This is a genomic window from Abyssisolibacter sp. ZYX002 (genome assembly GCF_056892235.1).
Genome location: NZ_JARMXH010000011.1, coordinates 1 through 57,671 on the forward strand (window position 1 = coordinate 1; position 57,671 = coordinate 57,671).

Genomic DNA, 57,671 nt, shown 5'->3' on the forward strand with positions numbered 1-57,671 from the left:
ATATTTATATATATAACACATGATTTAATGCAGTAACCAATAATGCTAATTATACGTTTCTACAGAAACTTAGACTAATTAACATAATTATTGCTGGATACATCATTTCTTTTGCTTTTCTTAATTTAATATCATCTATAAATCGCAATATGTCAAGCCTTTCAGCTGATTTCCTACATTTTCCTTCCATGTAATATATATATCGTTGAAATGACATCTACTGTAGTGGTATATTTAATCATAGTACACTTTTAATACTTTTCCACTATGTTTAGATACTGCGTTACTTTGCTTATGTTCTTTTATTTATGGCAAAAATTTTTGAGCAACAAACTACCCCTATGAGTTTTGAGTTAACTTATCCATCAATTACTATAAGGGGCTATGTTTTAACAGTATAGTAATGCTTTATAAACAGTGGTTTCTAACACTACAACGGAGGGATGTCTTTATGAAAAAATTTTTAACTATTTTTGCTATTTTAGCTCTTGTTATCTCAAGCTTTACAGTATCTTTTGCTACTGATGGTACTGTTGATATTGACTGGACAAGTGGAGAACAGCCAAATTTGGATACTTCACAATTTAATTTAAACTCAGAAGTATTTGAAAAAAGCAATTTAAAATTAAGTGATGAGGAAAACGTTAGACTTATTGTTGAATTGACGGAAAAACCTGTTATCACTCATGCTACAGAAGCTCATAAAAAAGTAAATGAACTTCCTAAAAGAACTCTCAAATCAATTACTCAAAAGATAATTACTCAGCAAAGAGTTATAAAAAATCTTTTGGCTAGTAAGAACTACAACATAAAATATCACAAGGATTTTAAAAATGTTTTTAATGGCTTTAGTTGTACAACAAAAGCAAAGGAAGTTAAAAACCTAAAAAAAATTCCTGGTATAAAAAACGTGTACGTAGCTATGGAATATACTCGTCCGATACCTAAAATGCATGAAAGTGTTACTACTGTTGGAGCTAGAACACTATGGTCAAAATTAGGCTATACTGGGGAAGGTAAGGTTGTTGCTATTATAGATACTGGTATAGATCCTTCGCATCATGATATGGCTTTATCTAATCCTAATAATGAAAAAATTAATCAACAAACTGTTAATAACTTAGATTTACCTGGTACATGGAGATCTGATAAAGTCCCTTACGGTTATAATTATTATGATAAAAACCAAGAAATACTTGATTTAGGTAAAGATGCTAGCAGACATGGTATGCATGTGGCTGGTATTGTTGGTGCTAATGGTAATGAATCTAATGGTGGAATTAAGGGCGTTGCTCCAGAGTCTCAATTACTTGCTATGAAAGTATTTGGTAACACTGGCAGCGGCACAACTAGTAGCGATGTTTATATAAAAGCAATAGATGATTCTATTTTATTAGGAGCCGATGTAATAAATATGAGTCTTGGCTCACCTGCTGGTTATGTTTCAACTGACTTTCCAGCTCAATTAGCAATAAAAAAAGCTGTTGATAATGGTATAGTAGTAGCTGTTTCTGGTGGAAATTCTCATAGATTCGGTAATGGTTTTAAGCTACCTACTACTGACAATCCAGATACTGGTCTTGTTGGAGCACCTGGTACTACTCTTGAATCATTCCAAATATCTTCTGTCAATAACACCACTTATCTTTATGAAAACAATTTTAGTTTTGCTCCATTAAACAACAACGTATTAGGTTATAGTGCAGATAATTGGAAAGAATTATTAACTAGTTCAGATAGTTTGGAACTAACCTCAATAGGTGGAACAAAACTTGGTAAACTTACTGATTATGATGGCATAGATGTCACTGGTAAAGTAGTCTTGGTTAAGAGAGGCGAACACCCTTTTAGGGATAAAACTCTATGGGCTAAAGAAAAAGGTGCAAAAGCTATAATAGTTTATGATCATGGACAATCTACCTTTTATAAAAACCAAGGCAATTGGGACATACCATTTGCGTTAATATCTAAAGAAGATGGTGAGGCTCTTGAATCATTATTAGAAAATGGCTCTGTTAATTTTAGTGCCTCATTAGAAAAAAAATATATAAATCCTATATCTGGTTTATTGTCACCATTTAGTTCTTTTGGTCTTGCTCCAAATTTAGTGTTTAAACCTGAAATATCAGCTCCAGGCGGTATGATTCTTTCTACTGACCAAAACAATGGATATCAGTTAATGAGTGGGACTTCTATGTCTTCTCCATGTGTTGCAGGAGGTAGTGCATTGATATTACAATATATTGATGACAAGTTTCCAAATCTAACTGGAGAATCTAAAGTACTAATGGTTAAAAATCTTATGATGAGTACAGCAAATCCGATATTGGAGAATGTAGGAAATGGTGTTAATGAATTTACTTCTCCTAGAGGACAAGGTGCTGGTGTAATGGATTTGGTTAAAGCAACTTCTGCTAAAGCTATAGTAGTTGATAGTCGTACTAATCAATCTAAAGTTGCACTAAAAGAAATAAGCAACTCAACTGATTTTGTAGTTACTGTTAAAAACCTTACTTCTGAAAATCTTAATTATACAGTCGAAGGTTCTGTAGCTACAGACTTAGCAGAAAACGGCAATATACTAGCTAAACCTCAACCTATAGTTAATTCAAGCGGAAAAACTCCTATTAAGTTTTCTTCTACCAACATCACTGTACCTGCAAATAGTTCTACTGATGTAAAAGTTACTCTTGATTTGAATGGTGCAAAAGGACTGATAAATAATAAATCTCTTAGTCAAATATTTAAAAATGGATGTTTTGTTGAAGGATTTATTACTTTTAGGGAGAATTCAGATGTAAATACTAAATCTGATTTATTGATTCCATATTGTGGATTCTACGGTAGTTGGGATTCTGCTCCTATATTAGATGGAACTAAATATGACAAGAGTTCTTTTTATGGTAATTCAGGTTTTATAGATGGTGCTAGCCAACAATATCTTGGACAAAACTTTGATAAAACTTTTGATGCTAATAAAATAGCATTTTCTCCTAACGGAAACAATACATGTGATACTATTGTTCCTGTATTATCATTCTATAGAAATGCTAGAAAGATTGATATAGATATCTTAGATGCTAAAAATAATAAAATACTTGATCTTGTTGATGATGAGTATTTGAGTAAAAGCTTTGGAGACGGTAAAGAAGAAAATACTATATATTATAATCCAGATTGGAAATGGGATGGTAAGGTCAATGACTCTGTATTACCTGATGGTCAATACTATATGCGTATAAATACAATTATTGATTATCCTAATTCTAGATGGAACTCTAACATTTACCCTGTATATATTGATACAACTAAACCTACAATAACTGATCTAAAATACAATGAAAAAACTTCTATCTTGTCAGCCTCTGCTATAGACAAGGGAAGTTCTGTTCATTCATATGTATTAGTAGAAAACGGTAAAAAAATTGCAACTTCAGGTGATGGTAAATTTGATATGAGCAAACTTGGTACTGGTAATCATAAGTTATTTTTGGCAGTATTAGACTACGCACAAAATATAGCATCTACACGTTACTTCACTATACCTGTTCAATAATATCATGTTTTTTATATAATACTTTCTAAAATAAAATATTGAGAATGACCATTAATTTTCTTGTAAAATTAATGGTCATTTTTTACTTCATGAGACTTCTAATAAACTCATCAAAAACTTTCTCTATATTATATTCCTCTATAAATTTCTCTATATCTTTATTACTTTTTTCTTCTATAACACAACCTTGAATAGTCAATATATACTTAGCTTTTTCATCTTCTTTCGTATAAATTAAGTTATCCATTAAGTCACTTTCATCTCTTATTAACTTATATAATGTGTTATCATTGATATTTATGGTATCTTTATTGTTACCATATGTGTTTATTTCTTCAGATAGTTGCATTTCCAATGAGCTATCTTTTAAATACATATGCATATTAACATATATCCTTGGTTCATCATCACAACCATATGTTAGATATAAGCCTACTACATCATTGATAATATTATCACGTCTATATACCTTATCCATCTGATATTCTTCAGGTTTTGGACTGTTATAATACACACTCCTACTGGCATTTACCCCACAATCACTGAGTGCTTTGTATTCTATCACTTGAGGGATAAATGTAAATTTATCATCAAAGTGTGTATTAATATCATTTAGCGTTCCATTTGTGTTTAATTTAGCTATATAAAATGGTCTATCGTTATTATTTATGAATTTATATTCTCCAAATTTTAGTTTTTCTAGTTCTATATCTATTTCTCTATCATTGTCAAACTGAGTTTGAGTCTTAACTATTTTACTTTTATCCTTTTGACTGAATTGCTTTAGAAATTCACATATATTATAAGATATAGTCTTCATCCAATCGCTATCTACTTGATCTAGTGTATCTTTAGTTTTATGTATTATATCAAAATTAAACCCAGTACTTATAAGAATCGAATCTCCAAATGATATATGGTCACTTATACCATAGTTGCTTATATACTTTGATTTAATATTATTATGGTCCAAAACATCTACCATCTCTCTACACATCTGTTCTACTTCTTTTGTGCCTATATAATCTATTATTATCTCATCTGTGCCTTTCTCCCCCACACAATCTAAATTTATATCAATCACATTGCTATATTTTTCGCTTAAAGCTTTTGATATTTTATAGCTCCCTTTTAGATTAGTCTCTTCTCCATTTACAGCACAAAATATCAAATCTCTACTCGGGATTTTCCCATTTTTGTAATACTCACTTAATTTACTAGCAATATCTAGCATCACTGCCACTCCTGAACAATTGTCTAAAGCCCCTCTATATATCGAATCTCCGATACTTCCTGCATGATCCAAATGGGCTGTTATGATTATAGCTTTACCTCTATCCTTACCTGGCAAAATTCCCACTACATTATTAACTGTTTCCTTATTTTGTTTATAGACCATAGACATCTTCAAATGTTGTCCTACACACTTTTTTAGTGATTCATATGTACCTTTATTTATGCTGAATACATTTTTATTTCCAATTTTCATAGTACTGGGAGCTGCTCTTTGTAAATCCTCTTTTAGAACTAACACTCCTTTGACATGCTCATTATCTAAATACTCATTTGCGTTATTTGAAGTCAATATTATACAATCAACACCTTCATCATTTTTATATATTGGCAACATTATATTTTCATTTTTTATTTTTGCTTCTACGAAATTTTTTCCATATATAAACTTCTTTCCATTTTCTAGCTCTAAACATACTTTACTTTCATCTATTGTGACTGTTTTTTGTTCATATGGAACATAGTGTCTCTCATCAAAAGTATCTAATCCAAACTCTTTAAATTTATCTGCAATATATTCTTCTGCTAATTTGTTTCCCTTTGTTCCAACAAGTCTGCCATCACATTTATTTGATGCTAAATACTCTAATGCATCTTCTATGACAATATCTTTATTACCACGATAAGTCTCCAAGCTACACGCCATTAAACAAAATATACTGAGTACTATAAAAAATATTAGCTTATTTACTCGCTTCATTATATTTTCTCCTTTATAAAGAGGCTGCCTTAAATGACAGCCTACCTAGTTAATGTTTTATTGAATGTTTAGTTTTTGTTTGAGTATAGTGTTTCACACCTCCTTATCTTATTAATTTAAAAATATATCACATATATAATATTTTGTAAATACTTTCAATTTTACAAATTTTCGTCATTTTATATAGCATCATTAACCAATTTTATCAAACAAAAAAGCCATGCTTATACAGCATGACTCAGACTGTAGACAAAAGCCCAATTTCTGCGTTGTTGTTAAAATTTCCGTTGCTCACTTACCTCTAAGTAAGCTCTGCTACTCAATTTTAACACGCCTTGAAATTGAACTCTTACTACAGTCTGCTATTTAGATGACTTTGTCATCAACCTAAGCCATGCGTATACAGCATGACTTAGGTTGATTTTCTTAGAATTTATTTAATTATAACTGGACTTCATTATTACCCTTATCTATAAAAAATTTCTTTGTAGTACAGTTAAAATGCTTTTCTAATAAATTACTCAATAAATCCATAGCTTCTAACACATTTTCTTTATTAACAGATATGAAGCCATCTATTGGGAAAAATATATTTTTACTTTCTTCTGTTATTCTTCCTCTATTACTCTGTCTCCAAATCCACCTACGCGTTCTTATTCTTTTACTATCAGCGTATACAAGCTCTCCTGGTTCTACATTTTCTATTTTTTCACTACCTAAAGGTACAAATGCATCACCTTCATGTGAGAATCTTACTGCTATCTCATCCTCTAATGCATCTATATCATGAGCACCCATAGGTAATACATATTTTAATGATATAGCATTTACTAAATCAACTATTGGATTAATTGATGGTAAATCATTACCTTTAGCAACTCTTTTAGACATTGCCTCTATTGAACTCATATATTTATTAGGGTTTATCCCCAATTCTTTAAATGTGTCTCTATAAGGAACTATATATTCAAATTCCTTTATATTTAATCCTTCTAGTCTATCTCTAAGAACCTGCATTTCTTTATTTAACATTTCTTTTATATCAGTGTTTTTTACTTTATTATCAATACCATATCCAACTACTGCACCGAAACATAAATCTGGTATTTTATCAAACAATTCTTCGCTTACTTTGAATTTCAAGTTCCCACCTCCTGTTAATAATTTATATTATAATAGACTTTAATTACAATCTAAAATAAATATCTCACTAATCACTCTAAACATTCACAATATTCTGTTTTTAACTAATCTATTACTTTATAGTACCAAATTCAACTGTAAACGTCAACTTTAAATTATTAATCAATATTATACAATATCCTCTGCTTCTTTTCTATATTTATATCTTTTGCTAACAGAAAAATAACATATCAATATTATATAACTGACTATTGCTAATAGTATTATTGTAGCTCCTGAAGGAATGTTCATTGTATATGATATATATAGACCTAAATAGCACAGTATCATAGATACTATTATTGAACTTATTATCCTCTTGAATAAACTTTTGGTATAAAGCCTAGATATTATTGATGGTATGGTTAGTAATGCAATAATAAGTGTTATACCTACTATTTTAATAAGTAACACCACTGCTACAGCAATCATTATTATGAATACTATCTCTAGTAGCGTGACATTATATCCTAATATTTTAAGATGTTCTTCGTCAAATAGATACGCTTGCCATGTATAATACATAGTAAATATAATTAATACGATAATACTACTTAGTATTGTTAGAATTTTTATATAATTATTTGATACTGCTAGTATATTGCCAAAAAAATATGAAGTCATATCTGGAGGATATCCTGGAGTTATACTAATAAACAATATTCCCAACGCCATACCTGCTGCCCAAAGCATGTTAATCAATGTATCTACTTTTGTATTAGACACTTTTTTTATCATGGTTATTATCAATGTAGATACAACAGTGAAAACTAATCCAACTATTATCGGCTCTTTTTTTATAAGATACCCTAGCCCTATTCCTCCGAACGATGTATGTGCTATTCCTCCTGCTATATTAGCCATATGTTTTTCAACTATTATAGTTCCTACTATACCACATATAATACTAACAAAAAACGCAGATAATACAGCATTTCGCATAAATTGATATTTAAGTATAGCTTCAATCATATATATTCCTCCTAACAACTTCTTACTTTATATGCACTTATGTTTTTCTACTCCTATTTTCCTTATATGTAGTATGTAATCACAATAATTTACTATGTCTTTCGTATTATGAGTTACCAAAATTATTGTTTTATCATTTAAGTTCTTTAGTATTTTAAGTATCTCTTTTGTGCTATCTTCATCAATATTTGCTGTTGGCTCGTCTAATAATAATACATCACTACCAGCTATTAATGCTCTGGCTATAAGAACCTTTTGTATTTGACCTCCTGATAATTCCCCTATTTGTCGCTCTAATAAACTTTGTAAACATAGAACCTTAGAATAATATTCCAGAGCTTTTATATCTTCTTTGTTATATCTTGAAAAAGGAAAATTCTTCTTAAGTCTACCTTGCAATATAACACTTTTAACATCAATAGGAAAACTACTATCAAACGCTCTGAATTGAGGTACATATGCTATGTTATAGTTTCTTGCTATTATAACTTTGCCTGTTTTAGGCTTCTTGAGCCCTAATATCAATTTTAGTAAGGTGGATTTACCCGAACCATTGTCACCTGTTATACTTATGAACTCTCCTTTTTTAACTGAAATTGTTACATTTTTTAATGCACATATCTTTCCATAATTTGCTGTAACATTTTCAAATTGTATAATATCCATATTAATCATTCCTTTTTAGTACTAAAAAAATAAGCTATCATCCAATAGCTTATTTTAAATTCTGTTCAAATTCACCATATTTTAAACATTCTAGTACAATTTAAGTCTTAATTATATAAACAAATCACTATCACCTTTTGAGATTCTATCATAGTATTTATCTAGTGTGTTGATTAACCCCGTTTTTGTATAGAATGGATTGTTTTTAATTTCGTCCATTTCTTTTAGTATCAATGCTTCTCCTAGTTTTTGAGTTTCTGGTGATGCAAAATCATCTAAGTATTCTTTGTATGTCAATACTGCATTTAGTTTACAGAACTTGCCCTCTGAACATTCTTTTAGCATATCCATTATCTTATCTCCTGTTCTTCCACAACGATATCCCGCTGTACAGAAAGATGTAATGGTTCCATCCTCAGCAAGCTTGTGTATTACCTCTTCTAAGCTTCTGGTATCTCCTAACATAAATTGTTGTTTTTCTTTATCCTGCTGGCTTGTTTTTTCACTATATGAACCAATCCCTATCTTTGTGGATGCGTCCATCTGAGTACAGCCTACTTTTACTATATCATCTCTAAGCTCTGCTCTTTCTCTAGCAGTAATAATCAATCCTGTGTATGGTACTGATAACCTTAAGATAGTAACTAGCTTTTTAAAGTCTTCATCTGATACTCTGTATTTTGGATTTGTACTTATTGATGAACCCGATGCTGCTGTTAATCTAGGGAATGATATAGTATGAGGTCCTATGCCAAATTGTCTCTCTAAATCTCTAGCATGAGCCAATAATCCCATTACTTCAAATCTCCAATCGTTTAGTCCAAAAAGTGCTCCTATAGCAAAGTCATCAATTCCTGCTTCCATAGCTCTATGGAGTGCGTACAATCTCCACCTATAGTTTGATTTTGGTCCTGACGGATGTAAATCTCTGTATAACTTTCTGTCATATGTCTCTTGGAATACTTGAAATGTTCCTATACCTGCTTCTTTAAGTCTTTTTAAGTCAGCTATACTTAATGGTGCTGCATTTACATTTACTCTTCTTATACTGCTAGGTCTACCTGTTTTAGGTGATATTCTCTGTACACTATATATGTTCTTTATTGTCTCTGTTATATAATCTATATCCGAAGAAGGATGCTCTCCATAAACTACTATTAATCTCTTATGTCCTTCATCTATTAGTGCTTCTGTCTCTTTTCTTACCTCTTCCATACTCAATATTTTTCTTTTTTCTTGGCCATTTTCAACTCTGAAGCCACAATATTTACAGCTATTAACACATAGATTACTACAGTATAATGGTGCGAAAAACACTACTCTATTATCGTAAACATCCTTTTTTATTTTATTACCTGCTTCATATAACTCTTGCCACAAATCTTCGTCTTTAAGATTTATCAATGCTGCTGTTTCATCTAGTGACAGTGTCTTTATGCTAAGTGCTTTATCCATTATATTTCTTATGTAGCCTTTGTCTGGATTTGCATTGTTCTTTATTTTAGTTATAATCTCCTGTTCATCTATGAAGTCTTTCCCATCGACTAAATATCTATCAATCTCATCCTGCTTTATTACTTGATCAGCCCAACTCTTTGCGCTCATAACTGCCATAGTTATTCCTCCCTAATCTTTGATATTTTTTTAACTTACACTGCATTAAAAAAACTTCCCTGCCCTAGGAAAGTTTATATAATCACATTTTATATACCAACTATTAGAAAATACTACTGGTATTATAAATTATATAACAATTCCTACTAAGGTCAGATTTATCTTTCCTTTAAGGGCTTATAATTTTGAATACAAACTAAAAAAATCGTAATTCTTAGAGTTTGATTACCTACTCTCATTAAATAATATAATGAGTGTTTTGTCAAGTATATTGTTTAATTATTAACATAAATTTTGAATTAATTTATCGTGTTATTAATTATGTTTGAAATAATCTCTGTTTGTTTAAATATAAAGAAGTGCCCTCCTTCAAATTCAAAAAAATTAATTTCTTCTCCTGCGTATGATTTCCATTCTAGTATTTCTTCTTTAGACACCTCTGTATCTTCTAAAGCATACAAAACTGTCATATCGCTATTAATTTTTTCGCCTTCTCTCTTACACTTATATTCTTCTATTATCTTATAATCAGCTCTTATTACAGGTAAGAAAAAATCTATTAATTGAGGTTCTTTAAAAAATTGTTCATCAAGCCCTCCAACATCAGATAACTCTGCTAGAAATTCTTTCTGTGACATTTTATGAAACACTTTACCATCTGGTCTTTTTAGGTGTGGCGCTCTTCTAGCAGATATAAATACATGATCAGGCTCTCTTAGATTAAGCTCTCTCATCTTGCATATAAGTTCATACGTTAGTAAACCTCCCATACTATGTCCAAATATTGCATACGGCTGATTTATTTCATTTTTTATTATGCTTATAATATCTTCTACTGCTTGATATACATCAGTATAAAACGGTTCATTTTTTCTAGAACCTCTACCCGCTAGTTCAACGAAATGTATTTCTATTTCATTATCTATGTATTTTTTTAATACACTATACGAAATTGCATTTGCGCCTGCGTATGGCAAAAAAAATAATTTCACTTTACTCATCCCTTCTAGTTTAAATATCTGTCTATGTTCTTATCTAAGAAATCACATATTTCATCTATTAATTTTCTATATTCTTCTTCTACTCTAGCTGCCGTTATACGTATCCAAAACAATTCATTTGGATTTTGTATCTTGTTATTATTAAAAAATATTTCTGGTAGTATAGCTATCTCTTTTTCTATTATTATGTCTCTTGCTAAGTCTAGCTGTTTTTTGCTAGGTATGTTTTTAAGTTTTATGCAAAAATTAAATCCACCTCTTAATTCTGTTACAGAATGGAGATGCTTTTTTAATTTATTTTTAGTGTATAAATAGTTATTATATGTAATGTTATAATTGTTATCTATCTCTTTATAAAAATTATCTATTTCTTTAACTTCAAATACTGAATCTAATATAGGTTTTGTATAATTTCTATATAATCCTTTTGGAGTATTAAGTTTTGAGATATTTTTATACATCTTATTTACTATCTTCATACCACTTACTCTTGATTGTTCATCGTGTATTATATAATTGATTCTTGCTAGTAAGTCTGCTATAAATGGTATTACATATGTCAATGGAGGTATGCAATAATATATTTCATTTAAATATGTTATGTAATCAATTATTTCTTTATTTGCAAATATATAACCCAATCTTGCTCCAGGTAAGTTACGTGTTTTTGATATGCTATTTATGAATATTGTGTTTTGTACATAGTCTTCTTCTAATATTACTTTGTTCATATTTAAAAATTGATAACAGCTTGCAAATTCTTCTAATTGACATTTATCTAGTAGCAACAATATATCTTTTTGTTTTACTATTCTAACTATCTCTCTTAACTCTTCTTCACTATAACACTCTCCTGATGGATTCATAGGAAGTGTCAAAACTATTAGTTTTGGATTATACTTTTCTATATACATTATTAACTCTGTGGTTGTTGGAGCTATCCTGTCATGCAGCGTGGATGTAACTGTTATTCCCTCAATTTTATACTTCGTCATACACTCATAAAATAAATAATAATTAAGTCCTACTAACATTATTTTTTCATTTATATATTTATTAGCGAAATATTCAAAGAAAAATGTTATAGCTGGAGTAGCACCTGTTGTAACACATAAATTTTCTACTAAATTTTTATTTCCTTTGAACTTATTTGCTAGAGTGTTTTCATAGAATTTTAATGTTCCAGTCAACATTGGGTGACCTGCATTTGCAGTATACCTTTTGATAAAATCATGATTTTTTAACTCTTTTATAAAATGATCTGTATAGAATTTAGGTGGGTCTAATTCACTTACACCTATTGATATATTTGTATTATTAGCGATTATAACACTTCCATCTACTCCTATCATTTCATATTCATCTCTTTTTCTCTTGTTAACATACTCGAATAAATCCATGTTTCCCCCCTTATCTTGTGCAAAACCTTTCTATAAAGCGGTATTCTAATTTGATGATTTCATCTATTAACTCTATGGATTCATTTACTGCATTTATTTTATATTTATTAGTGTACATAAATTTTGCTATGTTTTTTCTTATTTTACTCCACATCAATACAACATCATTTGTTAACCTAGTCAATTCTTCGCTTTGTAGTAATCTTTCAGCTTTATATTTTACTACTTCTTTTGCGTTTATGATATTATTCATACTTGCAACTAACTCTTGTACATTTTCACTTAATTTTTTTTCATCTTGCATTATTATTTTAAAATCTTTTGCAAAATTTCCTAAATCATTTAATCCTTTAGCCCATATATCTTTAGACTTCAAAAAATTGCCTACATATACATTATACTTGTCAATATTTTTACACGTAGCTCCTTTGTCAAACATATAAAGTGAAGGTTGTTCATTCTTATGAAAATTATTTATATATCCTTCATAGCAAGCTTCTAGTTCTTTGAATGAAATACTCTTTTTCTGATATCCTAGACTATCTTTATGCATATGCTCTATTATATCAAATGTTTTATTTTTTAAATTATATCCAAATACTAACAGAGTATGAGCCCAATGCTGTTTATTATACATCTGTTCTCTTATGCTTTCGTAAAAGCAATCTATCCAAATAATAGCAGGCCTTTCTTTGTTTATTTGATTTATTAATTCACCTACAATATCTTCGCTGTAAATCATGCTAATGCACTCTATAGCTAAATCTTCATAAAGTGTCTCCTCTTCTTCTATTTGATTGTATTTTATATCTATATTAATACTATTTTCTGTTTGCGCTAGGTTATAAGTCATTATGTCATTAATCATAAATCTCATTACATCCCCACCGAAGTGTTTTATTACTGGAAATAATGAATTATAATAACAGTTTTTATAAAACAGATCATTATAAGGTTCTATATTTTTTATAAATCTTTTATGTTCTTGTTTACTACTCACATTATCTATGTAATTTGCTAGCTTTCTTATTGTATTATGCTCATAGATATTATCCTCTATCTCACTCTCCATATCTATGTCAAAGCTGTTCTCAATTTCACTTATTAACCTAATCACTAATAATGAATTTCCTCCTAACTCAAAAAAATCTGAATCTAAATCAATCTTTTTATATCCTAATATATCTCCCCATATATTGCCTATAATTTGCTGAGTGTTTGTCAAATTTTTTCCAATTAATATTACTTTTTCATTTTCTTTAATATGGCTATCTTTAGCCCAGTAACTCCTTCTCTCAAAAGGATACGTAGGTAAGCTAATTTTACTGCAATTTGAGTCTTTATATAGTTTTATCCATTCAATATCTGCTCCATTAACGTACAGCTTACATATGTCTAATAGCTTTTCTACTGCTTTACCGCTATCAATATTATTGATTTCTTTTTGTGCTGTAGCATCAAGTTCTTTTTTCTTTTCCCTAGATAATGTATTGTTTTGGGCTGATGATACGGAACCTATTTTATGATTGCCATATAGCACTTCTGGTGAAAGCAAATCCTCTAATCTTTTAATACTACCTATTTTCATTCTTAAATCTTTTGGGCTATCACATAAAATTGCAAGTCTCTGTGAAAAATGTGCTCGTCCAACTGTTGATGTAAAGCAAACATCCTCTATATTCACGTCTGAATTTTCTTCTAAGTACTCTTCATATTTTTCTATATACTTTAAAAGAGCATGTTTCGATTTTGCTGAAACTGTAAATATAAATTTACTATTTTTCTCTTCGTTAATAATTTCTTTTGTATACTCCTGCAATACTAAATGTCCATTGGTTCTGCTAAATCCAAAAGAGTTAATCCCTGCTATTCTTACTCCTTCATTTACATCCCACTCTTTTAACTTATCGTTTATATATACTGGGGAGTCTTGTAACTGTGCTAGTGGATTTGGTTTTTCGATATTTATTAAACCAGTGAGTTGCTTGTGTTTTAATGACATTACTGTCTTTTGCACCGAAGCCATAGCACCAACACTTAAACAATGTCCTATATTTGGTCTAGGTGAGCCTATAGAACAAAACTGTCTTTCACCTGTAAATTTTTTAAAAGCCTTATTTAATGACTTTATCTCTAAACTATCGCCTAATTCTGTTCCTATAGCGTTAACCTCTATATGTGATATATTAGTTGGATTTATATTGGCTTTTTCCCATGCTTTCAGCATCACTTCTACCTGCGACTGAGCACTAGGAGCAGATATGCCCGTCGATACTCCACTGTTATTTATTGCACTTCCTTTTATTATTGCTTGGATATTGTCTCTATCTTTTATTGCTTTAGATAATGGTTTTAACACTACGAATCCAAGTCCTTCTCCCCATATTGTTCCATTTGAACGCTTATCAAATATTCTTAGTTTTCCCCCTCCTACTTCCTTTGGTGCCTCCATACTCTCTATTTTAGACTGCATCTTTCCTATAAGGTTGATTCCTCCTGCTATTGCCATGCTACAATCACCAAAACTAAGAGCTTGACAAGCTAAATGTATTGCCACTAAGCTAGATGAGCATGCTGTGTCTATGGATATACATGGCCCTTTTAAATCGAGATGATAATTTAGTCTACTGGATAATATACTTGTCATTATCCCTATCATTTCTGTTGCATCCTTGTCACTTCTGCCATAATCTATCCCATAAGTAGTATCTATACCGAGGTATACTCCAATCGAGTTCTTTGTGTTACTTGATACATTGCCTGAATCTTCTAGCGCTTCCCAAGCTTTCTCTAGAAACATTCTCTGAGTAGGGTGCATTGACTCTGCTTCTTTAGGTGATATATTAAAAAACTGTGCATCAAACATATCAATTTTGTCTATATAGCCACCTATTGTGATATTCTTATCAATTCCCATAATTTTTTTTCTTCTTTTAGGAAATTCCCTTATTGCATGCACTTCATTTTTTAGTAATCTCCAATACTCTGGTATGTTATCTGCAAGAGGATATTTACATGACATTCCTATAATAGCTATATCGTCATTTAATGATGTTTTTTTATTGATCTCTTTTAATATAAGTAAAGATATTTTTTTGTCCATATTCCCTTTTTTGACTTGCTCTAATATATATCTATTTATATTCTCTTTATTTGTCATATCAAACATCCCCTTATTATGTTCTTAGTCATTTAAAGCTTCTAGTATATTATCTATTGAGATATCACCAGATTCTAGATCATCTAACATGTTTTCTAACGAATCCTCTTTTCCTTCTTCATCATTTTTGTACTCAGCTACTAGTGTATCGTTTATATATTTAGCCATCTGCTCTATTGTAGAATATGTGAATATATCAGAGATATCTATTATTTCTGGATATACTTCTTCTATTTTTTTTAGTAACTGTATCGCCATTAGGGAATCTCCTCCTAATGCATAGAATCCTTCATATACATCTATATCTTCCATCCCTAATACTTCACACCATATACCCTTTATACAGTTTTCTGTATCGCTATAATCCTCGATATACTCTCCTTTTATTTTAGCTTTGACATTCTGTGTATGTGATTTCTTTTCCTCAGGTTTATTTATCTTCTTCCTAATAAGTAGCTTTTCTATCTCTTTAGAGAGCTTAAACTGCAGAAAATTACGTTTATCTATAAATTTCATATAATTTAGCTCTCCTGGCATTACTTTTTCTAAACTGGAATTTAATATTTCTTCGAAAGCGCTCAATGCTTTTGCAGTATTGTTTCCATTAATAAATGAGTAAGATTCCGTCACTCCATAGTCCACTGCCATTCCTGTCTCTTTCCAGCTTGGCCAGTTAATAGCTATGGAATTCCCTCTATATGAAGCAAATGAATCCATATATGCGTTCGATGCTGCATAGTCGCTCTGTCCTAAATCTCCAAATACTGAAATCATTGATGAGAACATTATAAAGAAATCAAGTTCATCTTGTTTTGTTAAGTCATCTAGTATCCATGTTCCATACATTTTAGGAGCAATAACACTATCAAATTTTCTCTTATCCTTTGTAATTATCAAACCATCTCCTGCTTTTCCCGCGCAATGAATTACGCCTTTTAGTTTGCCATGTTCTTTTCTTAGGTTGTCTAATGCTTCTTCCATATCTGATAGGCTACATACATCCGCACTCACACAATGTACTTTTGCTCCTTTACTTTCCATTTCTTTTATGCTTTCTATTGCTCTTATTAGTTTTTTTTCTTTTCCATCAATTAATATCTCATCCCATTTACCTCTTTTAGGTACTGATGATCTACTTATTAATGCTATATTTGATGCGTTATTTTTAGCAAGATATTTACCCATTTCCAGTCCTAATCCACCAGTTCCACCTGTTACTACATAAACTCCATCAGAACTAATCTCTATGTTCTGTCTATTTTCTTTGATATCTACTTTACCAAATTCCTGCACATATCTTTTATTCTTTCTATAGGCTATTTTATATTGTGTGTATGACTGTATTTCTTTTACTATATTTTCTTTATTGCTACTTTTATCTATATCAATACATCTACATTTAAGATTATCATACTCCCAGTTTATTACTTTTCCAAGTGCTAAATAAGCTTCTCCATGAGGTTTGATTATATTCTCTAATCCTGTTACTTTATTGGCATTATCCGCTACTAGAACAAGTTCTATATTGTCACTATACTTATTTTTTAAGATAGCCCTTGTACTATAAAATAAACTAGATAGACTATACTCTTGTAATCTCTTTAAGTCCTCTAAAGATTTTGGATTACCTTCATCTGTTATGAATAGATGTACAACTCTTTCTATTTTTTTATCTTTTATATCTTTAAATAACTGTATATAGTCAATTTCTGTATTAGCTATAGTATATTCAAAATCGTTTATTTTTCTATATGATTGTCCAAAATTAACTTCTATTATTTTATTATTTGTCTTTCTTAATTCCTCTGTTATACACTCTGAATCTTGTGATGAATTATTGAATACCAGTGTAACTTTATTTTCTATTTCTCTATCTTTAGATACAGATTCTTCTTTCCAGATTAAATTAAAGTATTTATTCTTTAGTATCCCTTGCTCTTTGAATTGTGTTTGTGTTTTGTTCACTCTCTTTATATTGTAATCCTCTACGCTTGCTATAATTTCACCATTCATATCTACTAAATCAATATCAAATGATATTGTCTCTTTTTTATCTGGTGTTTTATCGTTTATTCTGATATAGCTATAAATTTTGCCATCTATAGATTTATATAGTTTAAAGCTTTTGTAGAAATATGGCAAATACGTTCCTGTTCCGATTTTTTGGCTTACTATATTCATTGCATTGTCTAGTATACCTACATGTAGCCTAAAGGTATTATAATCATCTTTTATATCGTCTGCTAACTCGAAAGCGTATATTATCTCTTTTTTGCCAATTCCCATTCTTTTTTCGTTTTCCCATCTATGCCCTAAGTCTATACCTATGCTTTTCTGACCCAAATCAATTTTGCTATTATCTTTATCCTTTTCATCACTAAATTTGTTTATAATCGTATTTATATCTAGCTTTCTTTCCTTTTGCTCTTCTATTTCGTAAACTTTACATTCACAATGTTTTATCCAAATTTCTTCAAATTCATCATTTAATTTGCTAGCAAATTTAATTTCTAGATAATCATTTTTCTTGTTTACTATTATTTGCATGTCTCTTTCTTCATCAGGTTCTAATATTAATGGTGTATAGAAAATTATATCTCTTATATCCAATTCTTCACTATAGTAATTTTTGCATACCTGAGCTACCATTTCTATATATGTGGTACCTGGTAGTACATGATTATCGAAAATCTTATGTTCGCCTAAAACCCACTGTCTATCTTTACCATACCTAACTACGTATATATCTTGATCAATTGACCTTACCAAGCATCTATCTAAATATGGATGGTCATATTCTTTTTCGTGTGATGTACTTTTAACTTCTATTTCTTTTTTTGGTTCTACCTCATACCAATATCTAGTTTTCTCAAACGGATAATATGGTATATTTATTTTACTCAATTGCTCTTCATTGAACAGTTCATCCCATTTTGCACTCGCACCTTTTACGTATAAACTGCATACTTCTTTTGCTAAAGCATCTGTAGTGTTTTCTCTAAGTCTTTTTATTAATTTATTTATTTCTTTAGTCATATTTCTTTTTTGAGTTTCTGTAATTTCTCCATCATTTTTGTTGGGTTTATTTTTTGATACTATTTTATTTGACCCATAATATATTCCTTTTGCATCAATAGTTTTTATTTCACTCATTAGTTTACGTATTTTTGTCTTTAGTTCGTCTACATTTCTAGCTATTAATGCTATTCTATGAGCATAATGACTTCTTCCTATGCATGTTGTGTAACTAAAATTTTCTAAACTTACGCTATTTTTTTCTAAATACTCATTGTATTCTTTTAATAGATTTTTTAATGAATCCGTAGTTTTTGCTGATATCGTTATTATTTTTATACTATCATCTTTTTTCAAATCTTTATTTATGATTTCAGGAGCTTCCTGTAATATTACATGTGAGTTTGTTCCACTAAATCCAAATGCACTGACACCTGCTGTTCTAGGTATATCACTCTTCCATTCTATTTTTTTATCAGTTACATATACTGGTGAATTTGAAAAATTAATGAATCTGTTTGGTTCTTCAAAGTTTATTGTTGCTGGTATTACTTTATTCTTGATCATCAAAATAACTTTTATAAATGATGCTAGTCCTGATGCAGCTACTAAATGCCCTATACTTGATTTTACTGATCCTATTGCACAAAATTGTTTTTTATCTGTTAAAGTATTAAATGCTTGGGTTATAGCTTTTATTTCTATTGGATCACCTAGCTTTGTTCCTGTTCCATGTGCTTCCATATAACTTAACGTATTTGGATCTATTTTTGATTTTTGCCACGCTGATGTTAAAAGCCTTTTTTGCATATCAGCATCTGGTGCGGTTATACCATTTGATGCTCCATCATTGTTTATTACTGATCCTTTTATCACTGCATGTATAGGGTCACCATCTTCTATAGCTTTGGTTAGTTTTTTTAATACTACTGCTCCTACTCCTTCTCCCCAAACTGTACCTGCTGCGTTTTGATCAAATGTCCTAACCTCATCTGTTTTTGACTCTACCGACTCTAGTTCTTTTAATTCATCTTTAAATGTCAATGGAACATAATTTAGATTACTTAAACCACCAGCTAAAGCCATATCACATTCACCGTTAAGTATAGCTTGACAGCCTTGATGTATAGACACTAATCCTGAGGAACACGCTGTATCTATGACAATTGCTGGCCCTTTAAGATTTAATATATATGATACTCTGCTAGCTAGTATACCTGGCCATGTTCCTGTAACAACCATTGGATCATTTGCTGCTAACCTTTTATACTGTAATTCTGCCACATGATCCATACCTACATAAACTGCTGTGTTACTTCCTTCTAACAAATCTTTGCAATAGCCTGCATCCTCAAAAGCCTCATATGCTACTTCCAAAAAAATACGCTGAAAAGGATCCATTGCATTTGCCTCTCTAGGAGGTATCCTAAAAAATTTGGCGTCAAATTTATCTATCTCTGTTAAATACCCTCTTTTATGATACTCCACTTTTATTTCTTCATTTTGATTTATGTATCCAGATTCTTTAAGACGCTTATAATGAAACCTCATCAGATAGTTTTCTACGTCTTTTTTTCTTTCGTTAGGCAAACTTCTTATACTATTTTTACCTTTAAGTATGTTTTGCCAATATTCTTTGAGATTACTAGATTCTGCGAACTTACCAGACATCCCTATTACTGCTATATCTATATTTTGATCATCATTTGAATCTTTTTTTAATTCTAAAAGCATTTTCTTTGCATCATCTTTAGTCAGCTTATGATTTGCAACCTGTGAAAAAATATATTTTTCTATACTCTCCATTTTTACACCTCAAATCGTTTATTTTTTGAAAACTTCATCTGCCTGACTAACTGTGATATCTCCATTAGCCAGCTTACTCAGTAATTCGTCTAAATCATCACTCTTTTCTTTAGTAGTGTTGCTTTTATTTAACTCTTTATTTATATACTCTGCCATATCAAAAACTGTTGGATAATTAAATACATCTGTTACATCTAAAACTTCTGGATATTGACTATCTATTTTTTTATATAACTCGATAGCTAATATAGAATCTCCCCCCATACTAGAGAAAGTATCATATATGTTTACTTCTTCTGCCATTAATACTTCTGCCCATATTTTAGATAGTCTCTTTTCTATAGGGCTATAAGCTTCATTAATTTCTTCTTTTATACTTACTTTTTTATTCATTCTTACTTGTTTTTTTTCAATGTTAGATGTTTCTATTGAGTCATCAATTAATAACGGTAGCTTTGATGATACATTTTTGTTGAAATCACCCACTACAATTCTATTTGTACCACTACCAAATGCCCATTCTAATATCTCTAGCCCTTCATTTACATCTATCGGACTGAATACATCATCTTTTTTTATCGCACCATTATCATATGCCATCCCTACGGAATTAAAAGCTGGCCAATTTATAGATACCGTCTTTAGCCCTTGGTTATTTCGATAGTAGCTGTAACCATCCATAAATGCATTTGCCATGCTATAATCGCCTTGTCCCTTACCTCCTATTAGCGCGTTTATTGATGAGAACATCACCATAAAATCTGGATTATCTTCTCTAGTCAAAACATCTAGATTAATAGTTCCATCCACCTTTGGAGCTAAGACTTTTTTATACTCATCTATGTCTTTTCTAAATATGAAACCGTTACCTGCCACTCCTGCACAGTGAATTATCCCGTTTATTTTGCTAAATCTTTTTCTTATGTCTTTAATTACGTTTTCCAATATGTTTTTATTGCTTATGTCTACACTATACGTTTTTACTTTACTAGAATTCTTCTCAATATGCATTATTGATTTTATTACCCTAGACACCTTGGTATCTTTATCACTATCTAATACATCTTCCCACTTGTTCCTATCTGGTATTTCTGTTCTTGCTAATAACGCTATATTTATCCGCTCTTTTGAAGATATATACTTTGCTACTTCGAGCCCAAGACCACCTGTTCCACCAGTTATCAAATATACACCATCTTTTTTTAGTTTATATTCTAGCTTGAAGTCAGTATCACTATATTCTTTAATTGCTTCTTTATAATACACTTCATTTCTGAGACCAACTATTGGGTCTAATAGGTCATTTTTTATACAATCTATAAGAATATTTGTATTAACATCGTCCACATCTATGAAGTTACATTTTAAATCTGGATTTTCCATTATCGCTACTTTAATTAAACCCACTATCGCTGTATTATAAGGGTTTATATTCTCATCTTTTTTTATTTGAAATGCATTTTTACTAATATAAAGTATGCTGATTTTCTTAGATAATTTGTTACAGGTTATTTCTTTAATCAGTTTATAGACACTATCTAATGTCAACTGAGTTTTACTGTCTCTAGGATCAAAATAACCATCATTAATATAGATTAACTTTTCTATATTCTTTTTTTCAAGCTTCTCTACTAATCTTTGATAGTTTTTTATATTATGATTCATTGAAATCTTATTCTCTTCTTCTACATATTTAGGACCAAAATTAATACTCATTACTTCGAACCCAAATTCTCTCAACTCTTTAGCATATGTTTCATCACCAATCACAGCTAGGTTTTTATAATTTTTTACTTTCTTAATGCTTACATCTACAGGTTTAAAGCAAATATATTTTAATATAGCCTTGTAATAATTTGTGTTAATTTTATTGACTTTTTTTATTGAGTAATCAATTGCTTCTACACATATATTTAAAGATGCATCTAAAAGTTTAATATCAAAAGTTGCTATTTGATTATCCTTGTTTTTAATTTTTACTACGCTATATATTTCTTTAGGTAATGGTCTATAAAGTCTTATCTCTTTGTAGTTAAAAGGTAAATAGTTACCTGCTATATCTATGATATCTATAGCTGTGTTTAAGCTCCTATCCATCATTGCTGGATGATAAAAATGTTCTTTAAAATCATCTGCATATTCATCACTAACTTTAAATTTAGCTACATATCCTTCATTTATTTTGTATAATTTCTTTGATATTCCTTTCCATCTACCTTTAGTAATTACTAACTTATCTTTTTTATCTACTGATATTTCCTCTTCTAGCTGGGGTATTGATGCTTTTTCTTCTTGTAAATCAACTATTCTTGCTTCTCCTTCAACATGTATATCCCAAATTCCATTATCTTCACTAGCTATAGTAAATCTGTAGCCCTCTTCGCCTTCTTTCAATATTAACTGTAATTGTTTACATTCATCTTTAAACAATGCAAATTGTTTAATGAATACTACATCTCTAAACACTATTCCTTTTGTATCGTGAGCTTGCTTAATCGCTTTAACTACCATTTCAATATAAGCAGTTCCTGGCATTACATACTTGTCTCCTACTTTGTGATCCCCTATAACCCAATCATCTTTAGGACTATAATTATATGTATAGATTGTTTGGCCTAATGTTCGAGTTATTTTTGTATCTTTTGGTAACGTTTTTTGCACAATTCTTTCTACCCAACATCTATTTTTTTTGAATGTATATAAAGGCAATGTCACTTTTCTATTATCAGTACAGCCAATGAAGTCGACTTTCGCACCTCTTACATATAACATGCATAATTTTTTCAATGAATCTTCAGTACGTATTTTAATACTACTTGCCTCTACATCTAATTTCTCTTTTTCTTCACTGCTTATTTCGTAATCATTTAATCTTTTCTTTTTGTGATACGCTATTTTGTGGTAAGCGTAAAACACATTATCAGCTTTGTTATCTTTTATAAAATTACTCAAACTATTTAGCATCTCATCTTTATCTCTTGTGATTATTGCTAATCTATGTTCATGATGTACTCTACCTATGTTACTCGTATAACATACATCATGTATGTTTATCTGTCTTACTTTTAAATCATCTATATAACTTTTTGCTAATTTTTTAAGTGTATCTTCATCTTTAGCCGACAATGTAAATACACTTATTTCATTTTGGTTTGTCTTTATACCATGCATATCTTGAGTGTATTCTTCTAGCACTACATGACAATTTGTACCACTTAACCCAAAGGAACTAACCCCTCCAATTAATGGAGTTTCTTTTTTCTCCCACTTGTTTAACTTATCATTTACATACACTGGTGAATCTATGAAGTCTATTTTTTTATTTGGTTCGTTAAAGTTTATCGTAGGAGCTAATTGTTTATTTTTAAGCATTAATATCAATTTTATAATTCCTGGCATGCCTGCTGCATTATCCAAGTGACCTAGATTTGTCTTGCAAGAACCTATTGCACATATGCCTTTTTTTTGTGTATATTTATTAAATGCCATTTCAATACCATTTATCTCTATAGGATCTCCTAGCTTTGTTCCTGTTCCATGTGTCTCTATATAAGAAACGGTCTCTGGCTTTATCCTTGCACTTTTCCATGCTTTAATTATCACATCTGATTGTGCTTTTGCACTTGGGGCTGTTAATCCTATGCTTTTTCCATCTTGATTAACTGCGCTACCTTTTATTACAGCATGAATATTGTCTTTATCTCTAATCGCTGCCTCTAGTGATTTTAGCAATAATACTCCTACGCCTTCTCCAGAGGCAAATCCATCTGCACCTTCATCAAAAGCTCTAGTTTCATCTCTTTGTGATCTGATTCCAACTTTATCATCAAATCCCCTTTGTATAGGCATTAGATTTATTTTTATGCCACCTGCAATAGCCATGTCACAATCTCCGTTTTTTATCGCTTTTGATGCTAAGTGTATTGCTACTAATGCTGAAGAACAAGCAGTATCTATTACCATACTAGGGCCTTTCAAATTAAGTATATATGCAATCCTTCCCGCTAACACCGATCTTACATTTCCAGGTAGTGATAGATTCTCATATGCTTTGTTATTTACTGCTTGTACATACCTATAATAATCTAGTCTTAGATCATTACTATGCCCTACATAAATACCTGTGTTACTTCCTTTTATATTTTCTCCTCCATACCCAGCTTCTTCTAGAGTACTCCATACTGCTTCTAAAAATATTCTCTGAGTTGGGTCTATCAATTTTGCCTCTCTATAGGAAATATTAAAGAATTCATAATCAAATTTATCTATCTCATCTAAATATGCAGCCTTAACTATTTTTTCTTTTACTAATGGTTCATATGAAACTCCATATGCATCCTTCATTCTACTTTCTGGATAGCTTCTTATACAATTCCTCCCATTTTTAAGAATTTGCCAGTATTCTTTACAGTTTTCTGCTGTTGCGAATTTACATGTCATGCCTATTATTGCTATATCATCTACTTTATTTTTTGTAACTTTTGATTCTATATTTTTAAGGTCGTTTATGTTAAAAAACTCGCCCTTCATCATCTCCCTCCTTTCATCTTTTGAGCAATAATTCTATCCAACATATCGGTTGTCTTTATTTAGTATATCTTTAGTATTCGTTTCCTCAAATATCTGCTTAAATCTCTGCTCTTGCTCTGATTTTGGAGTTTTTTTAGTTATAAATATCTGTTTCAATAAGTCTAGTGACTTACTCATCTGTTCTATGGAAGGCTCGATTCCTTCTTTTTCTACCTTATCTCTAATTGTTTCTATTTCTTTATATGGCAATATAACTCCGTTCTTATACTCTTCATTGTCATAGTTGTAGTTTTTAGTACATACTGCTATGGCTAAACACCTTGTTATAACTGATGGTGCTTCTCTAGTTTCTTTTAACATTTCTTCTTTTAATAATTGCATATCCATTTGAACATCTGTTGAATATGTTTTTATGTCAAATTTATTCTTTTTCATTAAGTTTTTTAGTACTGTTTTTGGCCCTATTTCTAAAGCCACATTTATACTATTGTCATCTAGGTATTTCACTGAATCTGACCAGTGTACTGGTTCTTCTAACTGTTTTGTCAAATTTGTTATAATATCTTTATATGTCTCATATGGTTTAGCTGTAACATTGGATATAACAGGATATTTCAGCTCGCTGTATTTATATTTCATTAATTCATTCTTTAATTTACTAGCTGCCGGTTTCATTAACGGGCTGTGGAATGCTGCACTCACTTTTAAAGGTATTACTACTGCATTTAATTTCTTAAGTTTTTCACATGCTTTTTCTACTGCATTACTATGGCCTGAAATTACAATCTGATTGGGTGCATTATAGTTTGATATCACTAAACATTCTTGATCTGTTGAAAATTCACTACATATATCTTCAATAATGCTACTATCTAGCCCCCCTATAGCAGCCATCTTACCAACGCCTTCTGCACTAGCTTCTTGCATAAACTGCCCTCTTTTATAAACTATCTTTACTGCATCTATAAATGAAAGTGCACCACTACATACTAGTGCTGTATATTCTCCTAAGCTATGCCCTGCTAAAATAGTAGGCTTTATATCATATAATTCTTTTATTATGTTGTAAGCTGAGTAGCTTACAGTTAATATAGCTGCTTGAGTATTTTGAGTTTTTGTCAATTCTTCTATATCACCTTCAAAACATAACTTTGCCAAATCCATACCAAGTGCTTCGTTGGCTTGTTTGAATATATCTTTAACTTTATCATACTTATCGTATAGATCCTTTCCCATTCCAACATATTGTGAAGCTTGTCCTGGAAATAGTAATGCAATTTTATTCATCCTAATCTCCCCTTATTATAATTTCTATATATAGTTTTCTATAATATTTATATATAGATCAAACAACTCTTCTACCTTTTGAGAGTTCAATCTTAATGAATCATAATAACACCTAATACTTTTCTTCTCTAGTGATATTGCTATATCGAATAAATCATAATCTATTCTTCTTAATTGCGTGCCAAATAAAATCATTGCTTCATCTGCTTTCTTATTGCTTTTAAAATAACTTAAATCATCCATAGTTATATCTTCTAAGCAATCCTGACTTGCTAGTTGCTTTGCAATTTCTACTAAATTATTGTACTTTGATATCTGTATCGTTGCTTTATAAATATTTATATTGGTCATCTGTTTTGTTGTATAAATGTTAATTATATCTGTATTGTTTATTTGGTGAATTAAGTACATATAGTAAGATAATAATATATACTCTTCATCTTCATCGAATTTTTTTAGTGCTTTTATAGTCGAATCTCTAAACTCATATTCAATATTATCTACATATATATCACTTACCTTAAAATAATCATTTGGTAAGTTTACGTAGCTATTTTCAATATTGGCTTGATTATTTATGCTACTTATATAGCGTGATAATTCCATTATAGTAGGATTGGCAAATATATCTGTTACTTTAATTTTGCTACTATACTCTCTTTGGACTATATTTAACATATTTATCAATAATAGCGAATTTCCACCCAAATCAAAAAAATTATCTTCAACTCCTATTTCGTTTATTTTTAAGATATCCTCCCAAATTTCAAGTATTTTCTTTTCTACTTCTGTACATGCAATACTGTAATCATTTTGAAGGCTAGGTCTGTGAGTATTTATCTCAGGTAGATTCTTTCTATCTTTTTTTTCATTTATGGTCCGTGGCAATTTTTCCATATATACAAATCTATCTGGTATCATGTAATGAGGAACTTTCTTAGCTAATTTTCTTTTCAAAACTGCTACATTTAACATATTCTTTGATTCATAATACGCCACTAGACTTTTATTATTATCTATAATTTTTACATCGCATATACATTGAGATATATCTTCTATTTTGCTAATATGGTTCTCTATCTCTTTTAGCTCTATTCTGTAACCCCTTAATTTAACTTGATAATCACTTCTTCCTATAAAACTAAGTTCTCCGTCTTCTGTCCATTTTACGATATCTCCTGTTTTATACAATATTTTATTTTCGTCAAAAGGACTATTTATAAATCTTTGCTTTGTAAGCTTTGTTTTCCCTAAATATCCTCTAGCTATTCCGCTTCCACTGAGATATAACTCTCCTCGTACACCCACTGGTTGTATACGCATTTTATTATCTAATACATATGCTTTTGTATTTTTTAAAGGTTTACCTATAGTTATATTTTCGTTATCTACTATTTCTTTAGTACTACACCATACGGTAGCTTCTGTTGGCCCATAAACATTATATATTTTTAAATCATTATGTTTAGTTACTTTTTGTAACTTTTCATCAAATTCTTCACCACCTACTATTAATGTTTTTAAACCACTCAAAAAATTCATTCCTAATGTATCTATCAACATGTTTAATCTTGATGGTGTAAGTTGTAATATGTCGACATGGTTTTCTCTAATTAATCTTTCTATGCTATGTGGATCTACAGTCTCTTCATGTGATGCTAAAACCATTGTTAGTCCTTTTGCTAAGGCTAAAAGAGACTCTAGTACAAATATGTCAAATGTAATAGTTGTTAATGATAATAATTTCCGCTCTTGCTTAAACTCTATTTTGTCTGTAATTGATAATATAAAACTCATCAAATTTTTATTACTTACAATTACACCCTTAGGATTTCCTGTAGAACCTGAGGTATATATTATGTAAGCATTTTGATTTAAATCGCATTTATTAATAGGCTTTATTTTGTTCTCTAGATTATCTATAAGTATATCTGTCATAACTATTTGCTTTAGTGTAAGATTAAATTTTCTATCTGTTAATGCTATATTACATCTACTATCTTTTATAATATAATCTACTCTGTCTTGAGGTACAGACATGTCAATTGGCAAGTAACTTAAACCAGCCTTTAGTACACCTAACATAGCAATTATTATAAGCTCACTTCTATCCATTACTAGCGCTACTACACCATCAATCTTTAGATTTTCTTTTATGAGGATATGCGCTATTATATCTGATCGTATTTGTAGTTCTTTATAGCTTATCGTATTAGTTTCACATTTTATTGCTATCTTTTCTGGATGTTTTATTTCTTGCTTGTTAATCATTTCTATTATATTCTCTTTAATATCCATATTACTTATAAACTGATTATTGAATCCATTCAAAATTTTGTCCTTGTCTGATTTAGATAATATATTTATATCTTTAAGTTTTATATCCTCGTTACTGTATACTACGTTTCTGATAATGTTCTCTATACTATTGAGCATATTTTCTATTGTGGTACTTTTATATAAATCTGTTGAATATTCTAATTCAATAGTTAACATGCTTTCTTCTTCTAGTACGGTCATTGTGATATCAAATTTAGATGAATACCTCTTGACTATTTGTCTTTCTCCAAAATCTAAGTTATTTATTTTTTGCAATATAAACATGACATCAAAGAGCTGACTCCTACTTAATGATGGTTTAATATCTAAATCTTGAACTACCTTGTAAAGTGGATATCCTTGATTCTCAATTGACTCAAGTAAATTATTTTTTTGATATTGCATTAAATCCCTGAATGACATATTATCTTCTATTTTACTTCTAAGTGGCAAAGTATTAACAAACATTCCTAGTGTGCTTTGTATATCTGCATGACTTCTACTTGCTATCGGTGTTCCAACTATTATATCCTGTTGCTTGGCATATCTATGTAAAAATACTAAAAATACTGATATCATAAATGAATACATCGTGCTGTTTTCAGCTAATACAATTTTATTAATTTCTCTACATAATTGATTGTCTAATTTTTTTGTAATGCTATCGCCTTTAAATGATCTTATTGGCTTTCTTGGGTAATCTGTATCTAGCCCAAGTGTAGGTATGTCTCCCTTAAAATAATCAATCCAATACTTCTTGTGCTTTTGAATGTTTTTTACTCCATGCTTTTTAATCCAAAAACTATAGTCAAGAAACGATTGGTTGTGAAATTCTTTGTTTTGGCCGTTTAGTATGGATGATAGTTTCTCTTTTATTAATTCTTGTGAACTTCCATCTAATATGATATGATGTACATCTGTAAAAAGAAACTTCTTGTCTTTAAAATCTAATATTGCTACTCTGATAAGTGGTGCTTTTTCCAAATCAAACGGCTTAACTAGCCTTGAAGCAATCTCTGCTACATTGCTCATCTCTCTTGGGTTATATATATATGTTGGAATCTCAAATATTACATCAGTGTTAATAATCTGCATTATTTGCTCATCTATAACATGAAAAGATGTTTTGAATATGTCATGCTGTGATATTAATTCTATGTACGATTGCTTTAGTTTATTTACATCTATATTTTTATTTATCTCTATCAATTCTGGAAGATTATAACTTGTCTTAGTATCTTGCATATTACTAACTATATATATACTTTTTTGACCTGCTGTTAATGGGTATTGTTTTTTATAAGTTTTAGTTAATTTCTCGTATTTATTTTTTTGAGCCCTAGCTACATAAACTACTATTTCGTTGATTGTCTCAGCTTTTAAGACATTTGCTATTGTCATATCTATATCATAAAATTTATGTAATTTCATTGCTAAATTAGCTGCATCTAAAGAGTTACCCCCATGTCTTATGAAACTTCTTCCCAAGTCTATATTCTCTATACATAATACCTGCTTTATTATTTTTAATATGCCTTTTTGATATCTGTCTATAAACTTATTTTCTTTATCCTTTTTAAAATTGATTGGATTTGGTAAAGCTTTTTTATCTATTTTCCCATTCAATATATATGGCATTTTTTCTAAATATATAAAGTAAGTTGGTATAAGATGATTGGGTAGCTCACTTGTTAATTTTTGTATAATGTTGTCTTGGTTTAATATATTTACTGCTGTATAATATCCACATAGCTGTTTTTTGTTTTCAGTTATATCTATTGCTGTTATTATTGCCTCTTTAATGGGTAGTAGCTGAATCATTGCTTGCTCAATCTCGCACGGTTCTATTCTTACCCCTTGTATTTTTATCTGTCTATCAACCCTATCTAAGCATATGAAATCATTGTTATTATTTTTAGTCCCTATATCACCAGTCTTATACAGTGTTTTATTTCCTTTAGCTGATTTTATTGTTATAAAGCTTTTTTTAGTAGCCACATAATCACAGTAATAGCCATCTGTCATATAGTTTGATTCTATATATATTTCTCCTGTATCACTCTCTTCTAGTTCATCATTCAATAAGTATAGTTTAGCACCATCAATAGGTTTACCTATTGGTATATTATCTTGCTTTATATCTTCTTTATTTGTTACATGAAAAGCTTTTATCATAGTAGTTTCAGTAGTTCCATATAAGTTTACTATCTTTATTCTATCTTCAAACACAGCATAAAAATGTTTTATATCAATTCCTTTCAACTTCTCACCTGATAACAATATATATTTCATTGATGCAAATATTTCACTATCGACCAATTCTCTTGCCATATTTACAAATAATGATTTGACCATATGTGTTAGAGTTATCTTTTCTTTATCTAACCAATTAATAAGTTTAAGAGGTCTATATATAATATCGTCATTTTCAGGTATGATAAGTTTACCTCCAGATAGCAAAGGTACAAATACATCTCTTAAATAAGCATCAAAAACAGGCGTTATAATTTGACTAACATTAAATCTCTCATCCACTTTAAATTGGTTTATTTCCCAATCTAGAAACTGTATTAGAGATGATTGTCTTCCAACAACACCTTTGGGCTTACCTGTTGTACCAGATGTAAAATATATATAACAATGTTCATTGTAAATGTAATCTATTTTTTTATTCAAAGAATACGGTGGTAATTTTTTGATATATTTATAAGATATCGTTATTATTTTGATATTTAGATCTTTTAGTAACTCACTAAGCTCTTTTTCGTAGTTATCAGTTGTAATTATTACATCACTTTTGATTTTACTTAGTATATATTTAATTCTTTCAATAGGAAATTTAGGTGAAATAGGCACAAACACCTTCCCAGATTTTATCACTCCTATGATAGAGGTAACTAGTTCTATGCTTCTGTCCATTATTAGTGCTATGTTTTTCGAATTGCATTTAATCATGTCCAATTGAGTGAAAATTTTATCTGATGATGTTTTTAGTTCTCTGTATGTTATGTGTTTTTCGCCATGTTTAATAGAGACTTTATTTGAGTGTTTATTAGCTATTTTGTCTATTCTACTATAAAGCGTCATGTTGTTCATAAAAAATACTCCTTGCATAATCTTTTGTATTATTTATTATTCTACTGACTTATTATATGCATCACACACAATATCTTTTAGATTTGAATATTTTAATAATGTATTTTTATCTAAATCATAATCATCCAAATCTATATCTAACATTCCTTCTATGGTAGCAATTAGCTTTATTGACAATAGAGAATGAAACCCTAGCTCTATTAGATTTGTGCTATCATTAATATCTTCTATGTTTATTTTGCTCCCTAAATCTTCTGTAACTATTTTTTTTATGATCTCTTTTGTTATTTTATTTATATCCTTCATATCAATACCCCCCTATCTTTTGATGTTTGACCCATTGGGTATAATAAAAATCTACATACTTTCCCTTTGAAATAGGCAAATTTCTGTATTTTGGTTTTCCGATCCGCTCAGGTATGTTTGAATTATCGTCTCTTATCTTAGCACTTACTTTATTCATATTTAATTCTCTAAAACAATACTCTATTATTTCTCTAGAAGCTAATGGTCCATATCCTATACAATGGTATTTCTCATCGATTATAATACTTATTTGGCATATTTTTTCTACCCAATTTATCATGCAAATATATGCATATCCAATTACTTTATTATTCTTAGTTTTGCGAATTATCATGTCTATCCTATCAGTGCGAATACTGTTTAATATATCTTTTAATTCCATTGATTTTTTCTCTTTGTCCATGCATTCACCATATTCTTGTGTTATCATATTTGCTGGCTTAGTTCTCAATAATTTTATGACATCAGGTATATCTTTTATTCTCATGCGTGAAATATAAAATTTATTATTATAAATCAACTCTACCAGACTCCTTATTTTTTATTTTACTGAATATTAACACATCGTGATAAGCATAGTTTTTGTAGGTATGTTTTCTTAATATTGCTTCTATATTGAATTTTAACTTTTCGCACATTTTTTTGCCTTCTATATCAAAATCATAAATCTTCATTTTTACTTTATCGTAATCATTTAAATATGTAAGTATAGTATTATAAACCTCTATGCATTCATCATTCAGTAATGCCATGTTATTGAATCTTATGTTCATAAATATAGCATCCTCATCAAATCTATCTTTCTCTAAGAGTAATAATCCTTCTCTTTTTTTATCCCTAAATAATATATAAGATTTATTACTTTTAATTATCAGTTCTCTTATCTGTCCCTCAGATAATGCCTCTGGCTTACTAGTTCCTATAAAAAAATTATTTGTGAAGTAATCTAAAATAGTACTTAAATTTTCATCATTTATTTTCACCAGTTGATAGCTCAATAACATCACCTCCAAATGAAACTCAGTTTATATAATCAACAACATGTCCATAGTAGATTGTTTCTTTGTCTAGTGCTTTACCTTCATTGCAAAATATTTCATTAACAATACTGCTATTGTAAGAGCTCTCTGTACTTACTCCATAAACACGTTTTAATCCCAAGCAACCATGCGCAAAATCAACTATATCTTCTATTGCTTTCATTAAATATGCATCTTTCACTATGTGAATTTCATTCTCTAATAAAGAACCTTTAATTTGACAATTATTATTTTCCCAATCAATATTATCTAAACAAAAAAAACCAACTACATTTCCTTTTATCTCTAATGTCAAAGCAAATATTTTTCTTTGCAATAAAAGTGTTGTTATATCAGGTTTATTCCTTTTAATTTCTTCTTTTATCTTATCCATACTAGGGATAATTTTAATTATATCTTCTTGGTTAATTATCATGTCATAATATTTGTCATATTTACTCTTATGTCTGCTTAATAAAATTTCATCTCCCATAATATTCACCTTCATTTTATCTATTTAAAAACTCATTAATTTCTTTATTAATTAAAGAATAAGTTATTGTATCCCATTTTTTTTTATTGTAAATTATATTATCTTTATCTATCATCTCTTTGCATAATCCACTTTTTCCATAAAACTCTATATCTTCTGTATCAAATTCAAATATTTCAGTTTGAATTCTTACCAATTCAGGATTTTTATCTCTTATTATATTTAAGAATTCCTTTAGCAATTTAAGTTTCATATTGTAATCTATATTTTTGATTAATTTAAATCTGAAATAACCGTGTTCACATGTATAATTATTAAATAATCCTAATCCTATTACTTTATCCTCTTTTTTTATAAGATATGTTTGTTTGCTTAATAAAAATAATTCTATTTCTTTTTCTGGTACGAATTTAGGGTATTTTGTCAAAAATAAAAACTCTGGGTCATCAAATAATAATACTGCCTCATTTATATTTTTTTTTGTTATTAATTCAAAATTCACTTATTTTCGCTCCTCATCTATTATATTTAGAATTTACGGTTACTATTAAATATAATAAATCTATATAATTTAATCCTTGTGTATATTAATAATTACTCTTTCTATTTTGTAAAAGTCATGTAAAATAGCATATACTCTTTTACATGACTTTTGTTTCTAATTATTAGTATTTAGTGTGATCATCTAAACCGTTCATTATTTCACCTCCTTATAACACATATTACATTAGAATAATGAAATTGTCGTAAATTATTATGTATATATTGAAATATTATAATGTATGTAATATGTTTTCTTTAGTATATTTTATATTTTCACCTAATTATATCATGATTTTACTTTTTTTTTCAACATAAATTTCTATTTTTTTATAAGTTTTTAATAATAATGAAATTGATTCCAATAAAAACTACTAATGTGATGTTTTTTCCAAATAAAAAAGACCATTTATAAAATGGTCTTTTCAATATTATTTTAATTCTTTTTTATATTGCTCAAACTCTTTATTATTTGCTAAAACAAAATGTCCAGGTGTTATCTCTTTAAGCTCTGGCTTATCTGTTTCATAATCATGCATACTTGGATCATATGTTATTCTCTTTCTATTTCTTTCATGTTTTGGATCTGGCTGAGGTATAGCTGATAGTAATGATTTAGTATATGGGTGCATTGGATTTTTATATAAATCCTCAGAATTAGCTAATTCAACCATCTTGCCGAAATACATTACTCCAATCCTATTAGAGAAATATTTAACTACAGATAAATCATGCGCTATAAATAGTATAGTCAATCCTAACTTCTCTTTTAGTTTGTTTAGTAGGTTTAGTACTTGAGCTTGTATCGAAACATCTAGTGCAGATATAGGCTCATCAGCTATAACTAAGTCTGGCCTAGTAATCAATGCTCTAGCTATCCCTATACGTTGTCTTTGTCCACCAGAGAACTCATGCGGATATCTTGTAGCATGCTCTTTTGTAAGACCAACAGTGTCAAGAATATCATATATCATTTCCATCATCTCATCTTCACTGTTAACCATTTTGTTTATTTTTAACCCTTCTCCTATAATCTCTTTAACTGTCATCCTAGGATTTAGAGATGCTATAGGATCTTGGAATATCATCTGTATACCTTGTGTTACTTCTCTTACTTGTGTTTTTGAAAGTTTACCTGATATCAAATTACCATTGAAGTAAACCTCTCCATCTGTAGGGTCATAAAGTCTAATTATAGAACGTCCTGTAGTGGTCTTACCACAACCTGACTCTCCAACTAGACCAAATGTCTCTCCTTTATATATCTTAAAGCTTATACCATCAACTGCCTTTACAGTTATCTTATTTTTACCACGTCCACTTGTAAAGTGCTGTTTAAGGTCTTTAACTTCTAAAACAATATCTTTTTTATCTATATTCATTATTTTTCACCTGCCTTCTTCAACTGTTTATTGATACGATTCTTTAAGTTTTCAGGCATTTCTACTTTTGGTGCATCTGGATGAAGAAGCCAAGTTGCTGCATAATGTGTATCGCTCACTTTATACATTGGAGGTTCTTCTTTGAAATCTATTTCCATAGCATATTTATTTCTAGCTGCAAAAGCATCTCCTTTAGGTGGAAATAGCATATTAGGTGGTGTTCCTGGTATTGCAAATAAATCATCATCATTATCTGTATCCATGTCTGGCATTGAAGCTAATAATCCCCATGTGTACGGATGCTTTGGATTATAGAATATTTCATCTACTGTTCCTATCTCCACTATTTTACCAGCATACATAACAGCAACTCTATCTGCAACATTAGCAACTACTCCTAAGTCATGTGTGATAAATATTACTGAAAGGTTACGCTCTTTTTGCATATCTCTAATCAATTCTAATATCTGTGATTGTATAGTAACATCTAGCGCCGTTGTAGGCTCATCACAGATTAGTACCTCAGGGTCACAGGCAAGTGCTATAGCAATAACTATTCTTTGTCTCATACCTCCAGAAAACTGGAATGGATATTGGTTATATCTTTTTTCTGGCTGTGGTATACCAACAGCTGCCATTAATTCTATTGCTTTCTTTTTTGCATCACTTTCTTTAACTTTATGCTTTAATCTTAATGTTTCCGTTATCTGTTTACCTATCTTCATTACTGGATCAAGCGAAGACATAGGATCTTGGAATATCATTGATAATTCGGATCCTCTTATTTCAGTAAACTGCTTATCGTTATAATTAATTATATCATTACCTTTATAAAGTATTTCTCCACTTTTAACGTTTGCATTTTTTGACAATATCCCTATTATTGATTTATTAGTAACAGACTTACCAGATCCTGATTCACCAACAATAGCCAGTGTTTCACCTTTATGCAAACCGAAGTCAATTCCTCTTACAGCATGAACTTCTCCCGAAAAAGTGTTGAAAGTTATATATAAATCTTTAACTTCTAATATCTTTTCTTTATTCTTCATAATAACAACCTCACTTCTATTGTCCTCTTTGTGTTGGATCAAATGCATCTCTTAAACCATTACCAAATAAGTTAAATGCTATCATTAATATAGATATCAAAATAGCAGGGTATAGTGTCAAATACGGATATGTTAAAAGCTCTTTCTGTCCTTCCGCAAGCAAAACTCCTATTGATGGCTCTGGTGCTTGTAATCCTAGTCCTAAATATGCTAGGAATGATTCTGAAAATATAGCTAATGGTATCGATAATGTAGCTCTAGTTATTATAGGACCTATTGCATTAGGTAAGATATGCCTAAATATCAATGTTCTATCCTTCGCTCCCATTGTCCTTGATGCTAGTACATATTCTTGTCTTTTGTATTTATAGAACTGTCCTCTTATGATATAGTTCATTCCAACCCAACCTGTTAAAACCATGGCTATAGCAAGTGAGAATATACCAGCGCCCCAGTACATAATAAAGAGTATTATTATGACCAGTTGTGGAATAGATACAAGTATCTCAACGATTCTTTGCATAATCATATCTGTCCACCCACCGTAATAAGCTGATATAGAACCATAAGTAACACCGATTATTAAATTTATAATTACAGCCAAAAATGCAATAAATAACGAAATCCTCGAACCTCTCCAAAGACGTGTCCACTGATCTCTACCTAGATAATCGCTTCCTAGCCAAAAATAAACATCTTCTGCTTTATTTAGTTTATACATGTCTATTTTTGCTTTCACCATTTCAATTCCTCTTACCTTATAGGTGTCATAAGTCTTTACAACAGCACCCTTGTAAAATGTATCTAATGTATCTTTCCTTACTGGGATAATAGTTGTTCCATCGCATATACCATATTTCTCTAGTATCGGTATTCTTGGTGGCATATATGTCAAATCTATACGTTGCTCTCTATAAGAGTATTTATTAAATGATGGTCCTATTATAGCCATTAATATAACTATAGCTATAAATATAAACGAAACAATTGCGGCTTTGTTTTTACAGAAACGAATCATTGCATCTTTAAAAAATCCAATAGGTTTTGTTTCAAAATTTGTATCCTTGATATCTTCTTGCAACTGTACAAAATTAAAATCTTTAGGGTCTATTTTTATATTCTTATTCATTACTTTCTACCTCCAATACGAATACGAGGATCAATTATACCATATGATAAGTCCACTAGTAATATAGAAGATAAGGAAATAAGTGAATAGAAAAACAGTATTCCTATAGTTAATGAATGGTCATGTGCATTTATTGAAGTCACCATTGCTCCACCCATTCCAGGAATCGCGAATATCTTTTCAACAACAAGTGAACCAAATATAAGTCCTGTAAACATCGGTATTATTATGTTTGCAAGAGGTATAAAAGAATTACGGATAGCATGTCTAACAGTTGCTTGTACATTTGTAAGTCCTTTTGCTCTAGCTAACAGCATATATTCTGAATTTAGTGCTTCACATAACTCTGCTCTTACATATCTTGTAACTGTGGCTATTCCTCCAAATGATAGTGCTAATATAGGAAGTATCATAGAATAGAATTTAGCCCAAGATATACCATCACCAATATTTAATGTTAAAGGGAACCATCCCCACTTGAATGCTAAGAAATATTGCATTACCGATGCAAATACGAAACTCGGGACTGAAATAAATAATATAACCCAAAACGATATAAAATGATCAGAAAATCTATTCTTTCTCAGTGCTGCTATTATACCTAAAATCATCCCTAAAGGTATTATCAGTATTAACGCAAACACATTCAACTGCATCGTTATAGGTAGTTTTAATTTAATATATTCAAATACTCCCATTTTAGGTCTTACTTTCATTGATACCCCTGGATCTAACTTAATAAAGTCTTTTATAAAGTATCCATACTGCACAATCAAAGGGTCGTTTAAATGATATTTGTCTTCCAGTGCTTTTTTTATATCTTCAGGTAATTTTGGGTTATCTATTGGACTCCCCGGCATCATCCTAACTACAAAAAAAGATAAACTAATAATAATAAATAATGTCAATAATAATGCCACTACTCTTTGTAGTGTATATCTAAGCATAAGCTATTACTCCTCTCAATAGCAAAGTTTTAAACTGTTAAACTATTAAACTGTTAAATATGTTACTATAATTTATTTTATATTACGATTTTGTAATTTATTTTCTTCATACTATTAGTGCTTACAGCATGGACTGTAAGCACTATTGTTAAAGACTCTTTTATTAATATTTTTTAATCAACTATATCAGCTTGTAACATACCAAATCCTGCACCTGGTACATATAGTCCATCTTTTGTTTTTAACTTCATTCTATCAGAGAAAATGCATGGTAACTCAAAACCTGCTACTGGTTGTGTTGAATAATTTGAAATCAACATGTTTTCAAGCTCCGCTAATGCTTCTCTTCTTTCTTTCTTCTTAGTAGCTAAATCTCCTGTTAAACATCTATCCAATAACTTGTCAAATTCAGCATTTCTGAAACTGTTAGATTTGTCTGGAGCATCTGTTTTATATCCTACAAACCATAACCATGGGTTAAATCTACTTTCATATGAGAATGAGAAGTTTGTTTGGTAATCTCCTTTTTTAACATTCTCGCTTTGTACTTGGAATGGTACAGATCTTAAAGAAATTTCAAATTTATCTTTTCCAAATAAATTTTCATAGTTTTCTTGTAAAAATTCTGCTGTTTTCTTTAATCTATCATTTTCTTCGTAGTAACTAATCTCTAGTTTGATTTTCTTGTTTTTGTTTGCAGCATAAGCTTTATCAAATAATTCTTTTGCTAATTTTTTATCATAAGCTGGATGATTTGCTTCAACTGATTTTCCTTCTGCTGTATTTCTATACATTTCTCCAGTTTCATAATCAGTTATATAAGCTTTTGTTACTAAGTAATTTACTGATGTTCCTGTTCTAAATATTCCTTTACCTATACTTTCTCTGTCCATACCTACAAATAAAGCTTTTCTGAAATCTTTATTTGCTAATATAGGGTTTTCTTTACTATCAGTATTAATTTCAAATCCAAAAATCGTGATAGCTGGAGCATATCTTACTCTAGGATCATTTCTGTATTTGTCTACTTTAGCACCACGGATATTTGCGTAGTCTATTTCGCCATTTTCAAACATTCTTAACTCTGTTTCAGCATCTTCAATAACTCTCTCTGTTATTTCGTCTGGAACATAAACTTCAGCAAGTGGAGAATCTGGATTCTTCACATATTTTCTATTCATATCTTGCTTCCACTCAGCTAATTTAAATGGACCTGCAACACATTTAGGAGTTTTATCCATATCAATACCATACTTTGTTTCGCTTCTGTCTTCGTTCATATTTGCTTCATATAAACCTTTGTGTACTGGTGCTGTAACAACATTTCTAAACTGTGTTATAAAATCAGCGTTAGATATTGGATTTGCTAACTCAATTGTGAATGTTAAATCATCAACTTTCTTGATTCCAACTTCTTCCCATTTACATTTGCCTAAGAAGTATTTTTTACCATTAACTACAGGTATGTTGTCTGTCAAAACAGTAGAGTTTACATTTTTAAGTTTTGGATCTATTAGCATCTTATATGAGTAAATGTAAGCATCAGCATTAACTGGTGTTCCATCGTCATATTTAAGACCTTCTCTTAACTTAAATGTCCACACTTTACCAGTTTCATCAACTGTAGGTATCTCTTTACAGTGATTAGGGAATAATTCATAGCCATCACCAGCTTCATTTAATATAATATCAATTGGAGTACCACAGAACCTTTTAGCTGTTGACTGGTTGTCACCTAATGTTGTATTATGTGGATTTAGTGTATTAACTTTTCCACCTGTTAATCTTAAAACCTTAGGTCCTTTTGCTTCTTCTTTTTCATCTTTTCCTTCTTGATTTTGCTCATTTTTCTTGTTGTCGTTTTTTGGCTCATCAACCTTGCCTTTGTCACCACAACCTACAAAAAGAGACATCATCATTGCCATAGCTAATACTATAACTAGGACTTTTTTAAAATTTTTCATTATTCTCTATTCCTCCTTATTTATTGATTGTTTCAGCTGTTTGCTGTTATTATACTAGCATATTTTTGTACTGTATGTCAATCATATGTATTCTTAACAAATTGTAAACTTTTTTAATAATTAAATTCACATGTTAATATATATGATTTTTTGCTTTAATAATTTAAAATATAACTACAATCACATTAATTTTTCTTATATACAGAATATTTTGGATACATAATGACAAAAAGTTAATTTACTAATTTTATTATTTATTGTATAATAAACTTTGGAGCCTATTTATTTGGCTTTGTTGATTTTTGTTAGTTTTTGGAGAAAAGAACAAATATTTTAGTTTTATTTTTGAGTATATAGTTTTATAATAAATAACCTTATAAAGGAGATTAAAATGACAAAAATTATTGTAGGCATATTATCTACTATATTTATTACATTATATTTAATTATGTGCAATGAATATGCACTTTTTTTACGAATATCTAATGCATTTTTTATTTTGGGTATGATTTATTTTTGTATATCGTTTGCTTTTTACGTTAGAAATTTAGGTTTCTTTAAATCTTTTACGTATTTTTTCTATAAGAGAAAGCAGGTAAAGCTAAGAAATCATAAAGTAATTGACAAGAACGAAAAAATTAAAGAACTACATGAATATTGTACTGAAAAATATAATTACAAATTTGAATATAAATTGTTACTACTAACTTCTATACTACTATTAATTATTTCAGGTATATTTGCTTATATAAGTCATAAATAATTTTATCATAAAAAAAAGTAAGGGTAAATCCCTTACTTTTTTTATATTTTTCCAAATTTTTGATACAGTTCCTTAGTCTTTTCATTTAATCGTTTGGATAAAGCGCTCATCCATGGTGGTTTATCTTCAATATTGACCAACATGGCTTTTCTTATATTAATATACTTATATAGTTTTGAGAATCTTATTATCATACTTGATTTGTTTAATAGTTTATCTTCTAATTTACGGATGGACTTATATCCATCTATAAAGTTACCTTTAAAACTTAATAGTTGCTTTTCACTCACTGACTCTGATAACTCTTCATAGAAATTTTCTATAAAATTAACTACATCTGTTATATACCAATGATACATCATATCCCCAAAATCTATTACGCTAATTTTATTATTTTTTTCATCATAGAATAAATTATCTAGTTCGTAATCAAAATGTACTAGTCCATAATTACTTGTATCTTTATCTAATGAGTTAAAAAAATTCTCTAGTATTTGTATTTCTTTATTTATATTGCTATCGTTTATATCTTTATCTGTTAGATACTTCTTGATATCGCTAATACAATCTTTATAGGTTTTAATTTTATCTCTTCTCTCATATTTGACACTTAATTCATGTAAATTGGCTAATGTTTTTCCCATTTCAAATAGTATGTCATCAGTTAAAGTTATTTTGTCTAATCTTTTCCCATTAACTCTACTGAAAACACTCCCATTATATTTACCCCATTTAGTATCAAGTTCTTCTATTATATTATTATTTTTTGAGTTTATAATATCAGCTACTGGGAAGTTATTTGCTTTTAAAAATTGTATAAATTCTAACTCTCTTTCTACTAAATCTGAACTAGTTTCTTGACTTGGAAAAAATCTTAATATTCTAATCTCCCCATCCTTGGTAAATGGATAGATGGCACTTGATGAGATTCTATATTGATTCATGATTTCCATATTATCTATATCATAATCCCAATTCTTTAGCATAGTTACTGCTAACTCTCTATTATCAACTAAATATCTTAAATTCATCATAGGTTTTTTCTCCTTTTAATTTCTATTTTAAATGGATATATTAACCTCTTGTATCATACGACATTTCATGTCAATCACCTCTTCGAAAATTATATTTATACTATTCTTTAAGTATATCATTTTTTACCTTTTATCTATCGTAATTTTCGTATTTAAGTTAACTATCATTATAATTATAAACAATACTACACTCGCAACTATTGCTATTATTTTAAATGCATATATCAAACTATATTGATCTCCTAATTTCCCTATTAGAGGGAATAATAAAATCATGAACAAGCTAAAAGCCATACTTTGAAAAGATAGTATTGTCGCTCTTTGCTCGCTAGGTATCAATCTATTTATATAATCACTTATCACAACATATAATATAGACTCAACTGCTATGAGACATACGAAGGATATCTCTGTTATCCTGATAATAGTTATACCCCAAAGACTTAATATTCCTAGCAAAGGCATAACTGTCAGTATTCCTCTAAACCCAAACCTTTTCTCTATTTTATGAGCTTTAGTTGCTGCAAATGCAGCCGTCAATGCAGAAATAGAAAGTATTATACCTATATTCAACTCATTTCTACCTAGCCCTTTAAAATAATTTTGTATATAAAAGAATTCTGTTGTTACAAATGTAGAGTATATCTCTGCAGTTATTATCAAAAATGCAATTCTACTATCACTTTTTATAACTCTTATACTTTTCATAACTTGATCTAAAAATGTTTTGAATCTACTATCGCTCTTTTGTATTTTCCCTATTGTAGGTTCTGTAAATGTTAATGATTGCAGTAGTGTAATTACTGCAAATGCTAATGCTAGCATGTAAACATAATTATAACTTATTGTCCCTAAATATCCACCAACGACAAGTGCTATAGAACTAGATGCCTGATAAAATATTTCTTTTTTGCCCGATATCTTCATGTACGTATTTTCTTCGTTTATTTCCTTTAACGAATCATATATCAATGCATCTCCTGCACCTGATTCCAAGTTATTGCCTATAGCTGTAATAATAAAACTTAGCGCAAAATAATATACATTATTACCAATAAGCATTATAACTACACTTATCACTCGTGCTACACTTGAAAGAACTCTTGAAGTTTTTCTGCCATAAATATCAGCAATAACTCCTGTTGGTATCTCCATTGTGAAAGATGTAATATGATAAATTGACTCCATAATTCCTATCTCCATCAGGTTCAATCCCTTAAATGCTAGATACAGCATCCATATACCACCTGTTAAATTGAAGCTACTTAAAAATGTATATAAATAATTCTTTTTTACATTATTCTTTAGTTTTCTTGTATTAATCAACATAAATTGTTCTCCTCCATTCCAAAAGAAGACAACTAAAAAACCAGGCAACTTAGATGCCTGGTTTAGCTATTCTAACTCACTTAATCATTCTATAATATTAAAAATAGACGCACTTCTCCCTTGGTATAAATAAAGTATGAATTATTCCACAAAATGCCAGTGGAAGCCTATCTAAAATTATAGAATGTGTGAGTTTTGACTTCATTAGTTTATCTCCTTATATATTAACATACACTCTCATTGTAACAGTCACTGAATTTTCTGTCAATTAGCTATTTTTTTACAACTCCATTTACTTCAATAAACTATTAATTTCATTTATCTTATCACTAATATCTTTAAATTCATTCTCTAATAATTCTTTATCCTCATCATTACTATTTTCAAAGCAAAGTTTCCCCTGTATGAATGAACGTTTTATCTGGAGTGTCGCTAATTCTGCTTTTAGATTTTTGTACTCATGTTTTTTATCATTTTTATTATTTTCTGTTTTATAATTTACATACTCATCGTACGAGCCATCAAATTTGTTGATTTGTTTATCTTTTATCTCTACTATTTTATTAGCTATTCTCTTTATAAAATATAGATCATGGCTAACAAACAAAATTGTTCCCTTATATTGATGTAATGCTCTCTCTAGACATTCTTTTGAAATTATGTCCATATAATTTGTTATCTCATCTAACACTAATACATTGTTCTTTTTTAACAGTAGTTTTACAAATGCAACACGGCATTTTTCACCCATACTTAAATCTTTTATCTTTGTGAACACTTTATCTCTTTTAAATAAGAAGCAAGCTAATACTTTCCTAATTTCACCTTGCTCCATATCATGTACTCTTACTTCCTCGTATATATTATTGTCTTGGTTTAATAAATCAAGTTCCTGTGAAAAATAACCTATAGAAACACTCGGACTTTTCTTTATATTGCCATTCGTAGGCTTTAATTCATCTACTAACAACTTTAGAATCGTTGATTTTCCTGATCCATTTTCTCCAATTAAAGCTACCTTTACATTTCTCTCTATATTGATATTTATATCTTTTAGTACTTCTTTATCTCCAAAGCTCTTGCTCATATTTTCTATTCGAATTACTATTTTGGGTAGAGATGTATTGCCTATAAAATGATTTAATCTGTCAAATGCTAAACTAGGATCATCTTCTGGTTTTTCTACTCTGTTTCGTTTTATTTTTTCTAATCTCTTTTGAGCGTTTTTCATTACATTAACATGTTTCTTCGCTTTACTTCTATAAAAATCATGCTGCCCAGCTTCTTTATGTGCTATAGCATAGTTACGTTTTTTTTGATCTATGATACTCTCAATGTGAGCTATCTCTCTTTTTTGTTTATTATATATATTTGACTTAGTTAAATTTTCGTGCTCTTTTTGCATCTTAAAATCATCATAAGTACCTGTATACTCGTTTAATTTATGCTTTGTTAGCTCAAACACTTTTTTTACTACAGAGTTCATAAAATCTCTATCATGAGAAATAAATATATACGTCTTAGTAGAAGAATTAATTATTTTTTTTAATATTTCAATCGTCTCTATATCTAAGTGGTTAGTAGGTTCATCTAATATAAATATATCTGCGTTAGTAGTCAATGTTTTCAATAAATATAGCTTAGTTTTTTCACCACCACTTAAATCTTTTGTACTCATAGCCATTGTTTTTTTATTCGATTCGAAGCTATTGATTAACAGCTTTATATTTTTTATAAACGTTATGCTATCATTAACACTACTAATATTCTTTCTTATGTCACTTATTGTTTGCGCCATTTCCGTATTACTATAATCAATTTCTTGAGGCATATATGAAATTCTCAATTTATCTAGTCCATTTATAGTACCTTTATCTTTATCTTCAATACCTAACAATATCTTAATCAGTGTTGTTTTTCCTACTCCATTATTTCCTATTAGTCCTATTCTTTCTCCTTGAAAAACAGAACATGATATATCTTTAAATATAATTTTTCCATCATAACTTTTACAAATATTATTTAAATACAACATAAAAAAACCCCTTTCTAAACATAGGGGTAGACAAAACAATCTATTATATATATTACAAAATTCGTAACCACATAATATGTTCTCCTACCACCTAAAATTTAAACATAACAACAGACAACACAAACAAACATCTAAATTGATGTTAGAAAAAATAGTCGTAAGTTATTAAAATTTTAGCATCTTAGTAAAATTACATATTATTTAATCATGTTCGTGTGGTTACCTCCATTTCTATTATTTTATTTATATTATAAGTGATGTTTGCTTGTATTGTCAATCACTTATAGTTTCATATTTATTTAGACCATGTTTAGGCAACTGTCCATCATAACCTTTAATACCATGCTTTTTAGATTCTCTCTCCAATTCTTTGTATAGAACAAGTCTATTATCTAACAGCACAATCTTATATGGTAATATCTCTGCTAATTTTTCTCTATCTCTTATTGATACTGTTTCTATTTTTACACTACCTTCATTTATTTCTTTGCTCTTAAGATATTCTTTAATAATGGCTCTGCCATAATCAACATCATAAGACACACCAATAATATCCCCTTGTTTATCTCTTACTATTCTGTATGTCTTAATTCCCATAACCTGTTTAAAACCATCTTCTATTGCTTTTGAGTTAGTTAAAAGCATTTCGAGAATTCCCATATTATATTCCTCCTTTACATTATACTTAACCATTAACACAATATTATTCGAATTAGTAGACTCAAGTAATATTTATTGAAGCACTCAATCTTCAAAACATACGTATGTGTAAAATAAATCAATTAGAAATTATTGATATTTTTCTAGAACATTTTATCAAATTTTAGTACAATTATGTTATACAATTAAGAAACTAGGAGCGTATAATATGATATTTAAAACAAAACCTTTGAAAACTATATTATACACATCATCAACTCCTCTTGAGGATATGAAGATTGAAAATGTATATAATAGAAACAAAAACAAATCTTTAATTAAACCTGTGTTGTTCTGTAGGTATATTGGATATAAAGGTGATGAACAAAGCTACTATCAAAGGCTACAGGACATAGATTATCATTTAATTAATAGCACTGTTAATTATGTAAAAATCACCGAAGGTCTTGATAGAACATTTAACAATGATGAAGTTCACAAATACAAACAAATTATAGACTCATATATGAAATTAGAATCAATTACTCCATTTAATCCATTATGTTTAATCAGTTTTGATCTAGGGCTAGTTATAGCAGATGATATATTAGAATGGACTAAAAAACTTGAATTTAGAAAAATATTAACCTTGTTTAGAAAAAATAACCCACATACCAATTCTACTGTTATTAGAAATTTCGGTATCAAGATATTAATATGGATGGACATATACATAAAAAAGCTATTCACAGAAAAAGTATCATCAGCACCAAAATTGATTTATTATGGAAGTATAAAAGAACATGAATATTATTTTTTAATTCTATTGTCTAAGCTAGGCTGTGATATACTATATATTAATCCTAAAGATGATATTCGTTTTTCAAGGAGCATATTAGAATACTCTACACTAACAATCAATAGATGTTTTACTAATAGTATTATCCCTTTTCCTCAACAAAAAGAAAATAATGTTACATCACAAAAAGTAACTAAGCCTATACATAATAATCAAGAAACTACTAACAATATACATATTTCAAGTCAAAACACTTTACACCAAAACACAGCAACAAATTCTAAGATAGAAAAATCGTATGAAGAATTAGCTAAACTTTCTACTTCTATAGTAATGATAAAAGTATACAATAAAAACAAAAAAGTTATCGGTGGTGGTTCTGGTGTAGTTATTAAAAACAATGGTTATATTATTACTAATTTTCACGTAGTGAGAAAAGGGTTTTATTTTGGCGTATTGTTTGAAAATGACGAGACGGAGTATCTTGCAACTAATATAATAAAATACCATACTGACTTTGATTTGGCGTTATTGAAAGTAGAAAGAAATTGTACTTTTGTCCCACTTAATGACAAAGCACTAGTAAGAGGACAAAAAATCATCACTATTGGAAGCCCTCTAGGCTTGTTTAACACCATATCTGAAGGTATAGTATCTGGCTTTAGAAGTTTTGATGACAATAAAATGATTCAAATAACTGCCCCTATGTCTGCTGGTAGCTCTGGTGGAGCACTTATTGATTTATATGGCAACTTGGTAGGAATAACTACTGCTGGTTATAATGAAGGGCAAAATCTAAATCTCGCTGTTCCAGCAGAATATATAAAATTCTTTGCAAATCAATATTTGTCATCAAGATAGCAGACTGTAGTAAAAATTCAAGATAAATGCGTGTTAAAATTGAGTAGCAGAGCTTACTTAGAGATAAGTGAGCAACGGAAATTTAAACACAACGCAGAAATTGGGCTTTTGTATACAGTCTGTAAAAGGCATCTATATTACTAAGTAATATAGATGCCTTTCTTAACCTTTAATTGCTAATTTAACCTTGTGCGCTAAATTCATCATACGAGCATATTTTTTCATAGATTTATAAGTCATTAGTATAGTTTTATTCCCTTTACCATTCTCTGCTTTATTTCTTAATCTATTTGTTATGCCTCCAAGCTTTTTAAACTGTGTAAGGTAAATTAGAGCTATCCATATTTGATTTTTGTTCATTATGTTCATAGCTGCTGGTCCCCAATACATATCGTACTGATCTTGTATAGAGCTATACATTATATTATTGAGTTCTTGCTTTGTTAAATGTCCAGCCTCAACTGCCATATCAACTATATCCGTACCTGGCAAAAAGTTCAATCCATGTAGCTGAAGCTTAAATGGTTTTTCTAATTTAGTACATAATTCAAAAGTCTCCTTTAAATCATCTAACGACTCAAATGGATGTTGTAGCATAAAATCATATATTATTACTGGTACTTTATGCTTTACTAATATTTTACTTGAGTTTATGATTTCTTCTTGAGTCTCCGGACGATTAAACACATTTTTTCTGATATTAAACGAACCACTTTGAATACCTACTACAATTTGATTAAGTCCTGCACTTACTAAATGCTTTATTACATTTTCTTTTATTTTAAGTGGATGACCCCATATGTTAAATGGCAGACCTATCTCACTCTTATACCTTCTACTGAACTCTGAAATCCACTCTTCGTTGTCATTAAATATTTCATCCCAAAAATGAATTACTTTGAGGTGAGTCATCTTGCTTTTAGCTTCTCTTAATTCTGCTATAATACTATCAACACTTCTAAATCTTACATAAGTTCCTTTTTTAGCATATAAACGTTTTAAGTTTATTGAGCTACAATATGAACACGTAAATGGACATCCCCTTGAACACGTAAGTTCGTATGTAAGCGCATTTAGCTGTGGGTCTTTTGATAATAAATTGTTATTTTCTATAAAATATGTAGGAACATCATCTATATGAGGATAACCTAGTATATCTAAGTCGTGAACTAATGGTCTAACGTCATTTATAATAACATCGTTTTCGTCTGTGTATGCTAAATTTTGTATATTCTTAATATCTTCTTTCTTCTCTATATTATCCACGAGTTCAGTTAAAGCATTTTCACCCTCTCCTCTTATAACATAATCAGCATATTTAAGTGATTCTTTAGGAAAAAGCGTAGGATAAACTCCACCCCAAATTATTTTACTATCTGTAGTATCTCGTATACATTTGTTAACTTGGTATACTGTCTCTAAATATAAAGAAGACATGACACTCATTCCAATAAATGATGGCTTTATATCCTCTATCAGTTTCTTTAATAAATCGAGTTCTTCTTTTGTAGCTTTTTTTGGATTCACACTATTAAATTTCTTAAAAAATAATATATGTACTTCGTAGTTATTTCTCTTTAGGCTATTTGCTAGGTATTTTACACCAAGAGCTTTTTCATTGTAAAAACCTATTAATAATACTTTCTTAGACAATTATAATACCTCCGTAGTTACGCTAATTTGCATAATATTTTATCTGATAGTTTACACATATAAAATTGTAAATATACGTCTTAAACAATCTTGTATATTATTTTACTCCTTTTTAAGAGTTATTTCAAATATTATGCCTACAAATTACATTTGTTTTTATTATATTTTAGCATGATAACATAACGGTTTTATTACATTTACATTAATTAGACTAAACATTCCTTTTTTAAGTGGTTTAATAAATTCATAAAAAAACAATAAAACAATGAGGAATAACTTGAATCAAAAAATTGTATTACAAACTCTAATCCTATCTATTTTAGCTATTTTTTTATTTTTAATCCTGTAATATTTCTATAATATAAATTTTGTTATAGTAATCTAAAGTTAACACTAGTGTTAAAATGTCATACACAGTTAATAATGTTTAACTTTCCTGTAATTAAATTGTCGAGTCACCTATGATATGATTTCATTAAGGGGGCTGTCTGATAATAGAAAAATATTAGGTTATTAAAGTATGCATATTCACCATGTCATATTTAAAATAACTATTACAGCCATCTATCAAAATACTATTACAAGGGAGGAATTTAATGTACAAGACAAAACAAAAAACGCAGAACCTAACAAAGTTAATATCCTTGACTATGGCTTTCATATTGATAGCAGGATTATTCTCGCCTATGCTAACTTCTAATGCTTCAGTCAATGATTGGCAAACAGGCAAATATTACAAAGTTGGTGATATAGTATCCTATAACAACGTAAATTATAGTTGCTTACAATCACATAAATCTATAGCACCTTGGGCCCCTGCCAAAGCATTGTCTCTATGGAAACGCACTTCAAGCCCTACAAGTAGCAATAGCAACAACAATACAAATAATAATAGTAGCAACAATCAAAACAACAATAACAATAATACTACTAATAATAGTAATGACAAATTTAACGTTGTATTCGATGCATCCTCAGATTGGGGTAGTGGTATGACAGCAAATGTAACAATAAAAAATACTGGAAATAAAAACATTGAAAATTGGAAACTTAAATTTTCTCTTGACAAAAACGCTAAAATCAACAGTCTTTGGAATGGAAATATGAAAAAAAGTGGAACTAGCATAGAAGTTAAAAATGCTGGTTGGAACAAAACTATACGTCCTGGACAAAGCGTTACATTCGGTATGTCAATTAGTTACTCTGGTTCATTTAAAACTCCAAAAGAGTATTTATTAAATGAGATGAAGTATGTTATTGACAACAATAAAGATAAAGACAACAATAAAGATAAAGATAACAATAAAGATAAAGATAACAATAAAGATAAAGATAACAATAAAGATAAAGATAAAGATAAAGATAAAGACAAAGACAAAGATAAAGATAAAGACAAAGATAACAATAATAAGAATATTAAAAACAAATACGTTGGTTATTTCCAGTCTTGGTCTGATAAATGGGCATCTAAAGGAAAAGATACCCATCTTGCAAATCTACCTAAATATGTAAATGTCGTAATGCTAGCATTTGCAAAGCCTGATATGAAATACTCTGGAAACCTTAATCTAAGCGGTACTGGACTTGAATTTAGCTATAATGGAACAGTACTAAAAGAAGCTATCCAGCATCTTAAAAACAAAAACCCTGACACAAAGGTTATCATATCTATAGGTGGATTGACTTATACAAATTGGTCAAATATGAATTACAGCAATATTGCTAAATTCATAAAAGATTTCGGTCTAGATGGTGTAGATATTGATTATGAACCTAGTGGTGGCTTTAATACATCATATGACTCTAATGGCAAAATAACATATGCAAAAGAAAATGAATACGTTAATATATTGACTCAAATGCGTAAACAATTACCTAGACCATATATTTTATGCGCTACTGGCTGGAGTGTTGGAGCATATGGAGAAGACCAGTGGAAGAATGCTAAGCCAGGACCTTTTGCTAGTACAGGTATGATGCTACCTATACTTCGCAAAGCAGGTGACAAATTAGACATGGTTAATGTTATGGGATATAATGCTGGTGAATACGATCCTATTGATGCTTTAAAAGCTTACAAAAACTATTTTAATGGTCCTGTTAATATGGGAGTTATGGTTCCACCAGAAGATTGGGGTGGACATGTTTGGAACCTTGAAAAAGTAGCTAAAACTGCGAGATACGTTAATAAAAACAACGTTGGTGGTATGATGATCTGGAGTTTACAAAGATCACATTCTAACGCTAGCTATGAAAAACCTGATAATCAAATGATTTCAACAGTTATAGCTCAGGATTTGGAATTGCCAGAAGCAAATAAACCACTATTTCCATTAAGTAATCCTTCTTATTCTCCAGCTTGGGGAAATAAATTTCCATTAAAGGATACAAACAATAATAATAACAACAATAACAACAACAATAATAATAATAACAATAATTCATCAGCTCAAAAGCAGGGATTTGTTATTGAAACTAAAAATATTAATGATAATGGTTCAAGCTTTAAATCTAATTTCGTCTTAAAAAATCCAAACACTTCATACAAGTGGGATAGCGGAATGTTCAACCTTTGGGGCTTTACTTTTGAAACGACTTCTAAAGTAAAAAGCATCACAGGTGCTAAGTCTTATTCTCAAGATGGAAATAAGGTTACAGTATTGCTTAATCCTTGGGAAATAACATTCGGAATGGGTGAATCAAGAACTGTTACAATGGATTTTGAGAAAAAAGGTAATAATGCTTATCCAAGCAATGTAACTCCTAACTTTATGCGTGGTGAGAATATATATCCAAAAAGACCAAGCCTACCATCATCATTTGTTAAAGGAAAATCAAATCTTAGTGTTAGTGATTTAATTAGTAACTCTTCTGATTATTACAAATCATCTGCTTCACCTATAAAAGATGGGCTTATATTATATAACAGTCCTTCTAATACTCAAATAAATATAGGTTTAGCAAACAATGTATATACAAATCTAACTAACGGTATAAAGATGTGGGTTCCTTCAAAATACATGGCTATGGGATTAGGCTATATTCAAGAGATATATGGAATCAATCCAAACTACATGGCAGCACTTGGAACTAAGGAGAATTTCTCCTTTGCAGTATACCCTACTAGAGAGGGTGCTTTAAGCCACCCTGTCAATATCAAAGGTAAAACTTGGTATTGGGGTATGACTTCTGGTTCTCCTGATGGACCATTCCAACAAGAGACACCAAACTTCAATGAAGTAAAAGATTTCTTCCCAGATTCTTTTGCTAAAAATGCTAGTCATGATGATTTCACACATGTATCTATATCTACAGAAGACCCTAAATTTGTTAAAGCTGCTATATCATCTGCTGCAAGCTTAACAATGACTAGAGAATTCATGTATGCTGTACCTTCTTATAAATTTAAAGATTTTGTTCAAAATGCTAAAGACAGGTCAGCTGAAGATGTGTTACTAACATACATCTACAACAGAGGTCTTTATTCTGTAAATGGTGATGTATTTAAAGCAAATAGACAGACAAATATGAATTCAACTAATATAGTTAAAACTCTAGGATATAATGGTTTTGCTGACCATGTTCCACAAGTTTTAAATATAATGAAAAAGATGAATAATGAAACTTCTGATATCTATGATATTAAACTATCTAAGAAAGATGTAAAAGTGTTTATTGATAATTTGAGAGCATTCTATCCACATGGTGTACCAACTGAACAACAATGGACTGCTATGGTTAAAGACGTGAACAATGCATTTGATGTGCTAGCAAAACATTGGGGTGACAATAATATATCATTTAGATATGATTTCTTAACTATCATAAGAGTAATGAAAAAACATCTACCTTCTGATACACCTCCATCTCCAAAAGGTATTAATTATGGGTATCAAGTAATGAACAGAAATTAATATTTTAAAAATAATCTAAGGGGTGTCTTAAACTTAAAAGACACCCCTTTTTTTTAAGTAGTAATATTTAACTTTATTAATATAGATTAATGAATAGATTAATGACAACCAATATTAACAGCATAAGGGCTTATTATACTTAAACCGTTACAGGTTTTAGGTTCTCTTCTCCTGTCAAATCTAATATAAATTTCGTGAGCAGTTCAATTTCTTTATCAATATCATCTAAACTTACTTCTTCAACTGGAGAATGCATGTATCTGAGTGGTAAAGATACAAGTGCAACAGGTACTCCTTTACCGCTTAATCTAATCTTATCCGCATCAGTTCCTGTGCTTCTTGGAGTTAATTCGTATTGAACAGGTATATTAGTATCAGAAGCTGATTTTTCAAGTAAATCATTTATTAAATCATTTATAGGAGCTCCTTTTGATAAAACTGGTCCTCCACCAAGTTTTACATCACCATGTTCTTTTGGGTCCACATTAGGGTGATCAGTTGCAAATGTAACATCGCATGCTATACCTAATGTAGGCTGAATAGAATTACTTGCAAAGTAAGCGCCACCCATATTGGTCTCCTCATTAACTGTACTAACAGCATAGACACCAACTTTTGGATTAGCTTTGGCTACATTTTTAAGAACCTCTGCAACTATAAATGCACCAGTTCTATTATCTAATCCACGTGCTACCAAACGATTATTAAGCATATAATCATAGTCACAATCATAGATTACATAATCGCCTACAGATATGTTTTCTAAAATCTCATCTTTGCTTGTAGCTCCACAATCAATATACACTTCATGTATTTTGATATCATCTTTTGCACCACCATGATGCTCTGCAGGTACACCAAATACACCGAGTACAGGACCCTTTTTACCGAGTATTTTAACACGCATTCCGAGTGCTATTTTATGATTTATACCTCCTGCTTTTGTTATATATACGAAGCCATCATCATCAATATAATTTACTACAAAAGCTATTTCATCACAATGCCCTGCTAACATAACTTTAAAAGAGCTATCTGGATTAACACAAGCTATGACATTTCCTGCTGTATCTGTCTCGATTGTATCAGCGAAAACTCTAGTATAATCAATCCATTTTTTTTGCAAATCATATTCTGCACCTGATGGTGAGGGTGTTGTAAGTAGTCGCTCTAAAAATTGTTTTGATTCGTTATCCATCGTTATACCTCCAAATTTTGTTATTTACTCATAATCATAACTATACTTAGTATACCATGTTATTGTAATTAATACCACATTCCCCTTTTACTGAAAATATTATTGTATTCGATGTTAGTTTGTCAGTTCAATACTTAATTTATCGGACAAACTACCCTAACAAGGATTTTATATTCTTTTAGATATGATTATGCGATAATTCTTTAATTTTCTATTTGAAGTCATATCTAGATTTTTTATATACACTATGGTATCATACTATTTAAACTGTCTATCTATATTTATTTGGAGGTTATTTTATGTTTGATAAACTTTTTGATGAAAATCTACAAATCAAAATGACGAACTTTTTTGCTAACGAGTTAAGTAAAAAGGGCTCTATCAAAAAATACAAAAAGAAAGAGTATATAACCCATTGTACTTCTGATAGCATTTATATAGTTATATCAGGACAAATAACTCAAATTATTATTAGCAATACAGGAGATGAAGTGTGCTTGTTTAGACTGCAAAGAGGCACTATTTTAGGAGAAATGAATTTCTTTGAAGGTCAACACACTGAGGTTATCGCAAAAGTTATAGAAGATTGTGAAATATCATTGATAAGTAAAGCTGTTCTTGAAAACGAACTGTTAAAGCATCCTGAAATCTATCGATACTTTATGCATAGTATTATTCGTAAATATAGGATACTTATGTTGAATATAGCAGATTATAATTTTAACAACGCTATTGGCAAAGTTGCTAATTGTCTACTTAGATTGGCTCATACAAGCAAGTTTAGGTATAAGAGTACCAAATCAATTGATTCTATAGAATTTAAGATAACTCATGAAGAACTCGCTAATAGAATAGGTTGTAACCGTACTACTGTTACAAATGCTATTAATAAATTTCGCTCTGAAAGTTTAATTGAAATTGATAAAAAAAGAATTATTATAAAAAACAAAACAAAGTTACAAGAATATGTTAATTATCATTTATAATAAATTTAAAAAAACTCCAGTAATATTTATTAAAAAATGTTGCCTAAACAACAGAATATATTCAAAATAAATATTATAATTATCAAAATATTCAAAATATTAGAAGGGAGTTTTATTATGGAGTACATTAAACTTATTGGAATTTTAATTGTAGTTGTCGGCTTCTTCTTAAAGTTAGATACTATAGCTGTAGTTTTGATAGCTGGCATCACTACAGGTCTATTGGGAGGTCTTAATATTATCGAAATATTAGACAAAATAGGTACAACATTTGTTAACTCAAGAAATATGTCTATCTTTTTATTAACGCTTCCAGTTATAGGTATATTAGAAAGAAATGGACTAAGGGAAAGAGCTGCACATCTCATCAATAACCTCAAATCAGCGACTGTTGGAAAAGTATTATCAACTTATACTACTATTAGGATGATAGCTGCCGCACTTTCTTTGAGACTTGGTGGCCATGTTCAATTTATAAGACCTCTAATCAATCCTATGGCTTTTGGTGCCGCTCAAAATACTTACGAAAACGTAGATGAAGACACAGAGGAAATAATTAAAGGGTATGCAGCTGCTTCTGAAAACTATGGTAACTTCTTTGGACAAAATGTTTTTATTACAGCAGGTGGAGTTTTGTTAGTTATAAACACTTTAAAAGAACAAGGGATTACTGTAACTGATGCTGAAGTTTCTAAAAATGCAATACCTGTAGCTATTATAGCTTTAATACTAGCAATTATACAAAATTATTTACTTGATAAAAAGATTAGCAGAAAGCTTAAAGTAAGAAAGGAGCTTAGCAAATGAAGAAAATTTTATTAGAAACAATATACGTATTAACAGGTATGGTTGCAATATTGACAGCTATATATGCTTTCAAGGATGATAAACACCCTTCACGAATAGGAACTGGTTTATTCTGGGGACTTGTAGGAATAATTTTTATATTTGGAAAGCTTATCCCAGGATATATTACTGGTGGTATGATAGTCTTCATGGGTTGTCTAACTGCAATGAAGAAAGTAACATTTGGCTCAATGTCAAATGCTTCTGAAAAAGATCGAGAAAATTGTGCTATCAAACACAAAAACAAGCTGTTTATACCAGCATTAACCATCGGAATTGTTGCATTTATTTTTGGTCAATTTATAAAATCTTTAGGTGGCATTATAGGACTAGGTGTTGGAGCTCTATTAGCATTATTAATTGCAGCAACAATGACAAGAACAAAACCAAGCAAAGTTTGCTACGACGGAAGTAGATTATTGCAACGTGTTGGTGCTGCTAGTATTTTACCTCAGCTCTTAACAGCTTTAGGTGCTTTGTTTACTGCTGCTGGTGTTGGTGACGTTATCTCTGGAGGTATAAGCAATGTCATCGGTAGTCCTAGTAAACTTGTTGGCGTTATAGCGTATTGTTTAGGGATGGCTTTATTTACTATGATTATGGGTAATGCATTTGCTGCATTCTCTGTTATGACTGTTGGTATAGGTATGCCATTTGTCATAGCACAAGGTGCTAATCCCGCTATTGCTTGTATATTAGCTCTTACAGCAGGTTACTGCGGAACTTTGATAACACCTATGGCAGCAAATTTTAATATTGTCCCTGGTGCCGTATTAGAAACTAAAAACAAATATAGAGTTATTATTGCACAGTTGCCTTATGCATTTGTTTTATGGGTTATTCATGTTATACTAATGTATACGTTAGCATTTTAATATATAAAATATTAAACAAAAACATATATGTAATAAAGGAGGCTTTAATTTGAAAAAAGTATTAATAACAGGTTTTGATCCTTTTGGTGGAGAGTCTGTAAATCCTGCTCTTGAAGCTGTTAAAAAATTACCTGATATGATAATGGATTATAATATTGTAAAACTAGAGGTTCCAACAGTTTTTAAAAAATCTATAGACACTTTAAAAAAAGCAATTATCAAAGAATCACCAGATATAGTACTGTGTATCGGCCAAGCAGGTGGTAGGTTTACTATATCTATTGAAAGAATTGCAATAAATTTAGATAAT

General features: G+C 29.8%; 36 protein-coding genes (1 of these 36 running past the window's edge). 8 read left to right on the top strand and 28 right to left on the bottom strand.

Annotated elements, in window-relative coordinates:
- The first annotated feature begins 451 nt into the window (after positions 1-451).
- Positions 452-3,556, top strand: coding sequence for a S8 family serine peptidase (locus P3X86_RS19265; protein WP_483294367.1), 3,105 nt, complete (start codon positions 452-454; stop codon positions 3,554-3,556).
- 82 nt (positions 3,557-3,638) lie between these two features.
- On the opposite strand, the gene P3X86_RS19270 is transcribed toward P3X86_RS19265, so the two are convergent.
- From P3X86_RS19270 to P3X86_RS19375, 22 genes are all read right to left on the bottom strand, one after another.
- Positions 3,639-5,549: a M28 family metallopeptidase gene (locus P3X86_RS19270; RefSeq protein ID WP_483294368.1), complete on the bottom strand. Its 1,911-nt coding sequence runs from the start codon at positions 5,547-5,549 to the stop codon at positions 3,639-3,641.
- Between the two features lie 441 nt (positions 5,550-5,990).
- Positions 5,991-6,692 carry a B3/B4 domain-containing protein gene (locus tag P3X86_RS19275; RefSeq protein ID WP_483294369.1) on the bottom strand — a complete coding sequence of 234 codons (702 nt, stop codon included), beginning with the start codon at positions 6,690-6,692 and terminating at the stop codon, positions 5,991-5,993.
- A gap of 168 nt (positions 6,693-6,860) precedes the next feature.
- A complete protein-coding gene (locus P3X86_RS19280; RefSeq protein ID WP_483294370.1) occupies positions 6,861-7,703 on the bottom strand; it encodes a metal ABC transporter permease in 843 nt (280 codons plus the stop codon).
- 27 nt (positions 7,704-7,730) lie between these two features.
- Positions 7,731-8,369 (bottom strand): metal ABC transporter ATP-binding protein, encoded by a 639-nt coding sequence (locus P3X86_RS19285; protein ID WP_483294371.1) that lies wholly within the window; start codon positions 8,367-8,369, stop codon positions 7,731-7,733.
- A 111-nt stretch (positions 8,370-8,480) separates the two neighbouring features.
- Positions 8,481-9,983: a [FeFe] hydrogenase H-cluster radical SAM maturase HydG gene (gene hydG / locus P3X86_RS19290; RefSeq protein WP_483294372.1), complete on the bottom strand. Its 1,503-nt coding sequence runs from the start codon at positions 9,981-9,983 to the stop codon at positions 8,481-8,483.
- A 299-nt stretch (positions 9,984-10,282) separates the two neighbouring features.
- Positions 10,283-10,975 carry a thioesterase II family protein gene (locus P3X86_RS19295; RefSeq protein ID WP_483294373.1) on the bottom strand — a complete coding sequence of 231 codons (693 nt, stop codon included), beginning with the start codon at positions 10,973-10,975 and terminating at the stop codon, positions 10,283-10,285.
- A gap of 14 nt (positions 10,976-10,989) precedes the next feature.
- Positions 10,990-12,384, bottom strand: a complete 1,395-nt coding sequence (locus tag P3X86_RS19300; protein WP_483294374.1) for a pyridoxal phosphate-dependent aminotransferase — start codon at positions 12,382-12,384, stop codon at positions 10,990-10,992.
- Between the two features lie 10 nt (positions 12,385-12,394).
- A complete protein-coding gene (locus P3X86_RS19305) occupies positions 12,395-15,544 on the bottom strand; it encodes a beta-ketoacyl synthase N-terminal-like domain-containing protein (protein WP_483294375.1) in 3,150 nt (1,049 codons plus the stop codon).
- Between the two features lie 24 nt (positions 15,545-15,568).
- The gene (locus P3X86_RS19310; protein ID WP_483294376.1) at positions 15,569-20,365 is read right to left on the bottom strand and encodes an SDR family NAD(P)-dependent oxidoreductase; all 4,797 of its coding nucleotides are present in this window, start codon (positions 20,363-20,365) and stop codon (positions 15,569-15,571) included.
- Positions 20,366-20,383: 18 nt separating this feature from the next.
- The gene (locus tag P3X86_RS19315; RefSeq protein WP_483294377.1) at positions 20,384-24,895 is read right to left on the bottom strand and encodes an SDR family NAD(P)-dependent oxidoreductase; all 4,512 of its coding nucleotides are present in this window, start codon (positions 24,893-24,895) and stop codon (positions 20,384-20,386) included.
- Between the two features lie 33 nt (positions 24,896-24,928).
- Positions 24,929-26,182, bottom strand: a complete 1,254-nt coding sequence (gene fabD, locus P3X86_RS19320) for an ACP S-malonyltransferase (protein WP_483294378.1) — start codon at positions 26,180-26,182, stop codon at positions 24,929-24,931.
- A 24-nt stretch (positions 26,183-26,206) separates the two neighbouring features.
- Positions 26,207-31,597 carry an amino acid adenylation domain-containing protein gene (locus P3X86_RS19325; protein ID WP_483294379.1) on the bottom strand — a complete coding sequence of 1,797 codons (5,391 nt, stop codon included), beginning with the start codon at positions 31,595-31,597 and terminating at the stop codon, positions 26,207-26,209.
- A 36-nt stretch (positions 31,598-31,633) separates the two neighbouring features.
- The gene (locus P3X86_RS19330; RefSeq protein ID WP_483294380.1) at positions 31,634-31,903 is read right to left on the bottom strand and encodes an acyl carrier protein; all 270 of its coding nucleotides are present in this window, start codon (positions 31,901-31,903) and stop codon (positions 31,634-31,636) included.
- Position 31,904: 1 nt separating this feature from the next.
- Positions 31,905-32,423: a GNAT family N-acetyltransferase gene (locus tag P3X86_RS19335; protein ID WP_483294381.1), complete on the bottom strand. Its 519-nt coding sequence runs from the start codon at positions 32,421-32,423 to the stop codon at positions 31,905-31,907.
- Positions 32,413-32,901, bottom strand: a complete 489-nt coding sequence (locus P3X86_RS19340; protein ID WP_483294382.1) for a hypothetical protein — start codon at positions 32,899-32,901, stop codon at positions 32,413-32,415. Before P3X86_RS19340 ends, P3X86_RS19335 begins: the two co-directional genes overlap by 11 nt.
- Before the next feature lie 22 nt (positions 32,902-32,923).
- A complete protein-coding gene (locus P3X86_RS19345) occupies positions 32,924-33,415 on the bottom strand; it encodes a hypothetical protein (protein ID WP_483294383.1) in 492 nt (163 codons plus the stop codon).
- Between the two features lie 16 nt (positions 33,416-33,431).
- Entirely contained in the window at positions 33,432-33,917 is a 486-nt protein-coding gene (locus tag P3X86_RS19350) for a hypothetical protein (protein WP_483294384.1), read from the bottom strand.
- A gap of 469 nt (positions 33,918-34,386) precedes the next feature.
- Positions 34,387-35,337 (bottom strand): ABC transporter ATP-binding protein, encoded by a 951-nt coding sequence (locus tag P3X86_RS19355; RefSeq protein WP_483294385.1) that lies wholly within the window; start codon positions 35,335-35,337, stop codon positions 34,387-34,389.
- Positions 35,337-36,389, bottom strand: coding sequence for an ABC transporter ATP-binding protein (locus P3X86_RS19360; protein WP_483294386.1), 1,053 nt, complete (start codon positions 36,387-36,389; stop codon positions 35,337-35,339). Before P3X86_RS19360 ends, P3X86_RS19355 begins: the two co-directional genes overlap by 1 nt.
- A gap of 16 nt (positions 36,390-36,405) precedes the next feature.
- A complete protein-coding gene (locus P3X86_RS19365; protein WP_483294387.1) occupies positions 36,406-37,518 on the bottom strand; it encodes an ABC transporter permease in 1,113 nt (370 codons plus the stop codon).
- Positions 37,518-38,465: an ABC transporter permease gene (locus tag P3X86_RS19370; RefSeq protein WP_483294388.1), complete on the bottom strand. Its 948-nt coding sequence runs from the start codon at positions 38,463-38,465 to the stop codon at positions 37,518-37,520. Before P3X86_RS19370 ends, P3X86_RS19365 begins: the two co-directional genes overlap by 1 nt.
- A 173-nt stretch (positions 38,466-38,638) precedes the next feature.
- The gene (locus P3X86_RS19375) at positions 38,639-40,429 is read right to left on the bottom strand and encodes a peptide ABC transporter substrate-binding protein (RefSeq protein WP_483294389.1); all 1,791 of its coding nucleotides are present in this window, start codon (positions 40,427-40,429) and stop codon (positions 38,639-38,641) included.
- Between the two features lie 391 nt (positions 40,430-40,820).
- Between P3X86_RS19375 and P3X86_RS19380 the strand changes: the two genes are divergently transcribed.
- The gene (locus P3X86_RS19380; protein ID WP_483294390.1) at positions 40,821-41,192 is read left to right on the top strand and encodes a DUF3899 domain-containing protein; all 372 of its coding nucleotides are present in this window, start codon (positions 40,821-40,823) and stop codon (positions 41,190-41,192) included.
- 41 nt (positions 41,193-41,233) lie between these two features.
- Here P3X86_RS19380 and P3X86_RS19385 read toward each other — a convergent pair whose 3' ends face one another.
- The 4 genes from P3X86_RS19385 to P3X86_RS19400 form a co-directional block, all read right to left on the bottom strand.
- Positions 41,234-42,226, bottom strand: coding sequence for a phosphotransferase enzyme family protein (locus P3X86_RS19385; protein ID WP_483294391.1), 993 nt, complete (start codon positions 42,224-42,226; stop codon positions 41,234-41,236).
- A gap of 123 nt (positions 42,227-42,349) precedes the next feature.
- The gene (locus P3X86_RS19390; protein ID WP_483294392.1) at positions 42,350-43,555 is read right to left on the bottom strand and encodes an MFS transporter; all 1,206 of its coding nucleotides are present in this window, start codon (positions 43,553-43,555) and stop codon (positions 42,350-42,352) included.
- A gap of 292 nt (positions 43,556-43,847) precedes the next feature.
- A complete protein-coding gene (gene abc-f, locus P3X86_RS19395) occupies positions 43,848-45,590 on the bottom strand; it encodes a ribosomal protection-like ABC-F family protein (RefSeq protein ID WP_483294393.1) in 1,743 nt (580 codons plus the stop codon).
- A 273-nt stretch (positions 45,591-45,863) separates the two neighbouring features.
- Positions 45,864-46,250: a hypothetical protein gene (locus P3X86_RS19400; RefSeq protein ID WP_483294394.1), complete on the bottom strand. Its 387-nt coding sequence runs from the start codon at positions 46,248-46,250 to the stop codon at positions 45,864-45,866.
- Between the two features lie 208 nt (positions 46,251-46,458).
- On the opposite strand from P3X86_RS19400, the gene P3X86_RS19405 reads away from it, so the two are divergent.
- A complete protein-coding gene (locus tag P3X86_RS19405) occupies positions 46,459-47,889 on the top strand; it encodes a YceG family protein (protein ID WP_483294395.1) in 1,431 nt (476 codons plus the stop codon).
- A 162-nt stretch (positions 47,890-48,051) separates the two neighbouring features.
- Here P3X86_RS19405 and P3X86_RS19410 read toward each other — a convergent pair whose 3' ends face one another.
- Complete coding sequence (locus P3X86_RS19410; RefSeq protein ID WP_483294396.1) at positions 48,052-49,542, bottom strand: B12-binding domain-containing radical SAM protein; 1,491 nt, start codon at positions 49,540-49,542, stop codon at positions 48,052-48,054.
- Positions 49,543-50,138: 596 nt separating this feature from the next.
- Between P3X86_RS19410 and P3X86_RS19415 the strand changes: the two genes are divergently transcribed.
- Positions 50,139-53,456, top strand: a complete 3,318-nt coding sequence (locus tag P3X86_RS19415; protein ID WP_483294397.1) for a cellulose binding domain-containing protein — start codon at positions 50,139-50,141, stop codon at positions 53,454-53,456.
- A gap of 139 nt (positions 53,457-53,595) precedes the next feature.
- On the opposite strand, the gene P3X86_RS19420 is transcribed toward P3X86_RS19415, so the two are convergent.
- The gene (locus tag P3X86_RS19420) at positions 53,596-54,654 is read right to left on the bottom strand and encodes a M20/M25/M40 family metallo-hydrolase (protein WP_483294398.1); all 1,059 of its coding nucleotides are present in this window, start codon (positions 54,652-54,654) and stop codon (positions 53,596-53,598) included.
- A 299-nt stretch (positions 54,655-54,953) separates the two neighbouring features.
- On the opposite strand from P3X86_RS19420, the gene P3X86_RS19425 reads away from it, so the two are divergent.
- From P3X86_RS19425 to pcp, 4 genes are all read left to right on the top strand, one after another.
- Entirely contained in the window at positions 54,954-55,640 is a 687-nt protein-coding gene (locus tag P3X86_RS19425; protein WP_483294399.1) for a Crp/Fnr family transcriptional regulator, read from the top strand.
- Between the two features lie 126 nt (positions 55,641-55,766).
- Positions 55,767-56,447 carry a DUF969 domain-containing protein gene (locus P3X86_RS19430; RefSeq protein WP_483294450.1) on the top strand — a complete coding sequence of 227 codons (681 nt, stop codon included), beginning with the start codon at positions 55,767-55,769 and terminating at the stop codon, positions 56,445-56,447.
- Positions 56,444-57,361 (top strand): DUF979 domain-containing protein, encoded by a 918-nt coding sequence (locus P3X86_RS19435; RefSeq protein WP_483294400.1) that lies wholly within the window; start codon positions 56,444-56,446, stop codon positions 57,359-57,361. Before P3X86_RS19430 ends, P3X86_RS19435 begins: the two co-directional genes overlap by 4 nt.
- A 49-nt stretch (positions 57,362-57,410) precedes the next feature.
- A protein-coding gene (pcp, locus tag P3X86_RS19440) for a pyroglutamyl-peptidase I (RefSeq protein ID WP_483294401.1) crosses the window boundary here: on the top strand, positions 57,411-57,671 show its 5' end (the start). The gene runs 384 nt beyond the window's last position; only the first 261 of its 645 coding nucleotides appear in the window; the start codon lies at positions 57,411-57,413; the stop codon falls past the right edge of the window.

What these genes read in the sequence shown, in the direction of transcription:
- P3X86_RS19265 (WP_483294367.1), top strand. Translation starts at nt 452, where the DNA reads ATGAAAAAATTTTTAACTATTTTTGCTATTTTAGCTCTTGTTATCTCA.
- P3X86_RS19270 (WP_483294368.1), bottom strand. Translation starts at nt 5,549, where the DNA reads ATGAAGCGAGTAAATAAGCTAATATTTTTTATAGTACTCAGTATATTT.
- P3X86_RS19280 (WP_483294370.1), bottom strand. Translation starts at nt 7,703, where the DNA reads ATGATTGAAGCTATACTTAAATATCAATTTATGCGAAATGCTGTATTA.
- P3X86_RS19285 (WP_483294371.1), bottom strand. Translation starts at nt 8,369, where the DNA reads ATGGATATTATACAATTTGAAAATGTTACAGCAAATTATGGAAAGATA.
- hydG (WP_483294372.1), bottom strand. Translation starts at nt 9,983, where the DNA reads ATGGCAGTTATGAGCGCAAAGAGTTGGGCTGATCAAGTAATAAAGCAG.
- P3X86_RS19300 (WP_483294374.1), bottom strand. Translation starts at nt 12,384, where the DNA reads ATGGATTTATTCGAGTATGTTAACAAGAGAAAAAGAGATGAATATGAA.
- P3X86_RS19305 (WP_483294375.1), bottom strand. Translation starts at nt 15,544, where the DNA reads ATGACAAATAAAGAGAATATAAATAGATATATATTAGAGCAAGTCAAA.
- P3X86_RS19310 (WP_483294376.1), bottom strand. Translation starts at nt 20,365, where the DNA reads ATGGAGAGTATAGAAAAATATATTTTTTCACAGGTTGCAAATCATAAG.
- P3X86_RS19315 (WP_483294377.1), bottom strand. Translation starts at nt 24,895, where the DNA reads ATGAAGGGCGAGTTTTTTAACATAAACGACCTTAAAAATATAGAATCA.
- fabD (WP_483294378.1), bottom strand. Translation starts at nt 26,182, where the DNA reads ATGAATAAAATTGCATTACTATTTCCAGGACAAGCTTCACAATATGTT.
- P3X86_RS19325 (WP_483294379.1), bottom strand. Translation starts at nt 31,597, where the DNA reads ATGAACAACATGACGCTTTATAGTAGAATAGACAAAATAGCTAATAAA.
- P3X86_RS19330 (WP_483294380.1), bottom strand. Translation starts at nt 31,903, where the DNA reads ATGAAGGATATAAATAAAATAACAAAAGAGATCATAAAAAAAATAGTT.
- P3X86_RS19345 (WP_483294383.1), bottom strand. Translation starts at nt 33,415, where the DNA reads ATGGGAGATGAAATTTTATTAAGCAGACATAAGAGTAAATATGACAAA.
- P3X86_RS19355 (WP_483294385.1), bottom strand. Translation starts at nt 35,337, where the DNA reads ATGAATATAGATAAAAAAGATATTGTTTTAGAAGTTAAAGACCTTAAA.
- P3X86_RS19360 (WP_483294386.1), bottom strand. Translation starts at nt 36,389, where the DNA reads ATGAAGAATAAAGAAAAGATATTAGAAGTTAAAGATTTATATATAACT.
- P3X86_RS19365 (WP_483294387.1), bottom strand. Translation starts at nt 37,518, where the DNA reads ATGAATAAGAATATAAAAATAGACCCTAAAGATTTTAATTTTGTACAG.
- P3X86_RS19370 (WP_483294388.1), bottom strand. Translation starts at nt 38,465, where the DNA reads ATGCTTAGATATACACTACAAAGAGTAGTGGCATTATTATTGACATTA.
- P3X86_RS19375 (WP_483294389.1), bottom strand. Translation starts at nt 40,429, where the DNA reads ATGAAAAATTTTAAAAAAGTCCTAGTTATAGTATTAGCTATGGCAATG.
- P3X86_RS19380 (WP_483294390.1), top strand. Translation starts at nt 40,821, where the DNA reads ATGACAAAAATTATTGTAGGCATATTATCTACTATATTTATTACATTA.
- P3X86_RS19385 (WP_483294391.1), bottom strand. Translation starts at nt 42,226, where the DNA reads ATGATGAATTTAAGATATTTAGTTGATAATAGAGAGTTAGCAGTAACT.
- P3X86_RS19390 (WP_483294392.1), bottom strand. Translation starts at nt 43,555, where the DNA reads ATGTTGATTAATACAAGAAAACTAAAGAATAATGTAAAAAAGAATTAT.
- abc-f (WP_483294393.1), bottom strand. Translation starts at nt 45,590, where the DNA reads ATGTTGTATTTAAATAATATTTGTAAAAGTTATGATGGAAAAATTATA.
- P3X86_RS19400 (WP_483294394.1), bottom strand. Translation starts at nt 46,250, where the DNA reads ATGGGAATTCTCGAAATGCTTTTAACTAACTCAAAAGCAATAGAAGAT.
- P3X86_RS19405 (WP_483294395.1), top strand. Translation starts at nt 46,459, where the DNA reads ATGATATTTAAAACAAAACCTTTGAAAACTATATTATACACATCATCA.
- P3X86_RS19415 (WP_483294397.1), top strand. Translation starts at nt 50,139, where the DNA reads ATGTACAAGACAAAACAAAAAACGCAGAACCTAACAAAGTTAATATCC.
- P3X86_RS19420 (WP_483294398.1), bottom strand. Translation starts at nt 54,654, where the DNA reads ATGGATAACGAATCAAAACAATTTTTAGAGCGACTACTTACAACACCC.
- P3X86_RS19425 (WP_483294399.1), top strand. Translation starts at nt 54,954, where the DNA reads ATGTTTGATAAACTTTTTGATGAAAATCTACAAATCAAAATGACGAAC.
- P3X86_RS19435 (WP_483294400.1), top strand. Translation starts at nt 56,444, where the DNA reads ATGAAGAAAATTTTATTAGAAACAATATACGTATTAACAGGTATGGTT.